54 protein-coding genes and 1 tRNA gene (2 of these 55 cut by a window edge) are annotated in these 56,808 nt (G+C 66.2%); 31 read left to right on the forward strand and 24 right to left on the reverse strand.

Going from position 1 to position 56,808, the window contains the following annotated elements; translation table 11 throughout:
• The 5 genes from treY to DB708_RS14475 form a co-directional block, all read right to left on the reverse strand.
• Positions 1-1,268, reverse strand: the 5' portion of a protein-coding gene (treY, locus tag DB708_RS14455; protein ID WP_108922871.1) for a malto-oligosyltrehalose synthase. The gene continues 1,039 nt to the left of window position 1, outside the view; 1,268 of the gene's 2,307 nt are visible here — the first part of the coding sequence; its start codon is at positions 1,266-1,268; the stop codon falls past the left edge of the window.
• Between the two features lie 3 nt (positions 1,269-1,271).
• Positions 1,272-3,410, reverse strand: a complete 2,139-nt coding sequence (gene glgX, locus DB708_RS14460) for a glycogen debranching protein GlgX (protein ID WP_108924239.1) — start codon at positions 3,408-3,410, stop codon at positions 1,272-1,274.
• Positions 3,411-3,522: 112 nt separating this feature from the next.
• Entirely contained in the window at positions 3,523-5,700 is a 2,178-nt protein-coding gene (locus DB708_RS14465; protein ID WP_108924241.1) for an acyltransferase family protein, read from the reverse strand.
• 103 nt (positions 5,701-5,803) lie between these two features.
• Positions 5,804-6,460 (reverse strand): NlpC/P60 family peptidoglycan-binding protein RipD, encoded by a 657-nt coding sequence (ripD, locus tag DB708_RS14470; protein WP_108922873.1) that lies wholly within the window; start codon positions 6,458-6,460, stop codon positions 5,804-5,806.
• Positions 6,461-6,795: 335 nt separating this feature from the next.
• Positions 6,796-7,290 (reverse strand): hypothetical protein, encoded by a 495-nt coding sequence (locus DB708_RS14475; RefSeq protein ID WP_108922875.1) that lies wholly within the window; start codon positions 7,288-7,290, stop codon positions 6,796-6,798.
• Positions 7,291-7,352: 62 nt separating this feature from the next.
• Between DB708_RS14475 and DB708_RS14480 the strand changes: the two genes are divergently transcribed.
• Genes DB708_RS14480 through DB708_RS14495 form a run of 4 tightly spaced genes read left to right on the forward strand, consistent with a single transcriptional unit; the run spans position 7,353 to position 11,002 of the window.
• Positions 7,353-8,669, forward strand: a complete 1,317-nt coding sequence (locus DB708_RS14480; RefSeq protein WP_108922877.1) for an adenosylmethionine--8-amino-7-oxononanoate transaminase — start codon at positions 7,353-7,355, stop codon at positions 8,667-8,669.
• 4 nt (positions 8,670-8,673) lie between these two features.
• Positions 8,674-9,822 carry an 8-amino-7-oxononanoate synthase gene (locus tag DB708_RS14485; protein ID WP_108922879.1) on the forward strand — a complete coding sequence of 383 codons (1,149 nt, stop codon included), beginning with the start codon at positions 8,674-8,676 and terminating at the stop codon, positions 9,820-9,822.
• The gene (gene bioD / locus DB708_RS14490; RefSeq protein ID WP_108922881.1) at positions 9,819-10,499 is read left to right on the forward strand and encodes a dethiobiotin synthase; all 681 of its coding nucleotides are present in this window, start codon (positions 9,819-9,821) and stop codon (positions 10,497-10,499) included. Before DB708_RS14485 ends, bioD begins: the two co-directional genes overlap by 4 nt.
• Complete coding sequence (locus tag DB708_RS14495) at positions 10,499-11,002, forward strand: 2'-5' RNA ligase family protein (protein WP_108922883.1); 504 nt, start codon at positions 10,499-10,501, stop codon at positions 11,000-11,002. Before bioD ends, DB708_RS14495 begins: the two co-directional genes overlap by 1 nt.
• On the opposite strand, the gene DB708_RS14500 is transcribed toward DB708_RS14495, so the two are convergent.
• The 4 genes from DB708_RS14500 to DB708_RS14515 all read right to left on the reverse strand — a co-directional run bounded on the left by DB708_RS14500 (position 10,999) and on the right by DB708_RS14515 (position 14,860).
• Positions 10,999-12,360 carry a hypothetical protein gene (locus DB708_RS14500; protein ID WP_108922885.1) on the reverse strand — a complete coding sequence of 454 codons (1,362 nt, stop codon included), beginning with the start codon at positions 12,358-12,360 and terminating at the stop codon, positions 10,999-11,001. The two genes, DB708_RS14495 and DB708_RS14500, sit on opposite strands and share 4 nt — an antisense overlap.
• The gene (locus DB708_RS14505; protein ID WP_108922887.1) at positions 12,357-12,719 is read right to left on the reverse strand and encodes a hypothetical protein; all 363 of its coding nucleotides are present in this window, start codon (positions 12,717-12,719) and stop codon (positions 12,357-12,359) included. The genes DB708_RS14500 and DB708_RS14505 overlap by 4 nt, the downstream gene beginning before the upstream one ends.
• 4 nt (positions 12,720-12,723) lie before the next feature.
• A complete protein-coding gene (locus DB708_RS14510; protein WP_108924243.1) occupies positions 12,724-14,568 on the reverse strand; it encodes a hypothetical protein in 1,845 nt (614 codons plus the stop codon).
• 112 nt (positions 14,569-14,680) lie between these two features.
• Positions 14,681-14,860, reverse strand: a complete 180-nt coding sequence (locus DB708_RS14515) for a hypothetical protein (RefSeq protein ID WP_108922889.1) — start codon at positions 14,858-14,860, stop codon at positions 14,681-14,683.
• Positions 14,861-15,033: 173 nt separating this feature from the next.
• On the opposite strand from DB708_RS14515, the gene bioB reads away from it, so the two are divergent.
• The 3 genes from bioB to DB708_RS14530 are packed head-to-tail and all read left to right on the forward strand — an operon-like array spanning position 15,034 to position 16,961.
• A complete protein-coding gene (bioB, locus tag DB708_RS14520; RefSeq protein ID WP_108924245.1) occupies positions 15,034-16,071 on the forward strand; it encodes a biotin synthase BioB in 1,038 nt (345 codons plus the stop codon).
• An 18-nt stretch (positions 16,072-16,089) separates the two neighbouring features.
• Positions 16,090-16,317 carry a biotin synthase auxiliary protein BsaP gene (gene bsaP / locus DB708_RS14525; RefSeq protein WP_108922891.1) on the forward strand — a complete coding sequence of 76 codons (228 nt, stop codon included), beginning with the start codon at positions 16,090-16,092 and terminating at the stop codon, positions 16,315-16,317.
• The gene (locus tag DB708_RS14530) at positions 16,266-16,961 is read left to right on the forward strand and encodes a DUF2567 domain-containing protein (RefSeq protein WP_108922893.1); all 696 of its coding nucleotides are present in this window, start codon (positions 16,266-16,268) and stop codon (positions 16,959-16,961) included. Before bsaP ends, DB708_RS14530 begins: the two co-directional genes overlap by 52 nt.
• On the opposite strand, the gene DB708_RS14535 is transcribed toward DB708_RS14530, so the two are convergent.
• Together DB708_RS14535 and DB708_RS14540 are read right to left on the reverse strand one after the other, a co-directional pair.
• Complete coding sequence (locus DB708_RS14535; RefSeq protein ID WP_108922895.1) at positions 16,956-18,296, reverse strand: lipase family protein; 1,341 nt, start codon at positions 18,294-18,296, stop codon at positions 16,956-16,958. The genes DB708_RS14530 and DB708_RS14535 overlap by 6 nt on opposite strands.
• Positions 18,297-18,408: 112 nt before the next feature.
• The gene (locus tag DB708_RS14540) at positions 18,409-19,131 is read right to left on the reverse strand and encodes an NUDIX hydrolase (RefSeq protein WP_108922898.1); all 723 of its coding nucleotides are present in this window, start codon (positions 19,129-19,131) and stop codon (positions 18,409-18,411) included.
• 46 nt (positions 19,132-19,177) lie between these two features.
• On the opposite strand from DB708_RS14540, the gene nadA reads away from it, so the two are divergent.
• Genes nadA through DB708_RS14560 form a run of 4 tightly spaced genes read left to right on the forward strand, consistent with a single transcriptional unit; the run spans position 19,178 to position 23,686 of the window.
• Positions 19,178-20,227: a quinolinate synthase NadA gene (nadA, locus tag DB708_RS14545; RefSeq protein WP_108922900.1), complete on the forward strand. Its 1,050-nt coding sequence runs from the start codon at positions 19,178-19,180 to the stop codon at positions 20,225-20,227.
• Positions 20,227-21,792, forward strand: a complete 1,566-nt coding sequence (locus DB708_RS14550) for an L-aspartate oxidase (protein ID WP_108922901.1) — start codon at positions 20,227-20,229, stop codon at positions 21,790-21,792. The genes nadA and DB708_RS14550 overlap by 1 nt, the downstream gene beginning before the upstream one ends.
• On the forward strand, positions 21,792-22,646 hold the full coding sequence (gene nadC, locus DB708_RS14555) for a carboxylating nicotinate-nucleotide diphosphorylase (protein ID WP_108922903.1): 855 nt from the start codon (positions 21,792-21,794) through the stop codon (positions 22,644-22,646). Before DB708_RS14550 ends, nadC begins: the two co-directional genes overlap by 1 nt.
• A gap of 11 nt (positions 22,647-22,657) precedes the next feature.
• Positions 22,658-23,686 (forward strand): alcohol dehydrogenase catalytic domain-containing protein, encoded by a 1,029-nt coding sequence (locus DB708_RS14560; RefSeq protein ID WP_108922905.1) that lies wholly within the window; start codon positions 22,658-22,660, stop codon positions 23,684-23,686.
• A gap of 154 nt (positions 23,687-23,840) precedes the next feature.
• Here the strand turns inward: DB708_RS14560 and DB708_RS14565 are convergent, their stop codons facing one another.
• Complete coding sequence (locus DB708_RS14565) at positions 23,841-24,251, reverse strand: nitroreductase family deazaflavin-dependent oxidoreductase (protein ID WP_108924247.1); 411 nt, start codon at positions 24,249-24,251, stop codon at positions 23,841-23,843.
• Between the two features lie 110 nt (positions 24,252-24,361).
• Here DB708_RS14565 and hisD point away from each other — a divergent pair, with 110 nt between their 5' ends.
• Genes hisD through hisI form a run of 8 tightly spaced genes read left to right on the forward strand, consistent with a single transcriptional unit; the run spans position 24,362 to position 30,731 of the window.
• Positions 24,362-25,678 (forward strand): histidinol dehydrogenase, encoded by a 1,317-nt coding sequence (gene hisD / locus DB708_RS14570; RefSeq protein WP_108924249.1) that lies wholly within the window; start codon positions 24,362-24,364, stop codon positions 25,676-25,678.
• The gene (locus DB708_RS14575; RefSeq protein ID WP_108922907.1) at positions 25,675-26,820 is read left to right on the forward strand and encodes a histidinol-phosphate transaminase; all 1,146 of its coding nucleotides are present in this window, start codon (positions 25,675-25,677) and stop codon (positions 26,818-26,820) included. Before hisD ends, DB708_RS14575 begins: the two co-directional genes overlap by 4 nt.
• Positions 26,817-27,437: an imidazoleglycerol-phosphate dehydratase HisB gene (gene hisB / locus DB708_RS14580; protein ID WP_108922909.1), complete on the forward strand. Its 621-nt coding sequence runs from the start codon at positions 26,817-26,819 to the stop codon at positions 27,435-27,437. Before DB708_RS14575 ends, hisB begins: the two co-directional genes overlap by 4 nt.
• Entirely contained in the window at positions 27,434-28,054 is a 621-nt protein-coding gene (hisH, locus tag DB708_RS14585; protein ID WP_108922911.1) for an imidazole glycerol phosphate synthase subunit HisH, read from the forward strand. The genes hisB and hisH overlap by 4 nt, the downstream gene beginning before the upstream one ends.
• Positions 28,055-28,789 carry a bifunctional 1-(5-phosphoribosyl)-5-((5-phosphoribosylamino)methylideneamino)imidazole-4-carboxamide isomerase/phosphoribosylanthranilate isomerase PriA gene (gene priA / locus DB708_RS14590; RefSeq protein ID WP_108922913.1) on the forward strand — a complete coding sequence of 245 codons (735 nt, stop codon included), beginning with the start codon at positions 28,055-28,057 and terminating at the stop codon, positions 28,787-28,789.
• A gap of 4 nt (positions 28,790-28,793) precedes the next feature.
• Positions 28,794-29,594 carry an inositol monophosphatase family protein gene (locus DB708_RS14595; protein WP_108922915.1) on the forward strand — a complete coding sequence of 267 codons (801 nt, stop codon included), beginning with the start codon at positions 28,794-28,796 and terminating at the stop codon, positions 29,592-29,594.
• Position 29,595: 1 nt separating this feature from the next.
• A complete protein-coding gene (gene hisF / locus DB708_RS14600; protein WP_108922917.1) occupies positions 29,596-30,381 on the forward strand; it encodes an imidazole glycerol phosphate synthase subunit HisF in 786 nt (261 codons plus the stop codon).
• Complete coding sequence (gene hisI, locus DB708_RS14605; RefSeq protein WP_108922919.1) at positions 30,378-30,731, forward strand: phosphoribosyl-AMP cyclohydrolase; 354 nt, start codon at positions 30,378-30,380, stop codon at positions 30,729-30,731. The genes hisF and hisI overlap by 4 nt, the downstream gene beginning before the upstream one ends.
• Positions 30,732-30,735: 4 nt before the next feature.
• Here hisI and DB708_RS14610 read toward each other — a convergent pair whose 3' ends face one another.
• Both DB708_RS14610 and DB708_RS14615 read right to left on the reverse strand, forming a co-directional pair.
• Positions 30,736-31,821 (reverse strand): FAD-dependent oxidoreductase, encoded by a 1,086-nt coding sequence (locus DB708_RS14610; RefSeq protein ID WP_108922921.1) that lies wholly within the window; start codon positions 31,819-31,821, stop codon positions 30,736-30,738.
• Between the two features lie 158 nt (positions 31,822-31,979).
• The gene (locus DB708_RS14615; RefSeq protein WP_108922923.1) at positions 31,980-33,479 is read right to left on the reverse strand and encodes a serine/threonine-protein kinase; all 1,500 of its coding nucleotides are present in this window, start codon (positions 33,477-33,479) and stop codon (positions 31,980-31,982) included.
• A 109-nt stretch (positions 33,480-33,588) separates the two neighbouring features.
• On the opposite strand from DB708_RS14615, the gene DB708_RS14620 reads away from it, so the two are divergent.
• Positions 33,589-34,680 (forward strand): calcium:cation antiporter, encoded by a 1,092-nt coding sequence (locus tag DB708_RS14620; RefSeq protein ID WP_108922925.1) that lies wholly within the window; start codon positions 33,589-33,591, stop codon positions 34,678-34,680.
• 20 nt (positions 34,681-34,700) lie between these two features.
• On the opposite strand, the gene DB708_RS14625 is transcribed toward DB708_RS14620, so the two are convergent.
• Positions 34,701-35,165 (reverse strand): peroxiredoxin, encoded by a 465-nt coding sequence (locus tag DB708_RS14625; RefSeq protein ID WP_108922927.1) that lies wholly within the window; start codon positions 35,163-35,165, stop codon positions 34,701-34,703.
• A 97-nt stretch (positions 35,166-35,262) separates the two neighbouring features.
• Here DB708_RS14625 and DB708_RS14630 point away from each other — a divergent pair, with 97 nt between their 5' ends.
• The 11 genes from DB708_RS14630 (at position 35,263) to DB708_RS14680 (ending at position 46,946) form a co-directional block, all read left to right on the forward strand.
• A complete protein-coding gene (locus DB708_RS14630; protein WP_108924252.1) occupies positions 35,263-36,801 on the forward strand; it encodes an anthranilate synthase component I in 1,539 nt (512 codons plus the stop codon).
• Positions 36,794-37,462 (forward strand): TIGR02234 family membrane protein, encoded by a 669-nt coding sequence (locus DB708_RS14635; protein ID WP_108922929.1) that lies wholly within the window; start codon positions 36,794-36,796, stop codon positions 37,460-37,462. Before DB708_RS14630 ends, DB708_RS14635 begins: the two co-directional genes overlap by 8 nt.
• A 103-nt stretch (positions 37,463-37,565) precedes the next feature.
• A complete protein-coding gene (gene trpC / locus DB708_RS14640; RefSeq protein WP_108922931.1) occupies positions 37,566-38,384 on the forward strand; it encodes an indole-3-glycerol phosphate synthase TrpC in 819 nt (272 codons plus the stop codon).
• Between the two features lie 65 nt (positions 38,385-38,449).
• The gene (gene trpB / locus DB708_RS14645) at positions 38,450-39,766 is read left to right on the forward strand and encodes a tryptophan synthase subunit beta (RefSeq protein WP_165839823.1); all 1,317 of its coding nucleotides are present in this window, start codon (positions 38,450-38,452) and stop codon (positions 39,764-39,766) included.
• Positions 39,763-40,569: a tryptophan synthase subunit alpha gene (gene trpA / locus DB708_RS14650; RefSeq protein ID WP_108922935.1), complete on the forward strand. Its 807-nt coding sequence runs from the start codon at positions 39,763-39,765 to the stop codon at positions 40,567-40,569. The genes trpB and trpA overlap by 4 nt, the downstream gene beginning before the upstream one ends.
• On the forward strand, positions 40,566-42,083 hold the full coding sequence (locus tag DB708_RS14655) for a prolipoprotein diacylglyceryl transferase (RefSeq protein WP_108922937.1): 1,518 nt from the start codon (positions 40,566-40,568) through the stop codon (positions 42,081-42,083). Before trpA ends, DB708_RS14655 begins: the two co-directional genes overlap by 4 nt.
• A 66-nt stretch (positions 42,084-42,149) precedes the next feature.
• Complete coding sequence (locus DB708_RS14660) at positions 42,150-42,542, forward strand: TM2 domain-containing protein (RefSeq protein ID WP_108922939.1); 393 nt, start codon at positions 42,150-42,152, stop codon at positions 42,540-42,542.
• Entirely contained in the window at positions 42,532-42,972 is a 441-nt protein-coding gene (locus tag DB708_RS14665; protein ID WP_108924254.1) for a DUF2752 domain-containing protein, read from the forward strand. Before DB708_RS14660 ends, DB708_RS14665 begins: the two co-directional genes overlap by 11 nt.
• An 84-nt stretch (positions 42,973-43,056) precedes the next feature.
• A complete protein-coding gene (gene pyk, locus DB708_RS14670; protein WP_108922941.1) occupies positions 43,057-44,475 on the forward strand; it encodes a pyruvate kinase in 1,419 nt (472 codons plus the stop codon).
• Positions 44,476-44,491: 16 nt separating this feature from the next.
• Entirely contained in the window at positions 44,492-45,403 is a 912-nt protein-coding gene (locus DB708_RS14675; RefSeq protein WP_108922943.1) for an acyl-CoA thioesterase II, read from the forward strand.
• A 145-nt stretch (positions 45,404-45,548) separates the two neighbouring features.
• On the forward strand, positions 45,549-46,946 hold the full coding sequence (locus DB708_RS14680) for a bifunctional lysylphosphatidylglycerol flippase/synthetase MprF (RefSeq protein WP_108922945.1): 1,398 nt from the start codon (positions 45,549-45,551) through the stop codon (positions 46,944-46,946).
• A 5-nt stretch (positions 46,947-46,951) separates the two neighbouring features.
• On the opposite strand, the gene DB708_RS14685 is transcribed toward DB708_RS14680, so the two are convergent.
• The 9 genes from DB708_RS14685 to DB708_RS14725 form a co-directional block, all read right to left on the reverse strand.
• On the reverse strand, positions 46,952-47,347 hold the full coding sequence (locus tag DB708_RS14685; protein WP_133251012.1) for a DUF4190 domain-containing protein: 396 nt from the start codon (positions 47,345-47,347) through the stop codon (positions 46,952-46,954).
• Positions 47,348-47,365: 18 nt separating this feature from the next.
• Complete coding sequence (gene cydC, locus DB708_RS14690) at positions 47,366-49,003, reverse strand: thiol reductant ABC exporter subunit CydC (protein ID WP_108922949.1); 1,638 nt, start codon at positions 49,001-49,003, stop codon at positions 47,366-47,368.
• The gene (cydD, locus tag DB708_RS14695; RefSeq protein WP_108922951.1) at positions 48,990-50,603 is read right to left on the reverse strand and encodes a thiol reductant ABC exporter subunit CydD; all 1,614 of its coding nucleotides are present in this window, start codon (positions 50,601-50,603) and stop codon (positions 48,990-48,992) included. The genes cydC and cydD overlap by 14 nt, the downstream gene beginning before the upstream one ends.
• 56 nt (positions 50,604-50,659) lie before the next feature.
• Complete coding sequence (gene cydB, locus DB708_RS14700; RefSeq protein WP_108922953.1) at positions 50,660-51,709, reverse strand: cytochrome d ubiquinol oxidase subunit II; 1,050 nt, start codon at positions 51,707-51,709, stop codon at positions 50,660-50,662.
• A 29-nt stretch (positions 51,710-51,738) separates the two neighbouring features.
• Positions 51,739-53,193, reverse strand: a complete 1,455-nt coding sequence (locus DB708_RS14705; protein WP_108922955.1) for a cytochrome ubiquinol oxidase subunit I — start codon at positions 53,191-53,193, stop codon at positions 51,739-51,741.
• A 45-nt stretch (positions 53,194-53,238) separates the two neighbouring features.
• Positions 53,239-53,820: an HdeD family acid-resistance protein gene (locus DB708_RS14710; protein WP_409347598.1), complete on the reverse strand. Its 582-nt coding sequence runs from the start codon at positions 53,818-53,820 to the stop codon at positions 53,239-53,241.
• 41 nt (positions 53,821-53,861) lie between these two features.
• On the reverse strand, positions 53,862-55,208 hold the full coding sequence (locus tag DB708_RS14715) for an adenylate/guanylate cyclase domain-containing protein (RefSeq protein WP_108922959.1): 1,347 nt from the start codon (positions 55,206-55,208) through the stop codon (positions 53,862-53,864).
• An 88-nt stretch (positions 55,209-55,296) separates the two neighbouring features.
• Positions 55,297-55,980 (reverse strand): hypothetical protein, encoded by a 684-nt coding sequence (locus tag DB708_RS14720; RefSeq protein ID WP_108922961.1) that lies wholly within the window; start codon positions 55,978-55,980, stop codon positions 55,297-55,299.
• Positions 55,981-56,795: 815 nt separating this feature from the next.
• Positions 56,796-56,808, reverse strand: a tRNA-Leu gene (locus DB708_RS14725) (it continues 64 nt past the right edge of the window).

Genomic DNA, 56,808 nt, shown 5'->3' on the forward strand with positions numbered 1-56,808 from the left:
TGCAGGCGCGCCGCGGGTTCGCCACCGTGCGCCAGCGCCGAGGCGAGAATCTGCAGTGCGGGCCCGAATTCCGGTCGGGCGGCTTGAGTTTCGGCGAGCGCGGTCGGCAGGATCGCGGCCAGGCCAAGGTAGTCGCTGCGGTACACGTCGATGTGGCTGAGCAGGGCGGCCACCGCGTCGGGCAGCAGCGGGTGGTCGGTGCCGGCGGCAGCCACGATGGCTCGTCGCAACCTGGCCAGCTCGCTGCCGAGTGTCCCGGTGGCCACCGCAACCTTGAGGTCCGCCAACAGCTGTGGAATGCCGTGATAATCCATCCCCGTGGACTCGACCAGCTCGGTCAACGCCGGGGCCCCGGCCGGGTCGACGAAAACTCCGCCGAGTTCCCGCAATACGTCGTAGCCGGTGGTGCCCTCGATCGGCAGGGTGGGTTCCAGGGCCTCGTCGACGGCCAGGATCTTCTCGATCACTATCCACGCGTCTGCGCCCAACAGGTTACGCAGCCATGCCAAATAGCCGCTCGGGTCGGTTAGTCCGTCCGGGTGGTCGATGCGCACGCCGTCGACAAGTCCTTCGCGGAACCAGCGAGCGATCTCGGTATGGCTGGCGTCGAACACCGCGCGATCCTCCTGGCGCAGCCCGGCCAGCGACGTGATCGAGAAGAACCGCCGATAGCCGACGATCCCGCGGCGCCATCCGACCAACCGATAATGCTGGCGTTCGTGCACCTCAGCGCCGGTGCCGGTGCCGTCGCCGGTGCCGGGGGCGATCGGCAGCGCCAGGTCGCCCAGTCGCAGCTGCTCACCGTCCACCGACAGGGCGGCGACATCGTCGTCGGAACCCAGCACCGGCAGCACGATGCGGCCTTGCTCGTCGAGGTCCCAGTCGATGTCGAAAAATGTCGCGTAGACCGATGATCGGCCGTGCCGCAACACGTCCCACCACCACGCGTTCTGCTGAGGCTGATCGACCCCGACGTGGTTGGGGACGATGTCGACGACTAGGCCCATGCCGCGCGCCTTGGCCGCCGCGGACAGCCGGGCCAGGCCCTCGGCGCCGCCGAGCTCCGGCGACACCGTCGTCGGGTCGGCGACGTCATATCCGTGAGTCGACCCGGTGATCGCGGTCAGGATCGGGGACAGGTACAGATGCGACACCCCGAGTCCGTCCAGGTATTCGAGCAGGTTTTCCGCGTCGGCGAAGGTGAACGGGCTTCCACTAGAGGGACCGCGCATTTGTAACCGGTAAGTGGAAAGCACCGGAAAAGCCATATTTCAGGCGGTCTTTCGCAGGATCAGCGCCGAGCAGGCCGGCATGGTCAGCTTTTCCTCGGCGGCCACCACCAGGTCGGCATCCCCGGCGGGATGGTTGGTATCGATCTCCACGGTCCATTCGCGCGCATAGTCGTCTTGCGGTGTGACGAACTCCACCTCACGCTTGTGGGCGTTGAAGCACAACAGAAATGAATCGTCGACCACGCGTTCGCCCCGGGCGTCGGGTGCGGTGATGGCCTCGCCGTTGAGAAACACCGCGACACATTTGTCGAAGCCCTGATTCCAGTCGTCGTGCGTCATCTCCCGGCCGCTGGCAGTCAGCCAGGCGATGTCGCGGACTTCGTCCCCACTTCGGATCGGCTCGCCGTCGAAGAATCTGCGCCGGCGAAACACCGGATGCTTCTTGCGCAACTTGGTGACTTTGCGGGCGAAGGCCAGCAGATCGGGGTTCTTGTCCACCAAAGTCCAGTCGATCCAAGCTAATTCGGAGTCCTGGCAGTAGGCGTTGTTGTTGCCCTGCTGGGTGCGCCCCAGCTCGTCGCCGTGCGCGATCATCGGCGTGCCCTGGCTGACCATCAGGGTTGCCCAGAAGTTGCGCATCTGTCGGCAGCGCAGCTCGGTGACCTCGGGGTCGTCGGTGGGGCCTTCGACGCCGCAGTTCCACGACCGGTTATGACTCTCCCCGTCGCGGTTGTCCTCGCCGTTGGCCTGATTGTGTTTCTCGTTGTAGGAGACTAAGTCACTGAGGGTGAACCCGTCGTGCGCGGTGACGAAGTTGATGCTGGCGCTCGGGCGTCGGCTGCTTGCTTCATAGAGGTCCGACGACCCGGTCAGCCGGGAAGCGAACTCGCCCAGGGTTGCGGGCTCACCCCGCCAGTAGTCACGCACAGTATCGCGGTACTTCCCGTTCCACTCCGTCCACAAACCCGGGAAGTTGCCCACCTGGTAACCGCCCTCGCCGACATCCCACGGCTCGGCGATCAATTTGACCTGGCTGACGATCGGATCCTGTTGCACCAGATCGAAGAACGCGCTCAGCCGATCCACGTCGTGCAGCTCGCGGGCCAGCGTGGCGGCCAGGTCGAAGCGGAACCCGTCGACGTGCATTTCGGTTACCCAGTAGCGCAGCGAGTCCATGATCAGCTGCAGGACGTGCGGGTGGCGGGGGTTCAGGCTGTTTCCGGTGCCGGTGTAGTCCTTGTACAGCCGCAGGTCCTCGTCGACCAGTCGGTAGTAGGCCTCGTTGTCGATGCCGCGGAAATTGACGGTCGGCCCCAGATGGTTGCCTTCCGCGGTGTGGTTGTACACCACGTCGAGGATGACCTCGATGCCGGCTTCGTGCAGACTGCGCACCATCATCTTGAATTCGGCGACCGCGCTGCCCGCTTGCCGGTTCGATGCGTACTGGTAGTGCGGGGCGAAAAACCCGAATGTGTTGTAGCCCCAATAATTTCGCAGCCCGAGGTCGAGCAGTCGTTCGTCGTGCATGAACTGGTGCACCGGCATGAGTTCCAGCGCGGTGACGTTGAGTGACTTGAGGTGATCGATGATCACCGGATGGGCCAGCGCGGCGTACGTGCCGCGAAGTCCCTCGGGGATGCCGGGATGGGTTTTGGTCAGGCCCTTGACGTGGGCCTCGTAGATCACCGTCTCGTGGTATGGGGTCAGCGGCGATCGATCGAATGCCCAATCGAAGAACGGGTTGATCACCACGCTGGTCATCGTGTGTCCCAGTGAATCGATCATCGGGGGAGTTCCGGTGATCGCGGTGTCGCCGTTCGGGTCGACGGCGTTCAGGTCATAGGAGAACAACGCCTGGCCCCAGGTGAAATCCCCGTCGAACGACTTCCCGTACGGGTCAAGCAGCAGCTTGCTCGGGTCGCACCGGTGTCCGGCCGCCGGATCGAAGGGGCCATGCACCCGAAATCCATACCGTTGACCGGGTGTGATGTTCGGCAGATACGCGTGCCACACATAGCCGTCGACCTCGTCGAGCGGGATTCGTGATTCGTTGCCGCGCTCGTCGATCAGGCACAAGTCGACCTTTTCGGCGATCTCGGAGAACAGCGAAAAGTTAGTGCCCGCCCCGTCATAGGTGGCCCCAAGGGGATAAGAGTCCCCTGGCCAAACGGTGGGCAGCGTGGGTGTGGCTTCATTCGGTGTCGCAGCACCCGAAGCTGCGGCCGGTTCGGAAGCCGGGTTGGTTAACGGCACCACACGACCTTATCCGCGGTCGACGTTCCTGTCCGAGCTACCACCAGCCGGTGGCAGCCGCGATCTGGCGGCCCAGCTCGTCGGCCATGGTCCGCATGTACGTGGGCGTCAGGTGATGAGCACCGTGGTAGATCAGCACATTTCCTTCGACTGGACGGCAAACATCAGTGCGGCAGATGGCATCTGACATATCGAGCACCTTGAGCGCCGGGAACTGCTCGACGAAGTCGAGGGTTTGGTTGTAATCGGACAGCAAGTCGGAACGCTTGATCGCGCACGACGTGGCGTTGCCGCCCTTTTTGGCCAGGCAATCCGCGGGGTCGAACGGCTGGCCGTCCTTGACCAGCCAGGGCGTGTCGCGCATGCCGAGGATCGGAATGTTGTTGTCGGACAACGTCTGCCAGATCCCGATGTAGGTCGCTGGCATCACGTCACCCGACTTGATATTCCATGGCCGCGTTGTTGTGGTGAACACGTAATCGGGCCGGTCGGCGACCAGCTTGTCCATCGTTGTTCGTACCCACTCGCGGCACTGTGGGTAGGGCGCGTTGTTGCCCATGATCAGCGGGACTTGCTCGGTGGACAACGGGCAGCCCATTTTGAGATATGTCACAACTTTGAATTGATGCGCGTGGCCGAGCAGATCCAGCGCCGGCAGCCAGTGTTCGGCGTGCGAGCCGCCGGCCAGTGCGATGGTCCGGGTGGCGGCGAGGTCGCCGTAGATGCAGTTGACCACTGCCGGGTTGACGAAGTCACTGATGCAGCCATCATGTGTCGAGACCGGCAGGTCGTCCTTCACCTCTAGGACGCTGGGTCGCATCGGCAGCGTCGGCACCCGCACGTGTTCGGTCAGGGCGCGGGCACCGGGATAGTCCTGCGGGTTGAGTACGGACAGTCCTTTGCCGGCGGCCCGCAAGACCGTCACGTGCTGACGCCAGGTGAACGAGGTCGCGGTCAGTGTGACGCCCAGCAGCACGACTGCGGTGCCCAGCGCCATCGTCGGCCGGCGCAACCCCGACCACCAGGGCAGCTCCGCGGCGGCCGTTGCCGGTGCAGATCGCTGAGGTGCCCGGTAGCGCAGCGGATCCTCGACGAGCTGGGTGGTCAGGTACGCGAGCACCCCGGAGACCAGCAGCACCCCCGCGCCTTCGACGAAGTTCACGTGCTTGTGGCCGGTGTAGGACAGCCAGAAGATGAGCAGCGGCCAGTGCCACAGGTACAGCGAGTACGCGATGGCGCCCAGCTCGACCAGGGGCCGGGTGGCCAGCAGCCGATTGGGCAGCGGCATCCGGCCGTCGGTGTCGGGGTCGCCCTGCAGGTTGGCGCCGGCGAGGATCATCAGCATGGTGGCCCCGACGGGCACCAGCGCCCAGGGGCCGGGAAATTCGTCGACGCCGTCGATCAGCGCGCCGCAGGACACGATCGCTGCCAGCGCGACGGCGGCGACGGTGCTGCGCAGCCACATCGGCCAGCGGATGTAGACCACGACCGCACCGACGAGCACGCCCAGCAGCAACTCCCAGCCGCGCGCGAAGCTGTCGTAATAGGCGATCGACTGGTCATCGATGTGGGCGAAGATCGCGTAGCCGAACGAGGCCACCGTCAGGATGCTCAGCAGCACCAAGAACAGGGTGCGCAGCTGAGTCTTGAGCGGGCGCCGGAACAGCACCGTGCAGCCGGCGATCAGCAAAAGGAAGGTGACATAGAACTGCCCCTGCACCGACATCGACCAGATGTGCTGCAACGGGCTGACGGCTTCGCCCGCCCGCAGGTAGTCCGACGCGGTGTTGGCCAGCTCCCAGTTCTGGTAGTAGCCGAGGCTGGCCAGGCTCTGGTCGGCGAAGGTCTCCCAGCGCGTTTGCGGTTGCACCAGGATGGTGAGCACCGCACACCCGGCCAGCACCACGACCAGAGCGGGAACCAGACGGCGAATCAGCCGGATCACTTCTGCTACGGGCGACAGCGACACAGTCGGGTTGAGCGCGGCGCGCAGGACCTTACCGCCGAAGAAGAACCCGGACAGCGCCAGAAACACGTCCACACCGCCGGAGACCCGGCCAAACCAGATGTGGAACACGGCGACCAGCGCGATCGCGATCCCGCGCAAGCCGTCGAGATCGAAGCGATAGAAGCCCGCAGATCCCGTGGTGAGCGCGCCGGTAGCGCCAGGTTTCGCCGTGGCGGCTGGCGGCGGATGCGGTGACGTGGTCTGCATGATCACCGTTAACTTACCCAAAAACGCCACCTGCTCTTGAGCGCTCACCTCGCGGCGATGCTGCTCAGCGGAGCAAGTGGCGTTTTTCCAGCGGTCGCGAAACCTACCGGCCGAAACCCGTCGGGGCCGGCTGCAGGAGCGACTGCAGCGACGGCAACTGCGGAATTGGAGCCGGTTGCGCGGGCGTCACCTGTTGCACCGGCGCCTGTTGGGGCGGCAGTTGCTGCAAAGGCGCTTGCTGCAGCGGAGCCTGCTGCAGCGGTGCCCCGATAACCCGAACGAGGTACGGCGTCATGCCGTTGACGCGCACCGGTGACACCTGCACGACATCGCCCACCTCGAGCATCTGGTTGTTGCCCAGGTACATCGCGACGCTTTGCGTGCCGTCGGGACCGTAGAAGAGCATGTCGCCCTTCTGCGCTTGCTGCGGCAGTACCTTCTGGCCGGCCCGGTAGATCGCGCCGGACGAACGCGGCAGCCTGATGCCCGCGCCGGCGTAGGCGTACTGCATCAGGCCCGAGGCGTCGAAGCCGACGGTGTTGATGCCGGTGCCGGTGCCGCGGGAGGGGCCGGTGATGCCGCCCCCGGCCCACGAGAACGGCACGCCGCGCTGCGAAAGACCACGCATGACGACGACGTCGGTGGCCTGCTGGTAGTCGGTGGCCCGCACGCTGGGGTCGGCGGCGGCGATCACCGGGGTGGCGGCCATCGGCGCCGCCAGCATGGCGAGGCCGATGGCAAACGAATAGATGCGCTTCATTGGAGTTCCAACCTTCCTGAACTCGGTCGGGATAAGGCCTTCGCGCGGTGGCGCGTTGGCGGCCGTTCGATGACTCGCGCAGACCCCTTCGTTGGGATCGAACGCCGCCTCCTTGCGGGGACGTGAATCAGTCGGTTCACCCGGTGAGTCACACCAGTCACTACAGACACTTTTACAACAGAACTCACACCCGGAAAATAGCTGGTAAGCTCGATGAAAGATTTTTTGTCGGACCGTGACCGGAAGGTGACCGCCGAGCTCAAATCTTTATCGGCGGTTGTGATTTTGGTCTCACGCCGGTGCGTGATCGTAACGGCCGAACGACCCCGTTCGAATCAGTGCCAATACCGCGAGCTGAAGACGGTGAGCGAATCGCCGATCACGGAACTCACCATGATGATCGCCAGCGACAGCACCGGCCAGAAGGACATGTACCAGCCCTTTAGCAGGGAAACGAACGGTCCGATCCCCGCCGCCGCGATCGCCGCACCGATACCGCCCCAGGCCACCGGGTAGATGTACACGTCGATTCCGAAGGGCACCAGTCCACACGATTCGTCCGAACACACCTCGTGCAGGAAGCCGTAGAGCCTGGTCGGCCAGGTTGTCGCCGTGGCCAGGATGACGAGCAGCGTCACCAGTGTCAGCGTGGCGATCAGGTCCCAGGGCGCCACCCGAAGGCGAATGACATGTGATTTCTGTTCGTCAGAATCGTTGGTGCCGTATGGCATTGGCTGAAAATTGGCCGGGTCGCCGGACTGCTGAGCCCTCGGCGGGGACCCGGCGCCCTCGCCGCGGTGCGAGTCTTCGAACGGGAACGGCAACGCCATGCCGATAGATGCTCCCCGATGGCTGGGTTTTGTGCGACCCGGCTGCTTTACTCTCGGTTGCTATGCCTGCGGCGACATCCGGGTTGACGCCCGAGCACATCAGCGCGATCGACGCCACGCACGTGTGGCATCCGTACAGCACCATCGGCAGTGAATCCGTCGCCCCCGTGGTGGCCGTGGGTGCCCGCGGCGCCTGGTTGACGCTGGTCAGGGATCGTGAGCGGGTCGAGGTGCTGGACGCGATGAGTTCCTGGTGGACCGCGATCCACGGTCACGGCCACCCGGTGCTGGACGCGGCGCTGACGACCCAGCTGGGCACGATGAATCACGTCATGTTCGGCGGGCTGACCCACGAACCGGCGGCCCGGCTGGCACAGCTGCTGGTGGAGATCACGCCGGCCGGTCTGGAAACGGTGTTTTTCAGCGATTCCGGGTCCGTGTCGGTGGAGGTCGCGGTGAAGATGGCGCTGCAGTACTGGCGCAGCCGCGACCTGCCCGGCAAACACCGGCTGATGACCTGGCGGGGCGGTTACCACGGCGACACATTCACGCCGATGAGTGTCTGCGACCCCGACGGCGGCATGCATTCGCTGTGGGCCGACATCCTGGTCCGGCAGGTCTTCGCGCCACAGGTACCCAGTGACTACGACGCGGCCTACAGCGCGGCCTTCGAGCAGCAACTCGCGGGGCACGCGGCCGAGCTGGCGGCCGTCGTCGTCGAACCCGTCGTCCAGGGCGCCGGCGGCATGCGCTTCCACGATCCGCGCTACCTGCGCGACCTGCGCGACATCTGCAGCCGGCACGACGTGCTGCTGATTTTCGACGAAATCGCCACCGGATTCGGCCGCACCGGGGAGTTGTTCGCCGCCGATCACGCCGGTGTCAGCCCGGACATCATGTGCGTTGGCAAGGCGCTGACCGGCGGATACCTCAGCCTCGCCGCCACGTTGTGCACCACCGACATCGCACACACCATCAGCGCCGGTGAGGCCGGCGCGCTGATGCACGGCCCCACCTTCATGGCCAATCCGCTGGCCTGTGCGGTGTCGGTGGCCAGTGTCGAAGTGCTGCTGGCCACCGACTGGCGGTCGCGGGTCGCCGAGATCGCGGCCGGGCTTGCGCGGGGACTCGAGCCGGCGCGAGCTCTCCCCGGCGTGGCCGACGTGCGCGTGCGCGGCGCCATCGGCGTCATCGAATGCACTGCACCTGTCGACTTGGCCGTGGCCACCCCGGCGGCGCTGGACCACGGCATCTGGCTGCGCCCGTTCCGTAACCTGATCTACGCGATGCCGCCCTACATCTGCGGGCCTGAGGACATCGCGCGGATCACCTCGGCGATGGTCGAGGTCAGCCGGCTCGTCGGCTCTCGTAGTCTCTAAGGCGATGAAGGCACCGATCGAGGTTTCCCCGCTCGCCTGGCTGGAGCCTGTCGAACGGCAGCGCCGGCAGGCCGCGCTGCGTCGCTCACTGCGGCCGCGCCCGGCGGTCGCCACCGAGCTGGACCTCGCCTCCAACGACTACCTGGGACTGTCCCAGCATCCGGACGTGATCGATGGCGGCGTCGCGGCGCTGCGCATTTGGGGAGCCGGGGCGACCGGCTCGCGCCTGGTCACCGGCGATACCGAACTGCACCAGCAATTCGAGGCCGAGCTGGCCGACTATGTCGGCGCCCCGGCGGCGTTGCTGTTCTCCTCGGGATACCTGGCCAACCTCGGCGCGGTCGTCGGGCTCTCGGGCCCCGGTTCGCTGCTGGTCTCCGACGCGCATTCGCATGCCTCGTTGGTGGATGCCTGCCGGCTGTCGCGGGCCCGGGTGGCGGTGACGCCGCACCGCGACGTCGACGCGGTCGATGCGGCGCTGAGATCGCGCGACGAGGAGCGGGCCGTCGTCATCACCGACTCGGTGTTCAGCGCCGACGGCGCACTGGCCCCGCTGGGAGACCTGCACGATGTCTGCCGCCGCCACCGGGCGCTGCTGATCGTCGACGAGGCACACGGGCTCGGCGTGCGCGGGGAGGGCCGCGGGCTGCTGTACGAGCTGGGACTCGCCGGTGCGCCCGACGTGGTGATGACCACGACGCTGTCCAAGGCGCTCGGCAGCCAGGGCGGCGTGGTGCTGGGGCCGGCGCAGGTGCGGGCTCATCTGATCGATGCGGCCCGCCCGTTCATCTTCGACACCGGCCTGGCGCCGGCCGCCGTCGGCGCCGCGCTCGCCGCGCTCGACGTGCTCCGAAGCGAGGTCTGGCGGCCCGCGGCGGTGCTGCGCAATGCCCGTGAACTCGCCCGTGTCTGCGATGTGCTCGAGGCGCCGCAGTCGGCGGTGGTGTCGGTGATTCTGGGCGAACCGGAGGTGGCGCTGGCCGCCGCGACCGCCTGCCTGGACGCGGGTGTGCGGGTGGGCTGTTTTCGGCCCCCCACCGTGGCCGCCGGGACATCGCGGCTGCGGCTCTCGGCGCGTGCCTCCCTGGACGCCGCCGAGTTGGATGTGGCGCGCCGCGTGCTGACCGACGTCCTGGCCGTGGCGCGCCGTTGACTGTCCTGGTCGTCACGGGTACCGGCACGGGGGTTGGCAAGACGGTCGCCGTCGCCGCGCTGGCCGCTTACGCGCGTCAGGCGGGCATCGACGTCGCGGTGTGCAAACCCGTTCAGACCGGCACCGACTCGGGCGACGACGATCTCGCCGAGGTGACCCGGCTGTCCGGGGTCACCGAGACCGCCGGGGTGGCTCGCTATCCGCAACCACTGGCGCCCGTGGCCGCGGCCGAGCAGGCCGGCGCGACGCTGCCCACCCGCGATCAAATGCTCGCGCGTATTCGCCACCTGGATCGCGCGGGCAGGCTCACCCTGGTCGAGGGCGCCGGCGGGCTGCTGGTCGAAATCGCCGATGCCGGCGTCACCCTGCGTGATCTCGCGGCCGACCTGGGTGCTGCGGTGCTGGTCACCGTCACCGCGGAACTGGGCACCCTGAACCACACCGCGCTCACCGTGGAATCACTTGCTGGACAACATATTACATGTGCCGGGCTGGTAGTCGGCAGCTGGCCGCGACAGCCCGGATTGGTGCAGACCTCGAACCTGCCGGCCCTGGCCCGGCTGGCACCGGTGCGGGCCGCGCTGCCCGCCGGAGCCGCCGCGATGAGCGTCGACGACTTCGCTGCGATGAGCGCCGCGGCGTTCGACCCCGACTGGGTGAGGACGCTGGTCGGCTGATGGTGCATTCGATCGAACTGGTCTTCGACCGCGACACCGAGGCCGCTGTCCGCCGGATCGCCGAAGAGCTGGCGGACGCCGGAATCAGCAGCCATGCCGCCAGCCGTCCACACGTCACACTGGCCGTCGCGGAAAGCATTTCGCCCGACGTCGACGAGCTGCTGCGTCCCGTCAGCCAACGGCTTGCACTGGGCGCACTGATCGGCGCGCCCGTGTTGTTCGGCCATAGCAACGCCGTGTTCGCCCGGCTGCTGGTGCCGAGCCAAGAGCTGCTGGCGCTGCACGCCGAGGTGCACCGGCTGTGTCGCCCGCACTTGGCGCCAGCCCCGATGGCCAACAGCCTTCCCGGGCAGTGGACCGCACACGTCACGCTGGCGCGCCTCGTCGGTGAGGCCCAGCTGGGGCGGGCGCTGCGTATTGGCGGCCGTCGGGCGCAGCTGGAGGGTAGCTTTGCCGGCTTGCGCCGGTGGGACGGCAACGAGCGGGTCGAGCACCTGCTTTAGCCGCCGAAGAGCAGGTACAAGCCGGTGAACGTGTAGCCGACCATCACCACCATCATGGTGAGTTGCCCGGTGAGCTGATGGCCGGCCGGCAGCAGCCGCAACGCCTTGTCGTGCGCCGCGATCACTGCGACGATGTGCCCGGTCACCACGCAGGCGACCTTGATGGTGGCCAGCACCGGCGGATGCTGGGACAGCAGGTAGGCCACCTGTAAATGCGCCAGTCCCAACAGATTCCAGCCATGACCGAGTGGATCGGCGAGCGCAATGACGGCCTGCTGTCCGCGCTCGACCAGATAAGACAGGTAGTGGGCGAAGATGTAGCCCACCACGATCGGGATCAGCGAGTGCGCCAGCTGGCCGGGTAGTGCGCGACGCTGCTCGCGGTCCAGCCCGCCGGTTGCCCGCGCGGCCAGCGAAAAGGTCAGTGCGACACACGAAATAAAGACCAGCAACCCGACCGTCTTCAGCTCTGACGACGACAGGGTGACCGGCATGCTGTGCGTCGGCCGCGAAACCCTGTCGGCGAAGTTGCGCCAGGTCGGTGACGACGAGTAGCTGTCGAACGCCGTCGACCCGAGCAGCACCGCCAGCATCGCGACCACTCCGGGCCGCACGGGCAGCGACGGCAGATGATCGAACGGGTTGCCGACAACGATCTGCCCGGTCGTCGTCGACCGGCGAAACGGGGACAGCCGCGACACCGCCATGCTGTACACGCCGAACGGGTCGGCCCTGGCCAGCCAGCGCTGCCCGCACAGCAACGCCCCGACCAGTAACACCACCGCGTACGCCAGCAGCCAAGCCCGCACCCAGGGCAGCGACGCGGAGTTCGGGCTCGCCAGTTCCAGCCAGACGAACGCGAACAGCCCCACCGCGGCCGGGCGGTATCCCCAGCTTTCCGGGCAGGAGAGCCGCGGCCGGCTCAGCCGTTCCGGTAGCGCACGCCGCAGCAGCAGGTACACCGTGCGCATCGGTGAGATCGCTCGCCAGACCGGCCCGACCGCCAGCGACAGCGCGACCAGCCCGACCCACAGCAGCACATAGAACGCCCCGAGCAGACCGTTGGCTTGCGTTTGCGGACCAAAGACCCCGGCCAGCACCGCCCACACCGCGAAAGCCAGGGCCACGGCCGCCGCCGTCCAGCGCGTCGCGCGCGCGTCGACCAGCGTCGTCACCCACACCGGCAGCGGGTGGCCGGGCGCATCCGGATCGAACCGCGGTCGCCGCCAGGCGAAGGCGACCAAAGCGAACGTAAACGTCAGCGCCCACGCCGCACCGACCATCGCGTACAGGTAGGGCACCGGAAGATCGCCCGACCCGCCCAGGCCATGTGCCAGCAGCACAGGATCGGCCGTCACGGTTGGACTTGAATCGTCGCTATCGTGCGGTCCAGGTGATGGAGTTCCACCTCGACGTTGCCGGGGACGTCGACGCTGAAGTGGAAGACTTGATCGGGCGCGGCCGCGAGCTGGAATTTGTGATCGGGCACCGAGTGCACATGCAGCTCATCGGTGGCGTCACTGGCGACGTGCAGGGTGATGTCCTGTTTGACCTTCGCCTGCAGCCTCGCATTCGTCGGAGTGACCTGGCCGTGGGAAATGGTGACGTCGATGTTCAACGGTCCGGCCGTGCCCTGACCCGGCGAACCACCACAGCCGATCACAGCACACATCAGCACCATCACCCACGCTGCAAACAGCCTGCTGCGCAACGTCATTGACTTATGCCGCCCGCGGGAGTGGTTGCTTTTCCTGCACCGGTTCCGGCTCGGACTGGGCATTGTTGATCCGCCCCGCGCCCCACGTCAGGCCGGCGATGACCATCAGCGTCAGGATCAGCACGACGATCGAACCGATGTTGTACAGCCAGCCGGGGGCGTTCTGGTCACGCTCGCGCTGCAGGATGGTGATCTCGTGCACGAACGGCCGGTCGATCGAGGACAGGGCGGGAACCTCGGCCGCGGGAATGGCGTCATCGGCCGGTTCGAAGATCGGTACGCCCGTCATCGTGTAGCCGTCTTGAATCCGCAACAGCGTCTTCCACGAACCCCAGACCGGAACCGGCCGGGTGGACCGGTAGTGGCCCGGGCCGACTTTGTCGAGGCGGTCGATCACCAGGCCACGCTGGTTGTCCATCCGGCCTTGCCAGGACAGAATCGTCACCCAATCCGGCTGCGAGCCAACCGTATTGGCCGGCGTCAGCTGCACATCGGCGGACGCCATGCGCTTGCCGGGGGCGCTGGGTAGCTCGGCCAGCGTGATGGCGGCCCTGCCTTGTTGCGGCACCACGATATGCAGGCCGTTGGCCACCGCGCCGCCGATCACCAACACGGTCGCCACCACCACCGAGATACCGATCGAGCGGCTCGGCAACCGCTGCCCGGTCAACACCATGCCGAACAGCGCTCCGCACATCCCGGACAGCACGGCCACCGGGATCGCCATGGCCAGGGCCTCGCCCCAGATGCTGACCGGCCACGGGTAGTGGTACACGGCTGAAATCCACAGCGACTCCAGCCACAGCCCGACCGTCGCCACGACCAGACCGGAGACGGCGCCAAAAACGATGGGGCGCTTGAACACCTGCGTCAGCGCCAGCAGTTCGACCACCAGCGCGGGGCCCAGGTAGAGCGGGAACCAGTTGATTGGGGCGCCGAGCATGGGGCCCACCAGCAACGCGACCCCACCGCGCAGCGCGACTGCGAACAACGCCGCGATGATCGCCGCGCCGCGGCCCATCGTGACGCGGGCGGCGACCGCCGCCAGGGCGGCCGCGAAGGCGATCATCATCGGCTGCAACACCAGGCGGAATTGCTCGACGCCGAAGTCGTATTCGATTTGGTAGACCGACAGCCCGATGAACATGCCACCGAAGGACAGGTAGCGCAGGAAGGTGATGAACGCGCCATGAGCGGCTTGCGAGGCTTGTTTCGAAGCCTGCTCGGCCTCGCCTTCGTGCTCTAGCATCAGCACCGCGAACAGCGAGAAGCAGACACCGCCGATCATCATCAAATGTGTTGGACCCCAAAGGGTAACGTCTTGCCCGAAGATCCGGTGCCAGATGTCGTCGAGCGGGAAGCCGATCATCGCGTACAGCCCGCAGCCGGCCATCAGCACGCCGCCGACCGGAGCGTGCCAGTTGCGGGTGATGCGCACCGCCGCCGGACCGGGCTTCTCGAACGGGATGACGATCGCGATCATCCCGGCCAGGAACACCCCGAACAGGCCGATGATGATGAAGTAGTGCGCCGGGTTAGCCAGCGGCCCGGGGTCGCGGCCGTTGCCGATATGCCAGCTGACATCCCAGATGAAGCCGAACAGGGCGCAGATGATCGACGTGGTGAAAACCAGGACCGGCAGCGCCACCCAGCTGGGCCGGTGGAATATCTTGCCCAGCCTGTCGGCCAGCCGGGTCAACCACGTGATGCGATGTGTGCGGTGCGCGTGGCCCACCCACAACATGACCAACGTGATGACCATCGCGGCGACCGACAGCCCGATCACCTGGTTGAGTCCGGCACCGCGGGCCGACGGTTCGGCCAGAAGCGGCAGTCCCGATGACACCATTGTCATGTCCTCCCTACTGCGCCGGGACGTCCCGGGAGATCCGATCCAGCTAACACTTGTTACCGCCGGCTAGGTTGGCGATCCAAGGTGTAATGCCCCGATTGAGGGTGTGTCAATCACCCTTGTCGTCCGGAGCTGTGCCCGGCTCCCGGGAATCCTCCGCCTGGACATCACGGCGGTCCTTCAACGCGACATAGAGGACCACGGCGACGACGATCACGGCCGGCAGGAAGGCCGGCACCGCCAACACAATCCAGTGGTGTGCCAGGTACTCGACATGCTGAGCAGCCATCGTGGTCGTATACCCCTGCGGTCGCCATTTCCTCGGTCGGGGCTCGCCCACGTCGCGGGCGGGTCTGCGCGGGCCGTTACCCTACTTTGAACACCGTTTCGTTCAGGCTGCCACGACGTTGTGGCGGATGTGACCGCAGATGCGGACACGACAAAGATGCAGGGGAGTACTTGGTGACTCAAGCGGCAACTCGACCCACCACCGAAGCCGGCCATGACGCGGACATCCTGGCGGTAGCCCGCCAGCAGGTGCTCCAGGACGGCAAGGGACTGAGCCGGGACCAAGTTCTTCAGGTGTTGCAGCTGCCCGACGAGCGGCTCGAGGAGCTGCTCGGGCTGGCCCACGAGGTGCGGATGCGCTGGTGTGGCCCCGAGGTCGAGGTCGAGGGCATCATCAGCCTCAAGACCGGAGGCTGCCCCGAGGACTGCCATTTCTGCTCCCAGTCCGGCTTGTTCGCCTCGCCGGTGCGCAGCGCCTGGCTGGACATTCCGAGCCTCGTCGAGGCCGCCAAGCAAACCGCGAAGTCGGGTGCCACCGAGTTCTGCATCGTGGCCGCTGTCCGCGGTCCGGACAAACGACTGATGTCCCAGGTGGCGGCCGGTATCGAGGCGATCCGCAACGAGGTCGAAATCAACGTTGCCTGTTCGCTGGGCATGCTGAGCCCCGAGCAGGTCTCCGAGCTCGCCGCGATGGGCGTACACCGCTACAACCACAACTTGGAGACCGCCAAGTCGTTCTTCACCAACGTCGTCACCACGCACACCTGGGAAGAGCGCTGGCAGACCCTGACGATGGTGCGTGATGCCGGCATGGAGGTCTGCTGCGGCGGCATCCTCGGTATGGGAGAGACCCTGGAACAGCGCGCGGAATTTGCGGCCGACCTCGCCGAGCTCGACCCCGACGAGGTACCGCTGAACTTCCTCAACCCGCGGCCCGGCACTCCGTTCGGCGATCTCGAGGTGATGCCGGTCAGCGAGGCGTTGAAGTCGGTGGCCGCGTTCCGGCTGGCGTTGCCGCGCACCATGCTGCGTTTCGCCGGTGGTCGGGAGATCACCCTGGGCGACCTCGGCGCCAAGCAGGGCATCCTGGGCGGCATCAACGCGGTGATCGTCGGGAACTACCTGACCACGCTGGGCCGCCCCGCCGAATCCGATCTGGAACTGCTCGAGGATCTGCAGATGCCCATTAAGGGGCTTAACGCGAGCTTGTAGCGGCTAGGTTTGAGTCTTGTGGTTCCAGATCTGGGCGCTCCGGTCGGCGCCGGCGTCTACAACGTCTATACCGGGGAATTGGGGGGTACGACCGTGCCCACCGCGGCCCAGCTGGGCCTTGAACCCCCGCGCTTTTGCGCCGAATGCGGGCGCCGGATGATCGTCCAGGTTCGCCCTGACGGCTGGCGGGCGCGATGCTCGCGGCACGGCGAAGTGGACTCGGCGGACTTGGAGACTCGGCGGTGACGGGACCTGCGGTTCCCACGGCAGCTCCCGAGTCCGCCGGCCACGCATCGCGGTTGCGTGCGATTTTGCTTGTGGCAGTTGGATTCTCGGCGACTGGGGTGTTAATCGGCGGACTGTGGGCGTGGATGGCTCCGCCGATTCACTTGGTGGTCGCGATGACTCACGCCGGCGAGCGGGTGCACGAGTACCTGGGTTCGGAATCCCAGCACTTCTTCGACGTGCCGTGCCTGATGTTGGGTCTTTTGACGGTGCTGGCGGTCGTCGCGCCGGTGCTGGCGTGGCAGTGGCGCCGGTTTCGCGGGCCAGCCATGGTGATCGGCCTGACGATCGGCATGGTGGGCACCGCCGCGGTGGCCTCGGGAGTGGGGGCGGTGCTGGTGCTGCTGCGCTACGGCGCGCTGGACGTCGACAAGGTGCCGCTGCTGGGAAGTCCGGCGGTGTCCTACGTCGTCGAGGCGCCGCCGGTGTTCTTCGGACTCGGGCCGCTACAGATGGCCACCACGCTGTTGTGGCCCGCCGGCGTCGCGGCACTGGTGTATGCCCTGCTGGCGGCCGGCAGTGCACACGACGACTTGGGTAGCTCGGGACTTACCGATCAGCCGTCGTACACGTCGCCGATGGAGCCGGAAGCCTCCGTCTCATAGCGGGCGGCGGCGAATCTTTCGGCCGGTGATGACCTTGGCCGCGATGACGCCCAGGCGAAGCATGCCCGCATAGGTGATCGGGTTGAACGCCGTCGGCCAGGTGGTTCTGATCAGATGGTCCTTCAGCGGCCGGCGGGCGAAGCGGTCGGTGAGCCAGCGAAGCGCCATCGGAGCCGACAGCGGGTGCAACAACGCATGTTCGTTGAACGCGTCGCGGTTGTAGGTGACGTCCGCGCCGCCGGCCGAATAGGCGTCGGCCAGCGCGTCGATGTCGTGGACGTCGATCAGGTAGTCGTACACGGCCTGCACGATCAACACCGGCGGCGCCGGCGTGGCGACGCCCAGCTTGATGCTGTCGAAGACGTGCGACACCTCGGGTGAAGACAGGATGTCCTCGAGCGGCTCGTCGAGATAGGTCCCCATGTTCTTGCCGGCCATTCGCACGATCGCGCCGACCGTCGTCATCTTTTCCAGTCGGTTCAGCAGGGCGCGGCCCTCGTCGTTGGTGTGCTCGGTGATGACCCGATCCAGCTCGGGGTAGATGTGCGCGAGCGCCGCCACCACCAGCGCGGGCAAGCCCGCGAACACGCCACCGTTGAGCCGGCGGAAGGTGTGGCCCAGGTCGCCGACTGGTGATCCCAGCACCGCCCCGACGATGTCCAGCTCCGGCGCATAGTCGGCACACATCTCGGCTGCCCACGCGCTGGCCAGGCCGCCGCCGGAGTATCCCCACAACCCGATCGGCGCCGATGGCGACAACGCGATCCGGTCCGAACTCTGGGCGGCCCGGATACCGTCCAGGACGCGATAGCCGGGTTCAATCGGCGCGCCCCAAATCCCCTGCAGGCCTTCGTGATCGGGCACCGAGACCGCCCAGCCTTCGGCGAGGGCGGCAGCCACCATGAAGAGCTCCAATTGAGCTATCGAACCCAGCGCCTTCGACCGTCTGCGCAGCGCGTAGGACGGAAAACAGCGCGACGACATGGCGTCAATCGCGCACTGGTAGGACAACAGCGGGCAGGCCTGGCCTGGGACGCGTTCGGACGGGACGATCACGGTCGTCACGCAAGCCTCGGGGGCGCCGTTCATGTTCGTCGTGCGGTAGAGTAGCTGGACGGCCGAAACGGGTTGTGGAATCAGGCCGAGGAGTGCCAGTTCGACGTCGCGGGAACGCAGCACCGTCCCGGGCTCGGCGTGCCGGAAGCCCGACGGTGGCTGGTAGAACGGGTCGTCCGAGGGCAGCAGCGGGCGCACCTTGGGCTGCAATTCCTCGTGCGGCGGCCGACCGATCCATTCCGCACCGTCGCTACCTGCTAAATTGCCGAGTTCAACCATTCAGGGATCCCTTCTAGGCCACCCGGCATTTTCCCGTATGAACGGGCGGTAACCAAAATGTAATGGCCGGGTTGTGAGCCATTTCTCGTTGAGCGGCTGGCCGTGGCGCCGATCAAGGCTGGCCGGGCGGCCGTAGCGCGGCGAATTCGTCGGTGACCCGCAGCGCAGCGTCGGTGAAGTGGTACAAAGCTGCCGGTCGTCCGCCGCTACGACCTGATTGCGCGATGGTTCCGGTTTGCGTGATCACGCCGCGGCGCGCCAGCACCCGCTGCAGATTCGTCGCGTCCACCTGATAGCCGAAGGTCGCGCCATAGATGTCACGCAGTGTGGAAAGTGCGAATTCCTTTGGAGCCAAGGCAAATCCGATGTTCGTGTAGGACATCTTGGCGATCAGTCGTGTGTGCGCGTGTGTCACCATCGGGCCGTGGTCGAACGCCATCGGCGGCAATGCGCTGACCGGGTGCCACCGGGTGTCCGGCGGTAGCTCGGGCGTGGCGGGGGAGGGCACCAGGCCCAGGAAGGTCGAGGCAATCACCCGCGCGCCCGGAACCCGGTGCGGGTCGGAGAACACGGCGAGCTGTTCCAAGTGAGCCAGCTCCTGCAGGTCCACCTTTTCGGCCAGCTGACGCCGGACGGAGGTGATCATGTCTTCGTCGTTGCGCAATCGTCCGCCCGGAAGTGACCAGGAGCCTCGTTGCGGGTCGCGCGCACGCTCCCATAACAGCACGTTTAGCTGCGGTTTTCCCGTTCGGGAGGCTCCCTTAACCTGCTCGGCAACCTGGCGAACCTGGAATACAACCGCGAGCACTTCATGGGCGGTGCTACCATTGGGCATGTTTTCGATTATAAGTCGAAAACCTCCTGAGTCGAGAGGAGCCGCCGTGACGGTGATGAATCGCATGGACACGCTCGCCGAAGACATGGTTGCCAGCATCACCAATTCCCCCAACGGTTACGGCGGCGTGGACGGCGATGAGCAGTGGGCCAACGAGATTCGTCGTTTGGCGGAATTGCGCGGCGCCACCGTGCTCGCGCACAATTACCAGCTGCCCGCCATTCAGGACGTCGCCGACCACGTCGGAGACTCGCTCGCGCTGTCGCGGATCGCCGCCGACGTACCCGAGGACACCATCGTGTTCTGCGGCGTGCACTTCATGGCCGAGACGGCCAAGATCCTGAGCCCGGAGAAGACCGTGCTCATCCCGGATCAGCGGGCCGGTTGCTCGCTGGCAGATTCGATCACGCCCGACGACCTCCGCGCCTGGAAAGACGAGCACCCCGGCGCCGTCGTCGTCTCCTACGTCAACACCACGGCGGCCGTGAAGGCGCTCACAGACATCTGCTGCACCTCGTCCAACGCGGTCGACGTGGTCGAGTCGATCGACCCCGATCGAGAGGTGCTGTTCTGCCCGGACCAATTCCTGGGTGCGCATGTCCGCCGGGTGACGGGCCGCAAGAACGTGCACGTGTGGGCGGGTGAATGCCATGTGCACGCCGGCATCAACGGCGACGAGCTCGCCGAGCAGGCCCGCGCCAATCCCGACGCCGAACTCTATGTGCATCCCGAATGCGGCTGTGCCACTTCGGCCTTGTACCTGGCTGGTGAGGGTGCCTTTCCCGCCGACCGGGTCAAGATCCTTTCCACCGGCGGAATGCTCGACGCGGCACACGAGACGCACGCCCGCAAGGTCCTGGTCGCCACCGAGGTTGGCATGTTGCACCAATTGCGCCGAGCCGCACCGGAAGTCGACTTCCGCGCGGTCAACGACCGCGCCTCATGCAAATACATGAAGATGATCACCCCCGGGGCGCTGCTGCGCTGCCTGGTGGAAGGCGCAGACGAGGTCGACGTCGACCCGGATGTCGCGGCGGTGGGCCGGCGCAGCGTGCAGCGAATGATCGAGATCGGCCAGCCCGGCGGCGGCGAGTGATGACCCGCCCCGCTTGGACACACCACACTGACGTCGTGGTGATCGGTACGGGCGTAGGGGGATTGGCGGCCGCGCTGGCCGCCCATCGCGCCGGGCGCAACGTAGTCGTGCTCAGCAAGGCCGAGCAGACCTACGGCGTCACCGCAACGCACTACGCGCAGGGTGGTATCGCGGTCGTGCTGCCGGACAACGACGACTCCGTCGACGCCCACGTCGCCGACACTATGGTGGCGGGCGCGGGCATGTGCGATCCGCAAGCGGTGTACTCGATCGTCGCCGACGGCTATCGCGCGGTCACCGAATTGGTCTCCAACGGCGCGCGATTCGACGAAGCGGTGCCCGGCAAGTGGGCTCTCACCCGCGAAGGCGGGCACTCGCGACGCCGCATCGTGCACGCCGGCGGCGACGCCACCGGCGCCGAGGTTCAGCGAGCGCTCGACCACGCCGCGCAGACGCTGGATATTCGCACCAGCCACGTGGCGTTGCGAGTGCTGCACGATGGCGCCGCGGTGACTGGCGTAGCGGTGGGCAATCCGGACGGCGTCGGGATCGTCAGCGCGCCCTCGGTGATTCTGGCATCCGGCGGGCTCGGACATCTCTACAGCGCGACGACCAATCCCGACGGATCCACCGGCGACGGAATCGCTTTGGCCTTGTGGGCCGGCGTCCCGATCAGCGATCTCGAGTTCATCCAGTTCCATCCGACCATGTTGTTCGGTGGCCAAGCCGGTGGTCGCCGGCCACTGATCACCGAGGCCATTCGCGGCGAAGGTGCGGTATTAATTGACCGGCAAGGCAATTCGGTCACTGCTGGTGTTCACCCGATGGGTGACCTGGCGCCGCGCGATGTCGTCGCGGGAGCCATCGACGCGCGGCTGAAGGCCACCGGCGACGAGTGCGTCTACCTCGACGCGCGCGGCATCGAGGGCTTCGAGGCTCGCTTCCCCAACGTCACCGCCTCATGCCGGGCCGCCGGCGTCGACCCGGTCACCCAACCCATCCCCGTTGTTCCCGGCGCGCATTACAGCTGCGGCGGCGTGGTCACCGACGTGCACGGTCAGACCGAGCTGCCCGGGCTGTTCGCCGCCGGCGAGGTTGCCCGCACCGGGATGCACGGCGCGAATCGCTTGGCGTCCAACAGCTTGCTGGAAGGCCTGGTGGTGGGTGGTCGCGCCGGGAAGGCCGCCGCCGCGCACGCGCTCGCGACGGGACGGATCTCCGCGACCGCGCCCGAGCCGATTACCCACACCGCCTCGAAGCGCCGCGAACTACAGACCGCAATGGCCCAGGACGCGTCGGTGGTACGCGACGCCGTTGGGCTGCAGCGCCTCTCCGAGACGCTGTCGCGGGCGCGCGTCCGCACTGTCGATGGCCGTCGCGACTTCGAGGACGTGGCGCTGACGCTGACCGCGCGCGCCGTGGCCGCCGCGGCGTTGGCCCGCAACGAAAGCCGGGGCTGCCATCACCGTGCGGAGTACCCCGACACCGCGCCGGAACAAGCCCGCAGCATCGTGGTCCGGCTGGCCGACACCGTGTGCGCCGAAGCCCTGGCAGCGGTGTCCTGATGACGTTGTCCGACAGCGAACTGGCCGCCGCTCGCGAGACCGTTCACCGTGGCCTGGAAGAGGATTTGTGCTATGGGCCCGACATCACCACACTCGCGACGGTGCCCGACGGTGAGGCCACGGCCTCGATGGTGCCGCGCGCGCCGGGCGTGATCGCCGGATTGGATGTCGGCTTGCTGGTGCTCGACGAGGTGCTCGGCGCCGACGGGTACCAGGTGCTCGACCGCGTCGAGGACGGCGCCCACGTGCAACCCGGCCAGCCGGTCTTGACGGTGCGGGCGGGCAACCGGGGCCTGCTGACCGCCGAACGGACGATGCTGAACCTGATCTGCCACCTGTCCGGCATCGCGACGGCGACGGCGGCCTGGGTGGATGCCGTGAGCGGCACCAAGGCCCAGGTCCGCGATACCCGCAAGACGCTGCCCGGGCTGCGCGCGCTGCAGAAGTACGCCGTGCGGATCGGCGGCGGGGTCAACCATCGCCTTGGATTGGGCGACGCCGCGTTGATCAAGGACAACCACGTCGCGGCCGCGGGATCGGTCGTCGAGGCGTTGCGGGCGGTGCGCGAGGCCGCACCCGATTTGCCCTGTGAGGTCGAAGTCGACTCGCTCGAGCAGCTCGACGAGGTACTGCCGGAGAAGCCGGAGCTGATCCTGTTGGACAATTTCCCGGTGTGGCAGACCCAAATCGCTGTGCAGCGTCGTGACTCCCGCGCACCGGCGGTGCTGCTGGAGTCCTCCGGCGGGCTCAGCCTGGACACCGCCGCGGAATATGCGGGCACCGGAGTGGACTACCTGGCCGTCGGCGCACTGACCCACTCGGTGCGGGTGCTAGATATCGGCCTGGATATGTAGGTCGGGCCGAGATGCGGCAGCTGACCTTCGAAGAAGCCGGGCGGTATGCGTGGCGCGACGTGCCCGAGCCGGAGATCACCGCACCGGAACAAGCGGTGGTCAGGCCGCTGGTGGTGGCCTGCTGCGACCTTGACGTCGCGGTCGCCAATGGCCAGGCGCCGCTGCCGCCCGGATACGCCGTCGGGCATGAGGGTCTGGCCGAGGTCGTGGCCGTCGGCGACGCCGTCGGAACCGTCGGGCCGGGTGACTGGGTGGTGGTGCCGTTCCAGATCAGCTGCGGTAGTTGCTCGCGGTGCCGCCGCGGCGTGACCGGCTCGTGTGGTTCGGTGCCGTTGATGGCGATGTACGGTCTGGGCCCGCTGGCCGGTCTGAATGGTGGGGGATTCATGTCGGATGAGGTGCTGGTGCCCTACGCCGACGCGATGCTGATCCCGATCCCGGATGGCGTGGCGCCCACCGCGATTGCCTCGCTGTCGGACAACATTCCCGACGGCTGGCGGGCGGTGGGGCCGTATGCGGCCGAACTGGCCGCGCTCGATCCGGCCGACCGCCGTGTGCTGGTGATCGGCAAGCTGTCGATCGGGCTCTACGCGGCGGCGTTCGCGGCGGCGCTGGGAGTCCGTGTCGACTACGTCGACCATGACGTTCGCCGCCTGGCGGCAGCCGAAAAGCTCGGCGCGGTCGTCCATGACCGGGTCAAGCCGGACAAGTCCTGGGAGCCGTATCCGGTCACCGTGCACACTTCCGCCGACCCGTCGCTACTGGCCGCGACGCTGCGTGCGACCTGGCCCGACGGTGTATGCACAGACACCGGGGTCTACTACCAGCCGATGGTCGAGATGCCGCTGCTGCCGATGTACACCCGCGGGGTGCGGTTTGTCACTGGGCGGGTCAACGCGCGTTCGGCCATCCCCGCGGTACTGAAACTGCTAGCCGCTGGCTGCGACCTGTCACCGGCCGTCGATCGGGTGGTGCCCTGGGCGGACGCGCCCTCGGTATGGCCGACGATGACCGGCAAGACGGTCTTCACCAGGGCGTAGACCTTGCTTCCCGGTCTTCGCGTCGAGGGTGTGTTCCGGCCCTTGAGTGTGTGTCCTGGGCGGCGACACGCCGATGCTGGCCGCCGTGAGCGCACACTCGAATCCGTCGGCGCACACTCAACGCGGCAGGACGCCGCGCGGCAGTTCAGGCTGGTCAGGCGATATCGCTGACCAAAACAGCCATGCGACGCAGCTGCAGGCGCACCAGCCACGGCAGACCCGTGCCGTCGGAGCCGGCGGGCAAAATCCTGGGATTGGTGATGTGCACGACCTTGCGGGCAAAGTGCAGGTCAGCCTGACCGGCAGCCAGCACGTTCTTCACCCAGTCGGTCTTGCCGTGGCCCAGCGCGACCGCCAACACGTTGCCGTTGCGGTAGGCCGTGACGATGGTTTTGTACGGTTTGCCCGAGGTGCGGCCGCGGTGCTCGATAGTGCCCGTTCCGGGCAGGAATCGCGCGATCGGCTTCAGCGCCGGGTTGACGTATTTGACCTGGAAGTTCTCGAACCATGTCGGATACACCATCGGAATGCCCGGGGCGTTGTTCGGGTGATCCTTTGTGGACATGCCGGCTCCCTTGCGGAACGTCTGTGCGCTGATTACCGGCACTGTACCGGTCGGATATTGATTTGAGTTCCTCTGGGACAATGGATGCTGTGACTGCCACACCCCCATCCGTGCTGGCCCGCATTGACTTGCGGGACGCGGAGCTAACGCCTTCCCGGCTGCGCGCGGCTTTGCCGCGCGGCGGAGCCGAAGTAGAGACGGTGTTGTCAAAAGTGCGCCCGATAGTGCAGGCCGTCGCCGAGCGCGGAGCCGAGGCGGCCCTGGAATTCGGCGAGTCGTTCGACGGCGTGCGCCCCGCGGCGGTACGCGTGCCCGAATCCGCGCTGCAGGACGCGCTTGACGGACTGGACGCCGACGTTCGTGATGCGCTGCAGGTGATGATCGACCGAACTCGCGCCGTGCACGCCGATCAGCGCCGCACCGACGTCACCACCGTGCTGGGGCCGGGTGCGACGGTCACCGAGCGATGGGTCCCTGTCGAGCGGGTCGGCTTGTACGTGCCCGGTGGCAATGCGGTGTATCCGTCCAGCGTGGTGATGAACGTGGTGCCCGCGCAGGCCGCAGGTGTCGAGTCGCTGGTGGTGACCAGCCCGCCGCAGGCCCAATTCGACGGCTTACCGCACCCGACCATCCTGGCCGCGGCCCGGCTGCTGGGCGTCGACGAGGTGTGGGCCGTCGGCGGCGCGCAGGCGGTGGCGCTGCTGGCCTACGGCGGCGTCGACACCGACGGCGCGCAACTGGCCCCGGTCGACCTGATCACCGGGCCCGGCAATGTCTACGTCACGGCCGCCAAGCGGCTGTGCCGCTCGCTGGTGGGCATCGACGCCGAGGCCGGGCCGACCGAGATCGCCATCCTCGCCGACCACACCGCAGACCCGGTGCATGTGGCCGCCGATCTGATCAGCCAAGCCGAACACGACGAGATGGCCGGCAGTGTGTTGGTGACCGCCAGCGCCGACTTGGCTGCGGCCACCGACGCCGAAGTCGCGGCCCAGCTGCAGACCACGGTGCACCGCGACCGGGTGACGACCGCGCTCAGTGGTCCGCAATCGGCGATCATCCTGGTCGACGACCTGGACGCCGGGGTCAAGGTGGTCAACGCGTACGCCGCCGAACACCTCGAGATTCAGACCGTGGACGCGCCGCGCGTTGCCAGCCGAATACGATCCGCCGGAGCCATTTTCGTCGGCCCGTGGTCGCCGGTGAGCCTCGGCGACTACTGCGCCGGATCCAACCACGTGTTGCCCACCGCGGGAAGCGCCCGGCACTCCAGCGGCCTGTCGGTACAGACCTTCCTGCGCGGGATTCATGTCGTGGATTACACCGAGGCAGCCCTCAAAGACGTCTCCGGTCATGTGGTCACGCTTGCGAAAGCCGAAGACCTGCCGGCACACGGTGAAGCGGTAAGGCGGAGGTTCGAACGATGACCGCATTCGAACGGCAGGTCACCCTCGACGATCTGCCGCTGCGTGACGACCTGCGCGGCAAATCGCCCTATGGCGCACCGCAATTAGCGGTTCCGGTGCGGTTGAACACCAACGAGAACCCGCACCCGCCGAGTGCGGCGCTGGTCGACGACGTCGTTCGCTCCGTGCAGGAAGCCGCCGCCGATCTGCACCGCTACCCCGACCGCGACGCCTTCGCGTTGCGCACCGATCTGGCGGCATACCTCACTGCGCAAACAGGCACTCGGCTCGGTGTGGAAAACCTCTGGGCCGCCAATGGTTCCAACGAGATTCTGCAACAGCTGCTGCAGGCGTTCGGCGGGCCGGGGCGCAGCGCGATCGGGTTTGTCCCGTCTTACTCGATGCACCCGCTCATCTCCGACAGCACCCGCACCGAATGGCTGACGGCCGCGCGTGCCGACGACTTCAGCCTCGACGTCGACGCGGCCGTCGCCGCAATCATCGACCGCAGACCCGACGTGGTGTTTGTCACCAGCCCGAACAACCCTTCCGGACAAAGCATTCCGCTGCCGGACCTGCAACGCCTACTCGACGTGACACCGGGCATCCTGGTCGTCGACGAGGCGTACGGCGAATTCTCTTCACAGCCCAGCGCGGTGGCGCTCGTCGAGCAGTATCCGACCCGGCTCGTGGTCAGCCGCACCATGAGCAAGGCATTCGCGTTCGCCGGCGGCAGGCTCGGCTACCTGGTTGCCACGCCGGCGATGATCGACGCGATGCTGTTGGTCCGGTTGCCCTATCACCTGTCGTCGGTCACCCAGGCCGCGGCCCGGGCCGCGCTGCGGCACGCCGACGACACCCTGGGCAGCGTGGCCACCCTGATCGCCGAACGCGAACGGGTCTCGGCGGCCCTGACCCGCTTGGGCTTTCGGGTCATCCCGAGCGACGCGAACTTCGTGCTGTTCGGCCAATTCGCCGACGCGCCCGCCGTTTGGCAGCGCTACCTGGACGACGGCGTGCTGATCCGGGATGTCGGCATTCCCGGCTACCTGCGTACCACCATCGGGTTGGCCGACGAGAACGACGCCTTCCTCAAAGCGAGCGCCCAGATCGCCGAACCCGAGCTGGCCCCAGCCGATCCCAGTCCCGTAGGAGCGCCGTGACCACTATCGCGACCCGCCGCGCACGAATTGAGCGCCGCACCAAGGAATCCGATATCGTTGTCGAGCTCGACCTCGATGGCACCGGGCAGGTTCACGTCGACACGGGTGTGCCGTTCTACGATCACATGCTGACCGCGCTGGGCAGCCACGCCAGCTTCGACCTGACAGTGCACACCAAGGGCGATGTCGAGATCGAAGGACACCACACCATCGAGGACACCGCGATCGTGCTGGGGCAGGCGCTCGGTCAGGCCCTCGGCGACAAGTCGGGTATCCGCCGGTTCGGGGACGCCTTCATCCCAATGGACGAGACGCTGGCCCACGCCGCTGTCGACGTGTCGGGCCGGCCGTACTGCGTGCACAGCGGCGAGCCGGATCACTTGCAACACACCACAATCGCCGGAAACTCGGTGCCCTATCACACCGTGATCAACCGACACGTGTTCGAATCGCTGGCGGCCAATGCCCGCATCGCGCTGCATGTCCGGGTGCTGTACGGACGCGACCCGCACCACATCACCGAGGCGCAGTACAAGGCCGTGGCGCGCGCGTTGCGCCAGGCCGTCGAACCCGACCCCCGCGTGTCGGGTGTGCCGTCCACCAAAGGTGTTTTGTGACAACACGTTCGGTCGTGGTTCTGGACTACGGCTCCGGTAACCTTCGGTCTGCGCAGCGCGCGCTGCAGCGGGTAGGCGCGACGGTGGAAGTTACCGCCGACGCGGGTGCGGCGGCGGCCGCCGACGGGCTGGTGGTTCCGGGCGTCGGCGCTTTCGAGGCCTGCATGACCGGCTTGCGCAAGATCGCGGGGGAGCAGATCATCGCCGAGCGGGTGGCCGCCGGACACCCCGTGCTGGGGGTGTGCGTCGGCATGCAGATCCTGTTCGCACGCGGCGTTGAATTCGGGGTCCAGACGACAGGCTGCGGGCAGTGGCCGGGAGCCGTCACCCGGCTGGACGCTCCGGTGATCCCGCACATGGGCTGGAACGTCGTGCAATCCGGCTCGGGCAGTAGACTTTTCAAGGGGCTGGATGCATCCGCCCGGTTCTACTTCGTGCACTCCTACGCCGCGCAGCGGTGGGAGGGTTCGTCGGAGGCCGTGCTGACGTGGGCCACCCATCAGGCGCCGTTTTTGGCGGCGGTCGAGGACGGGCCGCTGGCCGCCACCCAATTCCACCCGGAGAAGAGCGGGGATGCCGGTGCGGCCGTATTGAGCAACTGGGTTGAGGGACTGTAAATGCCACTGATTTTGTTACCCGCCGTCGATGTCGTCGAAGGCCGTGCCGTGCGCTTGGTGCAGGGCAAGGCAGGCAGCGAAACCGAGTACGGCTCCGCGCTGGACGCGGCACTGAACTGGCAGCGCGACGGGGCCGACTGGATCCATCTGGTGGACCTGGACGCGGCGTTCGGCCGCGGCTCCAACCGCGAACTGCTCGCCGAGGTGGTGGGCAAGCTCGACGTGTCGGTGGAGCTGTCCGGCGGGATCCGTGACGACGATTCCCTGGCCGCGGCACTGGCCACCGGCTGCGCCCGGGTCAACCTGGGCACGGCGGCGCTGGAGAACCCGCAGTGGTGCGCGCGGGCCATCACCGAGCACGGTGATAAGGTCGCCGTCGGCTTGGATGTCCAGATCGTCGACGGCCAGCACCGGCTGCGCGGCCGCGGTTGGGAAACCGATGGCGGCGACCTATGGGACGTGCTGGAACGCCTTGACGGCGAAGGATGTTCGCGGTTCGTGGTCACCGATGTCACCAAGGACGGCACGTTGGGCGGTCCGAATCTCGACCTGCTGGCCCGCGTGGCCGAACGCACCGACGTCCCAGTCATCGCCTCTGGCGGTGTGTCGAGCCTGGACGACCTGCGCGCCATCGCCACGCTGACCGACCGCGGCGTCGAGGGAGCCATCGTCGGCAAGGCGCTCTACGCCGGGCGGTTCACCTTGCCGCAGGCACTGGACGCGGTACGGGCGTAGACCGATGGATCTGCACGCGCTGCTGGCTGAGGCGTCGGTGATCCTCGACGCGGCAGTCGAGCCGTTCGTGGCGGGCCATCGCGCCGATTCGGCAGTTCGGAAGAAGGGCAATGACTTCGCCACCCAAGTCGATCTCGAGATCGAGCGGCAGGTCGTCGCCGCGCTGGAAGCCGCCACTGGAATCGGCGTGCACGGCGAGGAATTCGGCGGCGCACCTGTTGATTCGCCCTGGGTGTGGGTGCTGGACCCGATTGACGGCACCTTCAACTATGCGGCCGGGTCACCGATGGCGGCGATCCTGCTGGGCCTGCTGCACGATGGCGAACCCGTGGCGGGCCTGACCTGGATCCCGTTTACCGAAGACCGCTACACTGCGGTCGCCGACGGCCCGCTGATGAAAAACGGTGCCGAGCGGCCGTCGCTGAGTCACAGCGATCTCGCCGACGGCCTGATCGGTGTCGGCACGTTCAATGCCGAGTCCCGCGGCCGCTTTCCCGGACGTTATCGGGTTGCGGTGCTCGAGAGGCTGAGCACGGTGTGCTCGCGATTGCGCATGCACGGATCGACCGGCATCGACCTGGTTTACGTGGCGGACGGAATCCTGGCCGGTGCAGTCGTTTTCGGCGGAAGTGTGTGGGATCACGCCGCGGGAATAGCGCATGTTCGGGCCGCGGGTGGCACCGTCACCGATCTGGCCGGCCAGCCGTGGACTCCCGAGTCCCGATCGGTGCTGGCCGCGGCACCGGGTGCGTACGGGGAGATTCTCGAGATTGTGCGCAGTGCCGGCCGACCGGAGGATTACTGAGATGTTTGCGGGTACCGACCTTGCCGTGCGGGTGATTCCGTGCCTGGACGTCGATGACGGGCGGGTCGTCAAGGGAGTCAACTTCGAGAACCTGCGCGACGCCGGTGATCCGGTGGAACTCGCCGCGGCCTACGACGCCGAAGGCGCCGATGAGCTGACCTTTCTCGATGTCACCGCGTCGTCATCCGGCCGGGCGACGATGCTGGACGTGGTGCGCCACACCGCCGAGCAGGTCTTCATTCCCCTGACGGTCGGCGGCGGAGTCCGCACGGTGGCCGACGTCGACGTGTTACTGCGAGCCGGCGCGGACAAGGTCTCGGTCAACACCGCCGCGATCGCCCGCCCCGATCTACTCGCCGAATTGTCAAGGCAATTCGGCTCGCAGTGCATCGTGCTGTCCGTCGACGCGCGCACGGTGCCGACCGGTTCGGCGCCGACGCCGTCGGGGTGGGAGGTCACCACACACGGCGGCCGTCGCGGTACCGGCATCGACGCGGTCCAGTGGGCGGCCCGCGGCGCCGAACTGGGGGTAGGGGAGATCCTGCTCAACTCGATGGACGCCGACGGCACCAAGGCCGGATTCGACCTGGGGATGCTGCGTGCGGTCCGCGCTGCGGTGACGGTTCCGGTGATCGCGAGCGGCGGCGCAGGAGCGGTGGACCACTTCGCTCCTGCGGTCGACGCCGGTGCGGATGCGGTGTTGGCGGCCAGCGTCTTTCACTTTCGCGAGTTGACGATCGGACAGGTGAAGGCGGCGATGTCCGCAGAAGGGATCACCGTGCGATGACGCTCGACCCGAACATCGCCGCGCGCCTGAAGCGCAATGCCGATGGACTGTTCACCGCTATCGTGCAGGAGCGCGACAGCGGTGACGTTCTGATGGTCGCCTGGATGGACGACGAGGCGCTGGCCCGAACCCTGGAAACCCGCGAGGCAACCTACTATTCGCGATCCCGTGGCCAACAGTGGATCAAGGGCGCGACGTCCGGCCACACCCAGCACGTGCACTCGGTGCGACTGGACTGCGACGGCGACACCGTGCTGTTGACCGTCGACCAGCTCGGCGCCGCCTGCCACACCGGAGACCACAGCTGCTTCGACGCCGACGTGCTGTTAGAGCAGGAAGGTAGCGCTTAGCCGGCTAGCAGCGGAACTTCTTGAAGAAGTTCTGGTGGCTATCGAGAATGCGGCTGATGTCTGCTGGTTGTGCGGTGGCATCTCGGACGCCATTTTCGTAGGTGCCACCCAAGATGATTCCGTCTGGCCGGGGAATCATATAGCCAATGTCATCGAACGCGTAGGAATAGCGAATTTCCTTCTGTGGCAATAGGATAGCCAATTGTCCGCGCATCGGCGTCAATTCGCTGTCACCAACAAGCGCGGCCGCTCCAAAACCGGTGCAGTTGAAAACCAGCTGCTCGGGGAGCGCCGCGATATCGCCGACAGACGCGAACTCACGGATTTGGATTGCCCCGCCGGCGGTTTGCAGGTCGCGGATCAACTGACGCAAGTACCGGTCGGTTTCGACATACAGCGTCTCGAAGTAGGTGACTTTGTCGATGGGGAATGGATGTTCATCTCGTGTCAACACGCGGCTGTTGGGTGGAAACGTGGGAAGAAGCTCCGATACCGCGCTGCTGTCGCCGAAGCTGGCCAGCCAGCGGATGCCGTAGTCGTCGCCCACCAGGGTCTGGAATCGGCGCCAGCTGTAGGCGGCGGCATCGAGGAATTGCCGGCGCCATTGCGCCGTGGCGACCTTTTCATCGACCAGCTCGACCGGATCCCATTTTCCGCCAGCAATGTTGGAGGTGGTGTCCGGCGGCAGCGCCTTGGTGTAGACCGTCACGTCAAAGCCCGCCTCCTGTGCCAGGCGGGCGGTGCTCAGCCCCATGACGCCAGCCCCGATCACCGCGACGGGCCCGTGATGTCCGGGTAGGCCGAGATCGACGGCGAGTTTGGAGCTACCCCAGGACAGCGTGATCCCAGAGCCGCCATGACCGTAGTTGTGCACTAAACGCTGAGCACCAATGGATTCGGCGCGCACGACGAACCCGCCGGGGCGGTATGGCCGTAGGCCTGCCGTGGTGTGGATTACCCGCAGCGGGGTGACCTCGACTTTGGGCAAGCAGACATGGGGCTTGTCGGGCTCCTGCCTGCCCGCCGGCGCCGACAGGAATGTCGAGCCTGCTGCTGCGGCGGCCTTCGTTAGGAAGCCGAGACGATCCATGCGTGTCTCCTAGCCTGTGAATTCGTGACGCGGGAAGGCGGCGATTGCTCTTGCGAGGCCGGCTACGACACCAAGATTACATATATATGTATGTAGCGATGATATGTGATCTGGCGAACGGGTGGGATGCCGAAACCGCTACGGTGCGGAGGGCGGAACTAGCTCGAGCCTACGTCCAAACTGTTGGCCGCAACGATTCCCGCGCGGGGCCATTCGCGGTGGAAGACCGCTGGCGAGATACGGTCACGGCGAATGACTTCGAGATCGATGGGCTTGCCGATGACCACCGCGTTCGGCACCCGGAAGGAGTACGCCGGCTCGTCGGTCGCCACGGCCAGGATCGCGTCGCTATCCGTGAAGTTGTTGGCGCGCATGGTGTCCTCGGCCCACCGGAACGGCTTGAGGCCATTGAAGCTCTTGACGTACACCACCCACAGCCGGGTGCCGCGGGTGTCGTAGAGCCTAGTGAGCGCGCGGTTCACCGCGTCGTACTCGAGGGGCCCGAGTACACCGGACTGATCGGTGATTTGGCCGGACAGCGTGATCGTGGGGCTCGACGAAGCGCTTGGTGGCGCAATCGATTGCGCGGCGGCGCTGCTGCTGCCAGGTTGATTCGAGTCGCCGCTGAGCAGCCGCACACCGACGAGTGCCCCAAGGCCGATCAGCGCGACACCGACGATCGCCGTGACCGCGATTGCCGTGCGCCGGTTGCTGCGTGCTGGTGGCGGTGCGGCCGAAACGGATTGTGGCGCCGCAATCGTTTCGGTGGCAATCGGGGCCGCTTGTGTCGGGCCGACGACCTCCGCCGCAGCGGTATGCAGCTGGCTGCCCAGCGCCGCGGCGAAATCGGTACACGTCGGGTAGCGGTCGCCGGGGTTCTTGGCGAGCGCTTTGGCTAGCGCGCCGTCGAGTTCGGCCAATTCGGGTCGGCGCTCACTGATCGGCGGCGGCGGCGCGGACAAATGCTGGGTAATGACCACCGCCGGGTTGGAGCCGTGAAAGGGGGCGGATCCGGTCAACAGGTTGAACGCGGTGCATCCCAGCGCGTACTGGTCGGCGCGCCCGTCGAGATCCAGCCCCTGCAGCTGCTCGGGCGCGCAGTAGGCAGTGGTGCCCATCATCATGTTTGTCGCTGTCAGGCCGCTGATGTCACCCAGTTCGCGGGCAATGCCGAAATCGGCCAGCAGGATCCGCCGTCGGGGCGCGGCATCACCGAGCAGGATGTTGGCGGGTTTGACGTCGCGGTGCAGCAGGCCGCGCGAATGCGCATAATCCAGCGCGTCGGCCACCGCAGCGATGATCTCGACGACATCGTCCTTCGGCATCCCGGACGGGTACTGGCGCAGCAGCTGCGCGCCGTCGGTCCCCTCTACGAAATCCATCGAAATCCACAGTTGCCCTTGGTATTCTCCGCGGTCGTGGATGCCGACGATGTGCTCGTTGTACAGGCTCGCGGCGAGGTCGGCCTCGCGGTTGAAACGTTGCCGAAACTCGAGGTTCCCGGTGAGCTCGCCGGGCAGGATCTTCAGGGCGTCGCGGCGTGGCAGCCGCGGATGCTGCGCCAGATACACCTCGCCCATCCCCCCGGCCCCCAACCGCCGAACGATGGTGTATCCGGCGAACGCTGCGCCTTCGGGTAACCCATCGCTTTGCGGCATGTGAGCATGCTACTGAGGCGATGATTGCGGCGGCTGGCTATTTGCGGCCAGTACTTGGCGGCCCGGGCGCCGGGGCGCCGGCGGACGATTTCGACGAGAATGGCGGGCGATGCGCGAACGGATGTCCTGGAACGTGGTGGTGCCGCTGGTCGCCCTCGTCACGCTGGCACTGACCTGGGGCGCGGTGCCCGGCCCCGCGCTCGCCGTGGTCGAGGCGGTAATTCTCATCGGTGCGGTGTTGGCCGCGGTGCACCACGCGGAGGTGGTCGCGCACCGGGCCGGCGAGCCGTACGGGTCGCTGGTGCTGGCCACCGCGGTGACCGTCATCGAGCTGGCGCTGATCATCACGCTGATGGCGTCGGGTGGCAACGAGGCGGCGACGCTGGCCCGCGACACCGCGTTCGCGGCCCTGATGATCACTACGAACGGCATTGCCGGGTTGTCGCTGCTGCTGGCCTCTCATCGTTATAACGTCACGTTGTTCAACCCGCACGGCAGCGGTGCGGCGCTGGCCACGCTGACGACGCTGGCGACCTTGAGCCTGGTGCTGCCCACCTTCACCACCACTCGTGGCGGCCAGGAGTTCTCGCCCGGCCAGCTGGTATTCGCTGCTGTCGCCTCGTTACTGCTGTACCTGCTGTTTGTCTTCACCCAAACGGTGCGGCATCGCAATTTCTTTCTGCCGATCGCGCAGAAGGGTCAGCGGAGCATCTTTGACGATGAAAGCCATGCGGAGCCGCCGAGCAATGCCGCGGCGCTGAGGAGTGCGGGGCTGCTGCTGGCGGCGCTGGTCGCGGTGGTGGGCCTGGCCGAGCAGGAGTCGCCGGCCATCGAGAAACTGGTGTCTGCGGCGGGCTTCCCGCACTCGTTCGTCGGTGTCGTGATCGCGCTCCTCGTGCTGTTGCCGGAGACGCTCGCGGCGGCGCGTGCGGCGCGTGCGGGCCGCATCCAGACCAGCCTCAACCTGGCTTACGGCTCGGCGATGGCCAGCATCGGGCTCACCATTCCCGGCATTGCGCTGGCGTCGATCTGGATCAAGGGTCCGCTGATACTCGGCTTGGGTCCCACCCAGTTGGTGCTCTTCGCGTTGACAGTGGTGATCAGCATGCTGACCGTGATACCCGGCCGGGCGACGCGGCTGCAGGGTGAGGTCCACCTGGCGTTGTTGGCCGCCTTCGTGTTCTTGGCGATCATTCCGTAAACGGCAAGCAGCGCAAGCGATTACGCCGAGGAACGGGCCCGCAGGGTCTGCAGCGCCTGGTCCGCATGGGCGGCCATGCTGAACTCGCTGGAAATCACGTCGAGCACCGTGCGATCGGTGTCGATGACGAACGTCGTGCGCTTGACCGGCATCAGCTTGCCGAGCAGACCGCGCTTGACGCCGAACTGGGTGGCGACCGTGCCCTCGGTGTCCGACAGCAGCGGGTAGTCGAAGTTCTCCTTGTCGGCGAACTTGGCCTGCTTTTGCACGGCATCGGTGCTGATGCCGACCCGGTTGGCTCCGACTGCGGCGAATTCGGAGGCCAGGTCCCGGAAGTGGCAGGCCTCCTTGGTGCATCCGGGTGTCATTGCTGCGGGGTAGAAGAACAAGACCACGGGGCCGTCGGCCAGCAGGGCGCTGAGCGTGCGCGGCGATCCGGTTTGATCAGGAAGTTCGAAGTCGGCCACCGTGTCACCAGTTTTCATGGCCGTCAGGCTACGCCCGACGGCTCAGCGCGCCACTGCGGGCCGCGAGCGCGCGGGACCGCCGGGGCTGGGCAAACGTATCTGCGAGGATGGTCGAGTGCACCCACACCTCGCCGACACCACCTCACGGGAGGAATTTCGCCTGCTTGCGGCCGGGCACCGCTTTGTTCCGGTGACCCGGAAGGTGTTGGCCGACAGCGAGACGCCGTTGTCGGCATACCGCAAGCTCGCCGCCAACCGGCCCGGCACTTTCTTGCTGGAGTCTGCAGAGAACGGCCGGTCGTGGTCACGATGGTCGTTCATCGGGGCCGGCGCACCCTCGGCGTTAACCGTGCGCGACGGCGAAGCCGTCTGGCTGGGTGCGGTTCCACGGGATGCGCCCACTGGCGGTGACCCGCTGGAAGCGCTGCAGGCCACCCTCGAGCTGCTGGCCACCGCGGCGTTACCGGGGTTACCGCCGCTGTCGGGTGGTCTGGTGGGGTTTTTCGCCTACGACATGGTGCGACGGCTGGAACGGTTACCGGAAATGGCCGTCGACGACCTGCATCTGCCGGACATGCTGATGCTGCTGGCCACCGATGTGGCGGCGGTCGACCACCACGAGGGCACCATCACGCTGATCGCCAACGCGGTGAACTGGAACGGCACCGACGACCGCGTCGATGAGGCCTACGACGACGCCGTCGCGCGCCTGGACGTGATGACCGAGGCGCTGGGCCAGCCGCTGCCGTCGACGGTGGCCACCTTCAGCAAGCCCGAACCTCAGTACCGGGCGCAGCGCACGGTCGAGGAATACGGCAAGATCGTCGACTACCTCGTCGACCAGATCGCGGCCGGCGAAGCCTTCCAGGTGGTGCCCTCGCAGCGCTTCGAGATGGACACCGACGTCGACCCGATCGACGTGTACCGGATTCTGCGGGTGACCAACCCGAGCCCCTACATGTATCTGCTGCGTGTGCTCAACAGTGATGGCGCAACTGACTTTTCGATTGTCGGATCCAGTCCGGAGGCCCTCGTCACCGTCGTCGACGGCCGGGCAACGACGCATCCGATCGCCGGGACCCGGTGGCGGGGAGAGAACGAGGAAGAAGATCAGCTGCTGGAGAAGGAGCTGCTGTCCGACGAAAAGGAACGTGCCGAGCACCTGATGTTGGTCGACCTCGGCCGCAACGACCTCGGCCGCGTCTGCACGCCTGGCACCGTCCGCGTCGAGGATTACAGCCACATCGAGCGCTACAGCCACGTCATGCACCTGGTCTCCACCGTGACGGGCATGCTCGGCGAGGGCCGCACCGCCCTGGACGCGGTCACGGCCTGTTTTCCGGCCGGCACGCTGTCCGGCGCGCCCAAGGTGCGGGCCATGGAGCTGATCGAAGAGGTGGAGAAGACGCGCCGCGGCGTATACGGCGGCGTGCTCGGCTACCTCGACTTCGCCGGCAACGCCGACTTCGCGATCGCCATTCGCACCGCACTGATGCGCAATGGCACCGCATACGTCCAGGCAGGCGGTGGGGTGGTGGCCGACTCGAACGGCCCCTACGAGCACAACGAGGCAAGCAGCAAGGCGCGTGCGGTGCTGAACGCGATCGCCGCCGCGCAGACGCTCAGTGCCCCATACGCAACCCGCAATGGCTGATGCCGCGCCGGACCGCCGGGCCCGGCTGACGATCGGCATCGCCCAGCTGCTGCTGGTCATCGCCGCGGGCCTGCTGTGGGCGGCTTCGCGCCTGCCGTGGGTGGTCATCCGGTCGTTCGACGGGCTCGGACCGCCCAAGGAGGTGATCCTGGCCGGCTCGTCATGGTCGACTGCTCTGCTGCCGTTCGCGCTGTTGATGCTGGCCATTGCCGTCGCGGCACTCGCGGTGCGCGGCTGGGCGCTGCGCTCGGTTGCCGCGCTGCTGGGCGTCGTCAGCCTGGCTACCGGCTATCTGGGCGTCAGCCTGTGGGTGTTGCCGGAGGTGGCGGCGCGAGGAGCCGAACTGGCCCATATTTCGCTGGTGACGCTGGTGGGCAGCGAGCGGCACTACGCCGGCGCGGGGTTCGCGGTGGCCGCCGCGGCGTGCACGTTGATCGCCGCCGTCCTGTTGATGCGGTCTGCGATGTCCGCACGCGGCGGGGCAAGAAAATACGCCGCGCCGGCGACCCGCCGCTCGATTGCGAGACGCAATGGCGCCGATGGGGCGATGCTGGAGCAGGCGGGGGCCCCAGACATGTCGGAGCGAATGATCTGGGACGCGCTCGATGAGGGGCACGACCCGACCGATCGGCCCCGCGAGTCTGACACCGAGGGTCGGTGACGGGTCGCGAGCCGACGGTCGCTACCCTTCAGTGACGTCGTCGAAATCGGTTAGGAACCGGTTGGGTGATCGTGGGTGACATGTGGGAAGGGAAACGACAGGTATGAGTCCGGCGACAGTCCTTGACTCCATCCTCGAGGGAGTCCGGGCCGATGTTGCCGCGCGCGAAGCCCGTGTCAGCCTGCCCGAGATCAAAGCGGCAGCCGCCGCGGCGCCACCACCGCTCGACGTGATGGCCGCCCTGCGCGAGCCCGGGATCGGCGTCATCGCCGAGGTCAAGCGCGCCAGTCCATCGGCGGGTTCGCTGGCGCCCATTGCCGATCCGGCCAAGCTGGCGCAGGCATACGAAAACGGCGGTGCCCGGATCATCAGTGTCTTAACCGAGGAACGGCGCTTTCAAGGTTCGCTCGACGACCTGGATGCGGTGCGGGCCGCCGTGTCGATTCCGGTTTTGCGCAAAGACTTTGTGGTGCAGCCTTATCAGATCCACGAGGCGCGTGCGCACGGCGCCGACATGCTGTTACTCATCGTCGCCGCCTTGGAGCAGTCGGCGCTGGCGGCGATGCTCGACCGTACCGAATCACTTGGCATGACAGCCCTTGTCGAGGTTCACACCGAGCAAGAGGCCGACCGGGCGCTGAAGGCCGGTGCCAACGTGATCGGGGTCAATGCCCGTGATCTCGCGACGCTCGACGTAGACAGGGATTGCTTCGCACGCATCGCTCCCGGGTTGCCCAGCAACGTGATCAGGATCGCCGAGTCCGGCGTTCGTGGCACCGCAGACCTGTTGGCCTACGCGGGTGCCGGCGCCGACGCCGTCCTGGTCGGTGAGGGTTTGGTCAAGAGCGGTGACCCTCGCGCCGCCGTGGCCGATCTGGTGACCGCGGGCACCCATCCGTCCTGTCCGAAACCGGCTCGTTAGTTACTCAAGAGACCCTGCGTTGAAACGTTGAACCCCATGAGCCATCCTCGCGTTGAGCATTGGTGATGGTGGATCCAACTCGCCCTGCCCTACCGCTTTCGAGCGCGGCCATCTCAGAACCCACCCGACACGACCCCGACTCGGGCGGGCATTTCGGTGTATACGGCGGCCGCTATGTCGCCGAGGCATTGATGGCGGTGATCGAAGAAGTGACCGCCGCCTACGAGAAGGAACGCGTCAATCCGGAATTCCTGGATCTGCTAGACGACCTGCAGGCCAACTATGCGGGTCGGCCGTCGCCACTGTATGAGGCCAGTCGCCTGAGCGCGCACGCCGGTGCCGCACGCATCTTCCTGAAGCGAGAAGACCTGAACCACACCGGTTCTCACAAGATCAACAACGTGCTGGGGCAGGCGTTGCTGGCTAAGAGAATGGGTAAGACCCGGGTGATCGCCGAGACCGGCGCCGGCCAACACGGCGTGGCCACCGCCACCGCGTGCGCATTGCTCGGCCTCGAGTGCGTCATCTATATGGGCGCTGTCGATACGGCGCGCCAAGCGCTCAACGTGGCGCGGATGCAGCTGCTGGGCGCCGAGGTTGTCTCGGTCGACGCGGGTTCGCAAACGCTGAAGGACGCCATCAATGAGGCGTTCCGGGATTGGGTTACCAACGCCGACAACACGTACTACTGCTTTGGTACCGCGGCGGGGCCACATCCCTTCCCGACCATGGTGCGCGATTTCCAGCGCATCATCGGGCTGGAGGCGCGTATTCAGATCCAAACGCAGGCGGGACGGCTGCCCGACGCCGTGACGGCCTGCGTCGGCGGTGGATCCAACGCCATCGGTATCTTCCATGCATTCATCGACGACCCCGGCGTGCGCCTGGTCGGCTACGAGGCGGCCGGCGACGGCGTCGAGACCGGCCGGCATGCGGCCACGTTCACCGGCGGCTCGCCCGGCGCGTTTCAGGGGTCGTTCTCCTATCTACTGCAGGACGAAGACGGCCAGACCATCGAATCCCATTCGATTTCAGCAGGTTTGGATTATCCAGGTGTGGGCCCAGAGCACGCGTGGCTCAAGGAGACCGGGCGCGCCGAATACCAGCCGATCACCGATGCCGAGGCGATGGACGCGTTTCGCCTGCTGTGCCGAACCGAAGGCATCATCCCGGCCATCGAATCCGCGCACGCCGTCGCCGGTGCCCTCCAGCTCGGCAACGAATTGGGCAGCGGCGCAATCATTGTGGTGAATCTGTCGGGGCGCGGCGACAAGGACGTCGAGACGGCGGCGAAATGGTTCGGCCTGCTAGCGCCCGGTGACGATGCGGTCGGCGATGCCGACCGAGGAGGAGCCGGGCAATCGGGGCAGGGCGAGCGATGACGGTGGAACAGAGCCAGGCCAGCAGGCTGGCGCCGCTTTTCGATGAGTGCCGGGCCGAAAGCCGTGCGGCGCTGATCGGTTATCTGCCCACTGGCTTTCCCGACCTGCGTACCTCGCTGGATGCGATGACCGCGCTGGTCGAATCGGGTTGTGACCTCATCGAAGTCGGTGTGCCGTACTCCGATCCGGGTATGGACGGCCCGACGATCGCCGGGGCGACCGAAGCCGCACTGCGCGGCGGTGTGCGCGTTCGTGACACGTTGGCCGCGGTCGAGGCGATCAGTTCGGCCGGCGGCCGATCGGTGGTCATGACGTACTGGAACCCGTTGCTGCACTACGGAATTGACGCGTTCGCACGGGACCTGGCATCGGCAGGCGGGCACGGGCTGATCACTCCGGACCTGATTCCGGACGAGGCGCAAGAGTGGATGGCCGCGTCCGAGGAGCATCACCTGGATCGCATTTTTCTGGTGGCACCGTCGTCGACACCGCAGCGACTGGTGACCACGGTCGAGGCCTCGCGTGGATTCGTCTACGCCGCATCGACGATGGGCGTGACCGGGGCACGTGATGCCGTCTCGAACGCCGCACCCGAATTGGTGCGCAGGGTCAAGGCGGTGTCCAGCATCCCCGTCGGCGTGGGCCTCGGCGTGCGATCGCGCGAGCAGGCCGCGCAGATCGGCAGCTACGCGGACGGCGTGATTGTCGGTTCGGCGTTGGTGACCGCGCTGCGCGACGGACTGCCCAGCTTGCGCGCCTTGACCCAGGAATTGGCCGAAGGTGTGCGAGTGTCGACATCATGACGATGTTGCCCACGTATTTCCCCAGCCCACCGCAAGGTGTCTGGCACCTCGGGCCGTTGCCGATCCGCGCGTACGCGCTGTTCATCATCACCGGGATCGTCGTCGCGCTGATGATCGGCGACCGGCGCTGGGCAGCTCGCGGCGGGCAACGCGGGGTGATTTACGACATCGCACTGTGGGTGGTGCCGTTCGGCTTGATCGGCGGCCGGCTTTATCACCTGGCCACCGATTGGCGGACATATTGGGGCCCGGGCGGTGCGGGGCTGGGCGCGGCGGTGCGAATCTGGGACGGCGGACTGGGAATTTGGGGCGCGGTCGCTCTCGGCCTGCTCGGAGCGTGGATCGGGTGTCGACGCCGGGGAATCCCGTTGCCGGCCTTCGTGGACGCGCTGGCCCCGGGAATCATCTTGGCGCAGGCCATCGGTCGGCTCGGGAACTACTTCAATCAGGAGCTTTACGGCCGCGAGACCACGCTGCCGTGGGGCCTGGAAATCTTCTATCGCCGCGATCCTTCGGGGTACATCGACCCGCATTCGCTCGACGGCGTTTCGACCGGTCAGCTCGCGGTCGTCGTACAACCGACGTTTCTGTATGAATTGATTTGGAACGTACTGGTTTTCATTGCGCTGATCTATATCGACCGACGGTTCACGATCGGTCACGGACGACTGTTTGCGTCCTATGTCGCGTTCTACTGCGTCGGGCGCTTCTGGGTTGAGCTGATGCGGGACGACACCGCCACACATATCGCCGGTATCCGGATCAACACGTTTACATCGACTTTCGTGTTTATCGGTGCCGTCGTCTACATCGTCCTGGCACCGAAGGGCCGCGAGGATCCCGAGAGATTGCGTGGCGACGATGACGCTGCCGACGCCGAACCTGAGCCGCAAGACGAGCCGTCAGAGCAACTTGCCAGCGTCGCTGCGGCTTCCGCGGCGACGACGGCACCTGCGGCACCTGCGGCCGGTGCGGACGACGACGCGGTACCGTCCGGTTCAGCCGAATCGGTCGAAGCCGGCAAAACCGAGGTCATTGAGCCCGAGGCCGAGGAGCCTGAAGAGACTGAGGCTGAAGAATCCGAAGCTGTCGATCCGGAAGCGCAGGCAGTCGAAGCACAGTCCGAAGAGGCGGAGGCTGAGGAGCCGGAGGCCGAGGAGCCGGAAGTAGAAGAGTCCGAGGCCGAGGAGCCCGAACCCGAGGCGTCTGAAACCGAGCAGTCCGAAGCCGAAGAGTCTGAGCCGGAGGAGCCGGAAGACGAAGAGGCGCAGGCGCAAGAACCTGAAGCCGTCGAGGCCGAGGCGGAGGCTGACGAGTCCGACGATGAGACCGGGGTCAACGCAGCGGAAGAAGCCGTCGAGCAAGCCGAGGACAGCGAGCCGGACTCGACGCCGGCCGCCGAGCCGACGTCCGAAGAACCCGCAGCGCAGAAGGCCACAGACCAGACGGCCATCGGCGGCGACGCTTTGGAAACGCGGCGCCGCTGGCCACTGCGACTGCGGGGCCGGCGCTAGCAGCCGACATGCCCTGATTCGCTGAGACAGGGGTACGCCCCCCGGTGGATCTGGCATGCTGAGACCGTGACCGATCCGTCGTGGAGTGACGCCCCAGACTCAGGCGCACAACCACCACAGCCGCCGGGTTATCCACCGCCCTACCCGCAATACGCGCCATACCCGGGGTCGGGTGCTTCCTACGACCCGGCCGCGCCTTATGGCCGCCACCCGGTAACGGGACTGCCGTACTCGGACAAGTCGAAGACCATCGCGGGTCTGTTGCAGCTGCTCAGCCTGGTCGGCATCGGCGGTATCGGCCGCTTCTACATCGGCGACATCGGACTGGGCGTCGCACAACTGCTCGTCGGCCTGCTCACCTGCGGAATCGGTCTGATCTGGAGCATCGTCGACGCTGTGCTGATCCTGACCGACAAGGTCGATGATCCGCATGGTCGCCCGCTGCGCGATGGAACCTGACTCTGTCTCCCGCACGGGAGACCAGTGTCAGCACGGCGTGCATCGTCACGGCCGCTACATCACCGCCGGCACCGGCCTGCTGCTGGCGGGAGCGCTCGGTTACGTCGGCTTCGTCGACCCGCACAGCACGAATTCGGCTTACCCCCACTGTCCGTTCAAGTGGCTCACCGGCTGGGACTGCCCCTTCTGTGGCGGGCTGCGGATGACGCACGACCTGCTGCACGGCCACCTGGCGGCCAGCATCAACGACAACATCTTTCTGCTGCTGGGTCTGCCGCTGTTGGCCGGATGGCTGGTTATCCGGCGCCGGCAGGGCCGGCGATCGCTTCCAATCCCGGCGATGATCGCCCTCACTGGCGTGGTGATCGCGTGGACGGTACTGCGTAATTTGCTCAGCTTTCCCTTGGTTCCGACGATTCTCAGCGGATAACCGACGTCGTGATTTCCCGGTGCCTCAACGCGTGGTCACCTGCGGGTCACCCCGAGGGCCAACGGCACGACTAAGCTGATCGGCGTGACTAGACGCGGAAAGATCGTCTGCACCCTCGGCCCTGCAACTCAATCGGACGAGCTCATTTTGGCGTTGGTCGAAGCCGGAATGGACGTCGCCCGAATGAACTTCAGCCACGGCGACTACGCCGATCACAAGGCTGCCTACGAGCGGGTGCGTGCTGCCTCGGACACCACCGGGCGCGCCGTGGGGGTGCTGGCCGACTTACAGGGTCCCAAGATCAGGCTCGGGCGCTTCGCCACGGGGTCCACCTACTGGGCCGACGGGGAAACGATCCGGATCACGATCGCCGAATGCGAAGGCACCCACGACCGGGTATCGACCACCTATAAGCGGTTGTCGACGGACGCCGTAGTCGGTGACCGGGTTCTCGTCGACGACGGCAAGGTCGGGCTGGTCGTCGACGCCATCGAGGGCGACGACGTCGTCTGCCGCGTGGTCGAGGGCGGCCCGGTCAGCAACAACAAAGGCATGTCGCTGCCCGGGGTGAACGTGTCCGCACCGGCGTTGTCGGACAAGGACATCGACGATCTCACCTTCGCGCTGGACCTGGGTGTCGACCTGGTCGCGCTGTCATTCGTCCGCTCGCCGGCGGACGTCGAACTGGTCCACGAGGTGATGGACCGGATCGGCCGGCGGGTCCCGGTGATCGCCAAGCTCGAGAAGCCGGAAGCCGTCGACAATCTCGAGGCGATCGTGCTGGCCTTCGACGGAATCATGGTGGCGCGTGGCGACTTGGGCGTGGAGCTGCCTCTTGAAGAGGTGCCCCTGGTGCAGAAGCGGGCCATCCAGATGGCCAGGGAAAACGCCAAGCCTGTCATCGTCGCCACCCAGATGCTGGAGTCGATGATCGAAAGCTCGCGGCCAACGCGAGCCGAGGCCTCTGACGTCGCCAACGCCGTGCTCGACGGTACTGATGCGGTGATGCTGTCCGGCGAAACGTCGGTCGGGAAATACCCATTGGCCGCGGTCCGCACCATGGCGCGCATCGTGACGGCTGTCGAGGACAATTCCACCGCCGCCCCGCCGCTGACCCATGTGCCGCGCACCAAGCGCGGAGTGATCTCCTATGCCGCCCGCGACATCGGCGAGCGGCTGGACGCGAAGGCATTGGTTGCTTTCACCCAGTCCGGCGACACCGTGAAGCGACTGGCGCGCCTGCACACTCCGTTGCCGCTGCTGGCCTTCACGGCCTGGCCCGAGGTGCGCAGCCAGCTGGCCATGACGTGGGGCACCGAGACGTTCATCGTCCCGATCATGGACTCCACCGACGAGATGATCCGCCAGGCCGACAAATCGCTGCTCGAGCTGGGCCGTTACAAGCGTGGCGACATGGTGGTGATTGTCGCCGGAGCCCCACCTGGCACAGTGGGGTCAACCAATTTGATCCACGTCCACCGCATCGGGGAGGACGACCTCTAACGCGCAAGGAGAGCCCGTGCCGGCCGGCCTGGAGTCTGACGGAGAGCCGAATTCCGATTCCTCAGGCGATTTCGAAGAACTGCTGGCGGTGCTGGACCTCAATCGCGTTGGCGACGACCTATTCCTCGGGTCGCACCCCACCAAGAACCCGATGCGGACTTTCGGCGGGCAGCTGATGGCGCAATCGTTCGTCGCGAGCAGTCGCAGCTTGGTCCGGGACGACCTGCCGCCCAGCGCCCTGTCGGTGCACTTCATCAACGGCGGCGACACGACTAAGGACATCGAGTTTCACGTCTCCCGGTTGCGCGACGAGCGGCGCTTCGCCAATCGGCGTGTCGATGCGGTGCAGGACGGCACGTTGCTGTCCTCGGCGATGGTCGCCTACATGTCCGGCGGCCGCGGCCTGGAGCACTCCATCGATCCGCCACAGGTGGGCGAGGCACATGCCCAGCCGCCGCTGCGCGAGCTGCTGCGCGGATACGAGCAGACCGTTCCGCATTTCGTCAACGCCCTGCAGCCGGTCGAATGGCGTTACACCAACGACCCGGCGTGGGTGATGCGGGACAAGGGGGAGCGGCTGCCCCACAACCGGGTGTGGCTCAAGGCGCTGGGTACGGTGCCCGACGACCCGGTGCTGCACACCGCGACGATGGTGTACTCCTCGGACACCACGGTGCTGGACTCCGTTATCACCACGCACGGGCTGTCGTGGGGGTTCGATCGCATTTTTGCCGCGTCGGCCAATCATTCAGTTTGGTTTCACCGGCAGGTCGACTTCAACGACTGGGTGTTGTATTCGACGTCGTCGCCGGTGGCCGCGGATTCCCGCGGGCTGGGCACCGGCCATTTCTTCGATGGCAGTGGCCAAATGGTGGCGACCGTGGTGCAAGAAGGCGTGCTCAAATACTTTCCGCCTTCGGGCCGATGACGGTTATTGAATAGTTACTTGACACTGGTCCGATTTCGGTTCTGCGGGGCCGCAATCGGGCGTAGCGTCGAATTAGCCGGGTATTCGATGGGACCAGCGGCCTAGCAGCCGCACAGCTGTACCTCAGCCCATCGGGAGGTGAACCATGAAAGGCCCGTCGGCAGACCTCCTACCTAAGCTGCGCGCACGCGAACGTGTTGTGGTTCAGGTTGATTCGATCGCGGCGCGCGGTATCGGCGCCTTAGCGCTGCTATGTGCCGCGTGCTGGCTGGTCGCGATACTCGCCCATCATCGCCATCAGCCGCAATGGCATTACTCCGATCGGCTGGGTTGGTCTTTGACCGTGCTGGCCGCCGTGGCACTGATCGCTCGCGGCATCTTTTTGGGCCGTCCGGTGACCACTATGCATGCGGGAGTGGCCGCTGCGTCCGTGGTGGCGGGGCTGGGCTCGCATGTGTTGGGGTTTGACCTCTTTGGTGACCTACTGATCGCAGCATCGGGATTGCTGTTGATGTGCCCGACGTCATCGCATCCCAGACCCGAAGATCTGCCCCGGGCATGGGCATTGATCAATGCCACCACGGATGATCCGCTGGCGCCGTTTGCGATGCAAACGGGCAAGAGCTATCACTTCTCCGACGCGGGTACCGCGGCGTTGGCGTACCGGACGCGGATGGGGTTCGCGGTGGTCGGCGGCGACCCGATCGGTGATGAAGCGCAATTCGGCGAGCTGGTCGCCGATTTCGCCACGATGTGTCATGCCCACGGGTGGCGTATCGCGGTGGTGGGCTGCAGCGAGCGACGACTCGAGTTATGGAACGACCCTGCCGTGGTTCGACAATCGTTGCGCGCGGTACCGATCGGTCGCGACGTCGTCGTCGACGTGGCCGGTTTCGACATGGTGGGCCGCAAGTTTCGCAACTTGCGCCAGGCCGTGAAGCGCACTCACAACGCCGGCATCACCACCGAGATCGTGGCGGAGCAGGGACTCGACGAAAAGTTGCTTGCCGAATTGACCGATGTGGTGCACGCGTCGCCCAGTGCGGCCCACACAGATCGGGGTTTCTACATGAACCTCGATGGCGTGCTGGAGGGCCGGTTCCCGGGTATACAGCTAATTATTGCCAGGGACGCCGGTGGGCAGGTCCAGGGCTTTCATCGATACGCGACGGCCGGCGGCGGCAGCGATATCAGTCTCGACGTGCCGTGGCGGCGCCGTGGTGCACCCAACGGGCTCGACGAACGGCTCAGCGTCGACATGATCATTTCCAGCAAAGACGCTGGGGCGCAACGGTTATCGCTGTCCTTCGCGGCGGTCCCGGAAATCTTCGACGACGAGAATCCCGGCCGGCTCGAGCGGGTGTTCTACCGGCTGATCCATCTGCTGGACCCGCTGATCGCACTCGAGTCGCTGTACCGGTACGTGCACAAGTTTCATGCGCTAAACGTTCGGCGCTTCGCGTTGATATCGCTGACGCAGCTGGCGCCGCTGGTATTTGTTTTGCTGACACTGGAATTCATGCCGCGCCGGCGCCACCTCTGAGTGCGCTAGTGCGTGCAGATGCGCTGTAAGTACCTGTCCGGACCGGCTTTTGCCATGCAGCTGTAGTAGTTGTTCTGTCGTATCTGAACTTGTATGAGACCGACCCACACCGGAACGAAAATCAGTGCGACGACGATCGACACGATTCCCAGCATGGTCCCGGCCACCGCGACCGCGTCGTTGTTAGCTTCGCCACGTACGACCCGCGCACGGGCCGCCAAACCCGACCACGCGGCGATGACGCCGAGGATGACACCGCCCAGCACCGACCAGACGGACAGCAACGCGACAGCGGCGATCACGAGCGAGGCAATGCCCAGGCCGTTTTTCGGTTTGACCGGCGCAGGGGAGTCGTTAGACGGCGCTGCCTGCGAATACCATTGGTACGCCGATGCAGCCATGAATGCCACGGTACGCGCTTACCCGATGTGCAGCTCGGGACAGCGAACACCGGTGGGCATGTGGTGAGTTGCCACCACGACCGTTCGCTGCGCGCTCACCAGCCCGGATCCAGGTGCCAGCAGATCCACCAAAATCCGATCCGCGTCGATCGCGTCGAGGTGCTCGGTGGGCTCGTCGAGTAACACGATTCGCGCCGGCGAGAGGACCGCCCGGGCCAGCAGCAGCCGCCTGCGCTGACCTGCCGACACCGCCTGCGCGCCGCCGATCAGCACCGTCGACAGGCCCTGCGGCAGACTGGCCAGCCAGGCCCCAAGCCCGACCGCGTCCAGCGCGACCGCTAGTTCGTCGTCTGCGCAGTCGCCGCGGGCGACCAGCAGGTTGTCGCGGACCGTGGTGGCAAAGATGTGCGCGTCTTCGGCGAAAAAGCCGACAGCGCTGGGTAGTTCAGATTCGACGAACTGTGTTAGGTCGGTTCCGTTCAGCATCACCCGGCCGTGCAGCGGCGGCATCAGCCCGGCAAGTGTCATTAGCAGCGTGGTCTTACCGGAACCGCTGGGGCCGGTTATGGCCAGCCGCGCGCCGGGTGCGAGGTCGATTGTCACCTGTTGTGCGAAGGTCCGCGGGTGGCCGGTGCGCACGTCGGCCGATAATCTGGCGGTGCCGGTGGGCGTCGTTGCCGGCGCATCGGATTCAGCCGTTTTGGTCTGCACAGTCAGATCGAGGAGGCGACGTGCGGCGATGCGTGAGCGTGTCAATTGGATGGCGGCCGCCGGTAGCGGAGTCATCGCCTCGAACGCGGACAGCGGCAACAGCATCAGGATCGCTAGCGTGGTGGGCGCAACGGCAGGCGCCAGCCCGATCCCGGCCACCACCGCGCCGAGCACACTGACGCCGATGGCGGCGGTGGGCATGGCCTCGGCCAGTGCGGCCGGCCTGGCGGCCGCGTCCAGCGCGTCACTCCAATTGAGTTGGCGGCGACGCGATTCGGCGATGATGCCGGGCAGTGCCCCTGCGACCCGAAGCTCGGGCGCGTGTTCGAGGGCGATCATCGCGGACGTGTCGCGATCGGAATGATGTTGGTGGGCAATCTCTTCGGAGGTCGCGGCCGCTCGGCCTGCCAGCCGGGGCGCCACCACACCGGTGGCCAGCAGGCAGATCGCCAGCACTACGCCGGCTGCGGGTGAAATGACCGCGACCGTCATGGTTGCCGCCACCGCCAACACCGCCGCGACCCCGATCGGTATCAGCGCGCGCACCAGGACGTCGGCCAGTTCGTCGATATCGGCGCCGACGCGCGCCACCAGCTCGCCGCTGTGCAGCCGGACGGCCACCGCGGCCGGCCCGTATGCCAGCCGGTGGTAGATCTGTGCCCGGGCAACTCCGGCCGCGCGCAGCGCGGTCTCGTGGGTGGCCAGTCGTTCGCAGTAATGCAGCACGCCTCGGGAGATCGCGAACAGGCGCACCGCGACGACCGCGACGGACAGGTCCAGGATCGGCGGCATCTGCCAAGCCCGCGTGATCAGCCACGCCGATACTCCGGCCAGGGCCAGTGCGCTGCCCAGCGACAGCACTCCCAACGCGATGGCCGCCAGGATGCGGGGCAGCCGGGGGCGCAGCAAGCCGGTCGCGGTCAGTAAGGGATCAGACATGGGCATGAGACACCTGCCCGTCCGAAACCACCTCGATGACCTGGTCTGCGATCGCCAGGACCGGCTGCCGGTGGCCGACGACCACGACGGTCGCTCCGGCGCGTGCCCGTTCGACAATGGCGCGCAGCACCCGTTCTTCGGTGTGGGTGTCCAGGTGTGCGGTGGGTTCATCGAGTAGCAGCACCGCAGCCCGCGACCCGAGGGCTCGGGCCAGACCCAGTCGTTGTCGCTGTCCCAGTGATAGCCCGACACCGTCGCGCCCGACCGCGGTGTCCGGTCCGTCCGGCAACTCAGCCAGTACGGCATCGAATCCGGCAGCAGCACAAGCACGTTCGATATCGTCTAGCTCGCCGAGCAGGCCTAGATTGTCACCGACGGTGCCTGGGAGTAGCACCGGGCGTTGCGGCAGCCAGGACAGTTGTCGCCACCACGCAGTCTGCTCGAGCTCGGTGACGTCGACCCCGTCGAGGGTGATCCGCCCCGACGACGGCACCGTCAGTCCGGCGATCGCCTGCAGTGAAGTGGTCTTGCCGGCGCCATTTCGGCCCGTCAGCACCGTCACCAGACCCGGCTGGATCGTCGCGGTCAACTCGCACGGTGAATTGCCGTCTCGTCCGGCCACACTGAGCGCTTCCAGGCGGATCTGCGCGCCGTGCGCGACTACCGTCCGGGTGCGCACTGCCGTCGCGGCGGGTTCGCCGATCAGTGCGAATGCTTTGTCGGCCGCGGTTCTGCCGTTTTGGGCGGCATGGAATTCCACCCCGATGCGGCGCAGCGGCCAGTACACATCCGGAGCTAGCAGCAGCACGGTCAACCCGATGGTCAGGCTCATCTCACCGAATACCAAGCGCAGACCGATTCCGACCGCGATCAGCGCGACACCCAACGTGGCCAGCAATTCCAGCACCAGCGCCGACAGAAACGCGATCCGCAGCGTCGCCATCGCCGAGCGGCGATGGGCGGCAGCGAGTTCGGCGATGCGATGTTCGGGTCCCGAAGCGCGGCCCAGCGCCCGCAGCGTTGGGATACCGGCGATCAGGTCCAGCAGCCGGCCCTGCAGGGTGGTCATGGCGCTCAGCGCCGCCGCTGATCGCTCGGCGGTAGCCATCCCGATCAGCACCATGAAAATCGGGATCAGCGGCAGCGTGATCACCACGATCACCATCGATTTCAGGTCATAGACCGCGATCACCGCCACGGTCGCCGGAGTCAGGATCGCGGCAAGCAGCAGTGTGGGCACGTATCCGGTGAAATATGGCCGCAGGCCGTCCAGGCCCCGGGTAACCACGATGGCCGCCTCATCGCGCTGGGCGGCAAGATGATTGGGTTGACGGGCGGTTACCGCCGCCAGCACCTGGTCGTTGAGATCGGCGATCACAGCGCTCGCGCCGCGCTGGCCCAGCCGCGCCTGGAGCCAGCGCGTCACCGTGCGGACGACCCACAGCGCCACCACGATTGACAGCGGCGTAAGCCAGCCTCGCAGACTACGGGCGAAGGGATCGGTGATGACCCGCGCGACGATGCCCGCCAACACAATTGCCGTGCCGATCGCGCAGCCGGAGATCACCACTCCGCAGCTCACCGTGGCGGCCAGGTAGTGGCGCAAGGCGGTTGACGCCCGCCACAGTCGCGGGTCCAGGGGTGCCCGGGAGCCTCTTGCGCTCAGGACGCACGCCTCGTCAGGCCGATCGACGGCGGTATCTGGTCAGTTGAGATCCGTTGCCGGAATACCCAATACGTCCATGCCTGGTACACGACTGCCAGTGGTGCAAAGAACACGGTGACCCACGTCATGATCTTGAGCGTGTAGGGCGTCGACGACGCGTTGTAGATCGTCAGGCTCCACTGCTTGTTCAGCGTCGAGGGCACCAAATTGGGGTACAGCACACCGAACAGCAGAATTACCACGGCCGCAACGACCAGCGCCGTGCACGTGAACGCCCAGCCATCGGAGGCGTGCCGCCAGACCAATGTCACGGCGGCGAGCTGTGCGAGGACTGCCACCCCCAGCACCAGCCAGGTCCAATTCTTGCCGTGCGCTAGCTGGGTCCAAAGTCCAAAGGCCGCAACGAATCCCGTGACTGGCAGCGATAGCCACACCGCGAATCGGTGCGCGTCGTCGCGGATCGTGCCGGAAGTTTTCAACGCAACGAACACCGCGCCGTAGAGTAAGAACAACCCGCCGGTGGCGATGCCGCCTAGCAGCGTATAGGCGTTGAGCACGTCGCCGATCGAGAGATGAACGTGGCCATCAGCGTCCACCGGCAGACCGCGCACCAGGATGGCGAACGCCACACCCCACAGCACCGCCGGCAACCAGGAGCCGGCGGCGATGCCGAAATCGGCCAGGCCGCGCCACTTTGCATCGTCGATCTTGCCGCGCCATTCGATCGCGACGACGCGGACGATCATGCCGGCCAGGATCGCCAACAACGGTAAGTAGAGGGTGGAGAACACCGTTGCATACCAACCCGGAAACGAGGCGAACATCCCCGCGCCGGCGGTGATCAGCCAGACTTCGTTGCCGTCCCACACCGGCCCGATGGTGTTCAGCGCGGTGCGGCGGTGGGTCTCCGGATCGCCGCCGCCGGAACGGCTCAAGCGGGCGAACGGTTCCATCAGCATGCCCACGCCGAAGTCGAAGCCCTCCAGAATGAAGAAGCCTAGGAACAACGTCGCGATGACACCAAACCACAACTCTTGGAGTGCCATTGGTTAGTTCCTTTCCGGGTCGGTCTGCGTCAGTAGGCGAATGACAGCGGTGCCACCTCGTCATCGCCGGGTGCTTTCGGCGGTGCGGGTTCCGCGTCGTGTTCCAACGGCCCCTCGACGACGTAGCGTTTGAGCAGCCAGAACCAGATGACCGCGAGCACCGCGTAGAGCAGGGTGAACGTCACAAGCGAGGTGATCACCATGCCGGTCGTGGTGGGGGAGACGCCGTCAGCGACGGTGAGCCGCACCTGTTGGTCACCTGTCGGATTCGGTACCACGAGCCAGGGCTGCCGGCCCATCTCGGTGAATATCCATCCCGCGCTGTTGGCCAGGAACGGAGTGGGAATGGTGAGCAGCGCCAGCCAGGAGAACCACCGTTGGTCGGGGGTCCGGCGGCCGCGGGTCAGCCACAGCGTGGTGAGGGCGAACAGCACGCCGACCGCCATGAACCCGATCATCGCGCGAAACGACCAGTAGGTGACAAACAGGTTCGGCCGGTAGTCATTTGGGCCGAATTTGCGTTGGTTGTCCTGCTGGATGTTACGCACGCCTTGCAATGTCACACCGCTGAATCGGCTTTCGGCGAGGAATGGCAGCACGTAGGGCACCTGGATGACACGGGTCAGGTGGTCGCAGTTGTTCTGTCGGCCGACTGTCAGGATGGAGAAGTCCGGATTGGTTTCGGTGTCGCACAACGACTCCGCCGACGCCATCTTCATCGGCTGCTGCTGGAACATCAGCTTGCCCTGCTGGTCGCCGGTAAAGAACAAGCCAACCGCAGCAATCAGCGCCACCCAACAGCCCAGCACAGCGGCCGGACGAAACACCGTGCCGAGGTCCACGCCGGGTTTCTTGGTCGACCGGATCAGCCACCAGGCGCTGACGGCCGCGACGAAGGTGCCCGCGGTCAACAGTGAACCGGTGACCGCATGTGAAAAGGCAGCCCGCGCAGTGTTATTGCTGAGCAGCGCCGCGATGCTGTCCAACTCGGCGCGTCGCGTCGCCGGGTTGTAATGCGCGCCGACCGGATGCTGCATGAACGAATTCGCAGAGATGATGAAGAACGCCGACACGTTCACCGCAATCGCCACAACCCAAATGCAGGCCAGATGAACCAGCTTCGGCAGCCGGCTCCAGCCGAAAATCCACAACCCGAGGAAGGTGGACTCGAAGAAGAAGGCGGCCAGGCCTTCCATTGCCAGTGGTGCGCCGAATACATCGCCGACGAATCGTGAGTACTCGCTCCAGTTCATGCCGAACTGGAACTCCTGCACGAGTCCGGTCGCCACACCGATCGCGAAGTTGATCAGGAACAGCTTGCCGAAGAACTTGGTCAGGCGATACCAGGCAGTGTTGCCGGTGGCCACCCATGCGGTCTGCATGACCGCGACCAGGGGAGCTAGCCCAATAGTGAGCGGCACAAAGATGAAGTGGTAGACGGTGGTTATACCGAACTGCCACCGCGAAATGTCGACGATATTCATTCGTCATCTCCCGTGACTGCAGAGTTCTACGACGCAGTGTAGTAGCTAGGCGAGCCCGGCGCCATTCCCAAGTCCTTTAGAGGCGTTGCGGATCCCGAACGACGCCACGATCTCGAAGACGCCGATGACGGCCAACCAGACGCCGACAACAAGCGCCAAGGTGACGATCGACGCGAATGGCGACGCCAGCACGACGATGCCGGCGAGCAGAGTGATTACGCCGAGGAAGATTGACCACCCGCGCCCGGGCAGGGCGGGATCGCTGAGCGCGGAAACCGTTGTGGCCACCCCACGGAAGATGAACCCGATGCCGATCCAGATGGCCAGCAACAGCACGGCGTAGCCCTGGCCGAAGTGGCGAAATGCCAACACGGCCAGGATCAACGAGGCGGCGCCGCTGACCAACAACAGGATGCGGCTGCCCGTCGAGACATGCAGGCTGAAGGCGAATACGACTTGTGCGACACCGGTTATCAGCAGATAGACACCGAAGGCGATCGCGGCGGCCAGGATGGATATTCCCGGCCACGCCAGCACCAGGACGCCGACAATCAGGGTCAGAAATCCCGATACCAGCGTGGATTTCCACAGATGCGGCAACATGCTTGGAATTTCAGTGGGCTGCATAGCCTCACTGTGGCACAACCACGAAGCGCAGAATAGGGGCTTTAGACTGCGGCGCCGTGGGTCGTACGGGGCTGCTCGGCGGCCAGATCACCGGGTTCGTCCGCTGCCGGCTGACGGCCGATCAGATACCAGGTGCGCATCACGCCTTTGCCTTTGACCTCGATTCGGCCGCGCTCCTGCAGCACGAAATCGTCCTTGAGACGCTCGTAAACGTCCTCGGGCACTTGAATTCGGCCCACCGAGTCGGTCGATTCCATCCGGGCCGCGACATTGACGGCGTCGCCCCATACGTCGTAGAAGAAGCGACGCGACCCCACTACTCCTGCGACCACGGTGCCTGCCGCGAAGCCAACCCGCAGCGGCACCGAGAGACCGTGCGGGTCTTCGAGATTGGCGGCGGCAGCGACCATTTCGAGGGCAAAGTCCGCCAGCGCCTCGACGTGGTCGGGGCGCGGCCGCGGAACCCCGCTGACGACCATGTACGAGTCTCCGCTGACTTTGATTTTCTCCAGCCCGTGCTTGTCGACCAGTTCGTCGAAAGTGCTGTAGAGGCGGTCGAGAAACTTGACCAGGTCGCATGGTGTAGTTGTGCTTGCGCGTTCGGTAAAGCCGACCATGTCGGCGAACAGCACCGAGGCTTCCTCATATCGGTCGGCGATGACGTCGCGTTCGGGCTCTTTGAGCCGCTCGGCGACGCTGGCCGGCAACATGTTGGCCAGTAGCGCCTCGGAGCGGTCGTACTCGGCTTCCATGACCGCCTCGGCGCGCTCGGTGTCGCGCAGCGCGAACCACACCGTCACGACCACCATCGCGCACGCCGAGACGGTGGTGATGACAAAGCTCATCGTGATCGCCCAGGGCGGTTCCAGCCCGGTCGAGTGGGGCACCAGGAACTGCAGGGTGACAACCAGCGCGACGCCGATACTGGCCAGCAGCGCCGCGAGGCCGATGCGCTCGATGCCGAGCTGCAACACCACGAGGCTGGCGGTCGTCACCAGGAAGTACTGCACACCCCCGCCGGTGCCGACGTCCCAGCAGGTCACGACGACCGCGGTATACGCCGTGAAGATAAAGGTCAGCGGCGCAACCACTTCTCCGAAGCGGTGCAGCCAAGGGACCGACGCGAAGATCAGCCCGGTGATGACGTTGACCACCTGGATGGGGTAGGCCGCGGGTCCGGACCAGAAGCCGAGAACTGCGAAAACCAGGCACACCACCACGCCCATCAAGGCGTTGATGTTGAGGACCCTGACCCGGCGCGCGTGGCTGTCGGCGTAGTGGTCGTTGCGGGCAACATTTTTAGCCCGCACCGCTGCCTTACAGTCCGGGCGTGTCGTGCCATCCGAACGACTTGGTGGGGCACCACATTTCTTAGCCACTACCTTCAAAGGGTAACCGCTGATTCGACATATACCCAGCTCGGCGCTGAAATTGTAGGTCCCGATCGCCCTGGACGACGGCTTTGGCCGCGAAAGGCTAACTCGGGCCGGGACTCCCGGTCGGCGGTGCGCCCCGCAAATGGATGCGCGTGTCACGAAGCCGGGCGGTGCGGCGTCCGCCGTATCCGCGAGGCAGCAGCTCTGGCATGCGGGCGGCGGGCACCACGGCGATGTGGGGCCGGACCACGACCGGCATTGTCAGCATGGTGGAAAACACCCAGGACTCCCGTTTGGCCTGCTCTCGGGCGATGAACAGCACATCGAGCGGGTACCAGAGGCCGACCCACGCCACCACGAGGAACACGCCGTTGCCGAGTAATTCGATGGCGAGCTCGCCGACGAACGGGCGGGTGAACAGGTACGACAACGCGAGGCCGGAGACGAACAGCAGCGAACCACTGATCAACGACCGCATGCCCTGGCGCCAGATCAAGTCGTGCTGTCGGTCGGCTCGGCGGACGGCCAATTCGCAGTAGCGGTAGACCGACGCAACGAGGTTCGCGACCATCTCTTCCGGCCACTCGCCGGCGACGTCGAGGACGATGCGCTGATTGGAGGAGTGCCTCCGCTGGGAAAGCATCAGCTCGACGAGTTCGTCGATGCCGCTGTCGATTCGGCGTGAGCCCGTCAGCACCGACCGCTGGTCGACGGCGAAGAGGTCGGCAGGGTCATCCAATTCGATGACGATGTCCGGCAACGGTTCTTGCCGATTGCGTCGCATATTCACGCCACAACCTCTCGCACGAGAAGGCGCCGTTTGCTACGGCGTTCCCGAATACTACTGAGATCGGGAAGCGCAACTGTCGAATTCACCGAATACGTAGGTACGCAGGTGACTTGGCTCGTCGACTACCGGCCATGAAAGTGACTATCCACCCCTGCGTGGCAGGGGTGGATAGGGCCGAACCTCTTAGATCGCGATGCAGGTCCCGCCGGGAAGGCAGAAGCTTCCGCAACCCGAAGTGGTCAGTGGGGTGAGCACGATAACGAGACCGATGAAGAGTTTGCTAAAACGCGACACGACGAACTCCATTCTGGGGGGAACGGGGCAAAGCGTGCTTACTGTACGTCTGTCCAACAGGCCAAAATGGGTCCCGAATCCAAGCGAGTCCGATTCGGGATCGCAGCGTTGCCAAAGCGCGATCCTGCCCCGATTGTCGGGACTTGCGCGCAGCGATCGGCAATTCCGATCGCCGAGTCATCGGGTGCGCCTAAATATGTTGGCGCATAATCAATCTCGCCGATCGATCGGGGTCAACAACGCCCGCCCCTCCGCCGAGGGGTGAATGGGGCCGAGCCGCCTAAAGGATGAAGCAGCTGGATGAGCTGGGATCGCAGGAGCTGCCGCATCCCGCGGTCGTGAGGGGGGCCAGGACGATGACGAACGCGATGAAGATCTTGCCAAGACGCGACATGACAAACTCCGCTCTGTTGTGAGCTGTGTCACAGCACTCTCATCGTAAGACTGCCGAGGTCGGCTGTAAATTGCGCGAACGCTCGCGTCTGCCGCGGTCTTCTGCGCATGAATGCCTTGTGTGGTGCCCTCGGT

Source organism: Mycobacterium montefiorense, from assembly GCF_003112775.1.
GTDB lineage: Bacteria > Actinomycetota > Actinomycetes > Mycobacteriales > Mycobacteriaceae > Mycobacterium > Mycobacterium montefiorense.

Excerpts from the sequence above, each read along its gene's own strand:
- DB708_RS14535 (WP_108922895.1), bottom strand. The coding sequence starts at position 18,296 with ATGGTTGAACTCGGCAATTTAGCAGGTAGCGACGGTGCGGAATGGATC.
- DB708_RS14495 (WP_108922883.1), top strand. The coding sequence starts at position 10,499 with ATGGTGCATTCGATCGAACTGGTCTTCGACCGCGACACCGAGGCCGCT.
- DB708_RS14475 (WP_108922875.1), bottom strand. The coding sequence starts at position 7,290 with ATGGCGTTGCCGTTCCCGTTCGAAGACTCGCACCGCGGCGAGGGCGCC.
- DB708_RS14560 (WP_108922905.1), top strand. The coding sequence starts at position 22,658 with ATGCGGCAGCTGACCTTCGAAGAAGCCGGGCGGTATGCGTGGCGCGAC.
- DB708_RS14665 (WP_108924254.1), top strand. The coding sequence starts at position 42,532 with ATGGAACCTGACTCTGTCTCCCGCACGGGAGACCAGTGTCAGCACGGC.
- DB708_RS14565 (WP_108924247.1), bottom strand. The coding sequence starts at position 24,251 with ATGTCCACAAAGGATCACCCGAACAACGCCCCGGGCATTCCGATGGTG.
- DB708_RS14720 (WP_108922961.1), bottom strand. The coding sequence starts at position 55,980 with ATGCGACGCAATCGGCAAGAACCGTTGCCGGACATCGTCATCGAATTG.
- DB708_RS14625 (WP_108922927.1), bottom strand. The coding sequence starts at position 35,165 with ATGAAAACTGGTGACACGGTGGCCGACTTCGAACTTCCTGATCAAACC.
- ripD (WP_108922873.1), bottom strand. The coding sequence starts at position 6,460 with ATGAAGCGCATCTATTCGTTTGCCATCGGCCTCGCCATGCTGGCGGCG.
- DB708_RS14510 (WP_108924243.1), bottom strand. The coding sequence starts at position 14,568 with ATGGTGTCATCGGGACTGCCGCTTCTGGCCGAACCGTCGGCCCGCGGT.
- DB708_RS14540 (WP_108922898.1), bottom strand. The coding sequence starts at position 19,131 with ATGCCCAATGGTAGCACCGCCCATGAAGTGCTCGCGGTTGTATTCCAG.
- DB708_RS14530 (WP_108922893.1), top strand. The coding sequence starts at position 16,266 with ATGCTCGCGGCACGGCGAAGTGGACTCGGCGGACTTGGAGACTCGGCG.
- nadC (WP_108922903.1), top strand. The coding sequence starts at position 21,792 with ATGACGTTGTCCGACAGCGAACTGGCCGCCGCTCGCGAGACCGTTCAC.
- DB708_RS14595 (WP_108922915.1), top strand. The coding sequence starts at position 28,794 with ATGGATCTGCACGCGCTGCTGGCTGAGGCGTCGGTGATCCTCGACGCG.
- DB708_RS14685 (WP_133251012.1), bottom strand. The coding sequence starts at position 47,347 with ATGGCTGCATCGGCGTACCAATGGTATTCGCAGGCAGCGCCGTCTAAC.
- trpA (WP_108922935.1), top strand. The coding sequence starts at position 39,763 with ATGACGGTGGAACAGAGCCAGGCCAGCAGGCTGGCGCCGCTTTTCGAT.
- hisF (WP_108922917.1), top strand. The coding sequence starts at position 29,596 with ATGTTTGCGGGTACCGACCTTGCCGTGCGGGTGATTCCGTGCCTGGAC.
- DB708_RS14465 (WP_108924241.1), bottom strand. The coding sequence starts at position 5,700 with ATGCAGACCACGTCACCGCATCCGCCGCCAGCCGCCACGGCGAAACCT.
- DB708_RS14655 (WP_108922937.1), top strand. The coding sequence starts at position 40,566 with ATGACGATGTTGCCCACGTATTTCCCCAGCCCACCGCAAGGTGTCTGG.
- priA (WP_108922913.1), top strand. The coding sequence starts at position 28,055 with ATGCCACTGATTTTGTTACCCGCCGTCGATGTCGTCGAAGGCCGTGCC.
- trpC (WP_108922931.1), top strand. The coding sequence starts at position 37,566 with ATGAGTCCGGCGACAGTCCTTGACTCCATCCTCGAGGGAGTCCGGGCC.
- DB708_RS14485 (WP_108922879.1), top strand. The coding sequence starts at position 8,674 with ATGAAGGCACCGATCGAGGTTTCCCCGCTCGCCTGGCTGGAGCCTGTC.
- DB708_RS14515 (WP_108922889.1), bottom strand. The coding sequence starts at position 14,860 with ATGGCTGCTCAGCATGTCGAGTACCTGGCACACCACTGGATTGTGTTG.
- cydC (WP_108922949.1), bottom strand. The coding sequence starts at position 49,003 with ATGCCCATGTCTGATCCCTTACTGACCGCGACCGGCTTGCTGCGCCCC.
- DB708_RS14620 (WP_108922925.1), top strand. The coding sequence starts at position 33,589 with ATGCGCGAACGGATGTCCTGGAACGTGGTGGTGCCGCTGGTCGCCCTC.
- DB708_RS14635 (WP_108922929.1), top strand. The coding sequence starts at position 36,794 with ATGGCTGATGCCGCGCCGGACCGCCGGGCCCGGCTGACGATCGGCATC.
- DB708_RS14705 (WP_108922955.1), bottom strand. The coding sequence starts at position 53,193 with ATGAATATCGTCGACATTTCGCGGTGGCAGTTCGGTATAACCACCGTC.
- trpB (WP_165839823.1), top strand. The coding sequence starts at position 38,450 with ATGGTGGATCCAACTCGCCCTGCCCTACCGCTTTCGAGCGCGGCCATC.
- DB708_RS14505 (WP_108922887.1), bottom strand. The coding sequence starts at position 12,719 with ATGACGTTGCGCAGCAGGCTGTTTGCAGCGTGGGTGATGGTGCTGATG.
- hisI (WP_108922919.1), top strand. The coding sequence starts at position 30,378 with ATGACGCTCGACCCGAACATCGCCGCGCGCCTGAAGCGCAATGCCGAT.
- cydB (WP_108922953.1), bottom strand. The coding sequence starts at position 51,709 with ATGGCACTCCAAGAGTTGTGGTTTGGTGTCATCGCGACGTTGTTCCTA.
- DB708_RS14550 (WP_108922901.1), top strand. The coding sequence starts at position 20,227 with ATGACCCGCCCCGCTTGGACACACCACACTGACGTCGTGGTGATCGGT.
- DB708_RS14615 (WP_108922923.1), bottom strand. The coding sequence starts at position 33,479 with ATGCCGCAAAGCGATGGGTTACCCGAAGGCGCAGCGTTCGCCGGATAC.
- DB708_RS14480 (WP_108922877.1), top strand. The coding sequence starts at position 7,353 with ATGCCTGCGGCGACATCCGGGTTGACGCCCGAGCACATCAGCGCGATC.
- DB708_RS14680 (WP_108922945.1), top strand. The coding sequence starts at position 45,549 with ATGAAAGGCCCGTCGGCAGACCTCCTACCTAAGCTGCGCGCACGCGAA.
- DB708_RS14575 (WP_108922907.1), top strand. The coding sequence starts at position 25,675 with ATGACCGCATTCGAACGGCAGGTCACCCTCGACGATCTGCCGCTGCGT.
- DB708_RS14610 (WP_108922921.1), bottom strand. The coding sequence starts at position 31,821 with ATGGATCGTCTCGGCTTCCTAACGAAGGCCGCCGCAGCAGCAGGCTCG.
- DB708_RS14710 (WP_409347598.1), bottom strand. The coding sequence starts at position 53,820 with ATGCAGCCCACTGAAATTCCAAGCATGTTGCCGCATCTGTGGAAATCC.